We start from the raw sequence: 57,338 nt of genomic DNA, 5'->3' as shown, positions 1-57,338 counted from the left end.
TTTTTCCACATGTTCACCTCACTCTCATACATAAGACTATCTAGATTTAATTTCGTTACAACTTTTTGTTATAAAATTTAATTTTAGTATATTCGTATCATAAGCACAGATCCACCACCAAAAAATCCCATTATGCAATGATGTAACAAGGAACCCTTATATAACACATATCACTGTGTTATATAAGGGTTCCTTGTTTGTTTCAGACACAAAAAACCATCTCAAATGCAGTATTGCTTCTCTATGTAATCCATAGGCTGCACTTAAGATGGTTTTTGTGGTGTGACAAAGTTCCAGCATCCATAGTAGAGATGTTATGTATGCCCCTTTGAGTTGGTGGTTGGCTGAAGGTGTGACTGTATGGACTTACCTTGTGGTAGCGTACCAAGTCAGTGTTCTTTAGGTGACAGGGGTCTCGTTGACTTATCACTGCAAGTGTCTGAGTGGGTAGCTTGCACGCTGGACTTACCGTAGGCCTTACCTGATGGCTTAGACTAACTTTATAGGGGAAAACATGAATCTAAACAGTGAAGTACTGCAAAACTTAGGTATTACCCCCAGGTCTCATCCGAGTGTCACTCCCATAGATGAGTTAGGTTGAAGCGATAGAAGATACGCATATTATTTATGTAAAATGATGTAGGATGATAACTGGAGTAGCTATAAACAACAAACCGACTAGAGGATGCCTTCTCTCTTCAAACCACGGACAGACTTTAGTGAGCTTATTGTTGTGGCATGGATTTATCCAAAGACAAGTAGCGCAGGGATAAAGAAGTTGTCAATGAATAAGATAGTTAACCGTATACAGTGGTTGCCACCACCAATGTATAGGTTCCTAAGTAGAAGGAGTACCACTTACAGAAGAGAGAGGGCTGGAAGGGTGACTGATCTGCTTAGTGGTGCAGTGGAAGATACTTACCTAGAATAGTATTTTTCACTGCACTTTTATATTTGTGAAACTTGATAATCTAGTTATACACCTCTGGCGAACAAGATACAATTGACATTATGACTAAAAAATATAGAGTAAAACCTAGGCAAAACAAGGGTTAATCTCAAAAAAAAGGCTCTGTAAATCACAAAAGTGGATTTCTACAAACCCTAGAAATTCACTTTACGAACATGAGATTTGTACAAAATAGAAAGAAGAATTTGTAAGTATTGCACAAAAGTTGAGTCGTTGTACTTTTGGTTAAAATGACTATAAAAAATTGGAACTTATTTAGTTTAATATAAAATAACTTGTGGTAGAGAGGTATCATTCCATTTTCTAATCTAAAGGTTTACTTGAGATAAATAGAGTGCAAGGGGATATATATTTTTTTATATTTTTATATTCTTTTAAGATAGGGTATACTGTAAAGATAGACAAAGAGCAAAAGCGAGATGTAAGGAGCAGAAGATGATTACCATAGAAGAGATAAAAGATATGTGTTCAAGTGCGACCATCTTCAACGATGCAAAGCATTTGTATGGTTTAGGCTTTGTAAAGCATTTGAAAGTTTTTCGTGCACCTGAAGGATATGAAGTTCAAGGGTGTGTACACGATAGGGGTAGATGGATTGATGTTTTAATCAAAATGAGTGATACAGGGCGTATAACCCATAAGTGCACGTGTAACGGGCCATACGGCAACTGGTACATCTGTGAGCATGTAGCAGCAGTGCTGATTGAGTTTTGTGTCAGGATGCAGGATAAGTCTGTAGTGGTACAGCCTATTGAGCAGATTTATGGCGCTCAAATGTTAGACTTTTATGAGAATGAAGTCACCAAGCAAGTACAGGTTTTAAGAAAGGACTATATTCGTATACAGCCAAAGCTGATCCATTTGTGGGGAGACCGCTATGGAATTGGCCTGCAAGTAGGAGAAGAGCGTATGTATGTGGTGAAGGACGTTGTAGCCTTCGCTTCTGCCATTGTGAATGAAGAGGAGCTAGACTATGGGAAAAATCTTTCCTTCCTTCACCATATAGAGGCTTTTCGTGAACAGGATAGACCTTTTGTAGAATGGCTAGTGGATGAAGTAGTTGCCAAAGAGATGATTATGGATCAAGTGACCGTCGGAGGTAAAGGGCACAAGGCGGACAAGAAATTTATGATTCTGACTACGCAGGGATTTGAGAAGCTCTTTGATATTCTAGAAGGGCAAAGTATTCCTTATGAAGGAGATGGCTTAGATACAAAGGTAACCTTTGTGAAGGAAAATCCTGTTCTCTTCTTTAAAGTGGAAAAAGAAGAGGAGCAGTTTAGCTTGACGCTTACAAGACCGCCTCATCAGATTATTAAATATCCAAAGAGTAGCTACATTATGATGGAGGACAGGTTGTATAAGTGTACCAAGTCCTATGCAGCAGCTTTGATGCCTATTTTAATTTTTATGCAAGATATGCATACGAGCGTGTTGGCATTTAACGAAATGGGCTGGCAACGTTTCGTATTGACTATTTTGCCTAAGATTAAACGTCAAGTTGCACTAGAGATGGATCCTAAGCTTTTGGAGGACTATGACCCACCTAAACTTGAGATTAAATTATTCTTAGATAAGGATAGTAGCAATAATATTGTAGGTAAGGTGAATTTTAAGTATGGACATACCACCTTTAACCCTTATGATTCCCATGACCAAGCTCATATAGACACAGCGCGTGAAGTCGGTAAGGAACATGCTTTTGGCAACTTGCTTGCCCAATATCCTTTCAAAAATCGTAATGGACAAATCCACTTAGATGATGAGGAATCTATTTATAACTTCTTAAATGAAGGGGTTGAAACCCTCTTGCCACTAGCAGAAGTGCATATTTCAGAAGATTTAAAGCTGATGAAGTTTAAAAAGCCAGCCATTGGTGCCATTGGAATTAAAATTGAAAGTGATTTATTAAAGGTAGATTTCCAAGAGATTAATATGAGTGCAGAAGAGATTCAAGCTGTCATCTTTGCTTACAAGCAAAAGAAAAAGTATTATCGTCTTAAAAGTGGCGCATTCATTAATGCAGAAGGTCAGGATGTGGAGCAGTTAGTTGCTATTTTAGAAGGGCTAGACCTAGACCAGAATGACTTAGTGGAAGGGGAGGTGTCCCTACCTAAGTTCCGTGCACTGTATTTAGATCAAATCTTGAAGAAAAATGATGAGATACAAGTGGAACGCGATAAGTACTTTAAACAAATCATTCGAGATATTAAAAATGTTGAGGATACGGATTATGAAGTGCCTGCTTCTTTGAAACGTATTTTAAGAAGTTATCAAAAGGTAGGATACAGATGGCTTAAGACGATGGCAGCTTATGGATTTGGTGGGATACTTGCTGATGATATGGGTCTTGGAAAGACACTGCAAGTCATTGCGCTCATCCTTTCAGAGCGAGAAATAAGAGAAAAACCAAGCTTAGTTGTAGCACCAACCTCTTTAGTATTGAACTGGGAAAGAGAAATCGAAAAGTTTGCGCCAGAACTTAAGGTGCTTGTCTTAACGGGAGATTGGGAAAGTCGTCAAGATAAGATTCAACAAGTAGAAAAATACGATGTGATCGTGACTTCTTATGATACATTGAAGCGAGACATTGAGTTATATACAGACTTGAAGTTTAGATTTTGTATTGCAGATGAGGCCCATTATATCAAAAATCCTAATACTCAAAATGCGAAAGCACTTAAGATGGTGCAAAGTGAAGTGCGCTTTGCCCTTACAGGGACGCCTATTGAAAATACTTTAGCAGAGTTATGGAGTGGATTTGACTTTGTTATGCCAGGCTATTTGTACAACTACTTACGTTTTAAAGGGAGCTTTGAGACACCGATTGTCAAGTTTGAGGATGAGCGCGCCACGGAGCGCTTGCGTAGTATGGTTGCGCCATTCATTATTCGTAGATTAAAAAAGGATGTCTTGAAGGAGCTGCCAGCCAAAACTGAGACAATCATCTACAATAAGATGGAAGAGGAACAAGCTACCCTTTATAAGGCTCACCTTGCTATGATGCAAAGAGAGTTTAATAAGGAAGTAAAAGAAAAAGGGATGGGCAAAAGTCACATTAAAATTTTGGCTATGCTTACCAGACTTAGACAGTTGTGCTGTCATCCTGGATTATTCCTAGAGGATTATAGTGGAGGTAGTAGTAAGCTTGAACAATGTATGGAGCTTATAGAAGATAGCATCTCCGCAGGGCATAAGATTTTACTCTTCTCTCAATTTACTTCTATGCTAGGAAAGATTGAAGAAGGGCTAGAAGCATGCCACATTCGTTACTATAAATTGACGGGTGAGACTAAGGCAGAAAATCGTCTGGCTATGGTAGAAGCCTTTAATGAGGATACCACGCCAATCTTCCTTATTTCCTTAAAGGCAGGTGGGACAGGACTCAACTTAACAGGCGCAGACATTGTCATTCACTACGACCCGTGGTGGAATGTTTCGAGTGAGAACCAAGCGACAGATAGGGCTTACCGTATTGGACAGGAGAAAAATGTACAGGTCTTTAAGTTGATTACTCAAAATACTATAGAAGAAAAAATTAAAGAACTTCAAGAACGTAAGACAGGTCTTGCGGATAATGTTTTAACCGAAGGGCATACACTAATTGGTCAGATGAATGAGGATGAGATAAGAGATTTATTTACATTGGATTAAGTTTATATAGAACTCTGTGAAAAAATGACGATAAACTAAGTAAGTGGACTTTATAAATAACGGAGGAGTTATGAAACAACAACTTTTAGAAGCACTTTTAGCTCTTCCTTTGAACAAGAAAAGACACTAAAATAAGAAGACTTAGAAGCTTTTCAAAGCTTATTGATAGAAAACAAAAGAAAATAGAAGCCATAGAGGTCTTGCATCAAGTAAATCCCCATAGTAAGGAAGAAAGGCATGAAGTCTTACTCCAACAAATCGTAGCACAAGATACTGCAAACAATAAAATGTATTTATTATGCAAGAGCTTTTAAAGCGCTTAACTGAAAAAATAGAGCTGCCTAAAAATCCAGCACATGTAAGTGGAGCATACAAATAGTATAGTAAACAATAAGATCACCTAGACACAAGCTCTTGCTACTCTATTTAGCAAGAGTTTGTGTGTATTAAAGATATTGCTAAAACAATCCGTATCAAGATAGGTATTGTTTTGGAGAACTACTTAATAAGTGAGCACATAAGACAGTGGGCGACAAGTTATGCATTATGGAAGTTAGCGCAAGTGTCTATAGTCAAGAAGCTATGGATGTGAGTAGTACACCTATCCCCCCTAAGCTCATCGTAATAGGCTGTATGAAACTTCCTATTGCCAAAGTGCATTAACCATGATAAACTACAAATCACATCAGCATTGGTTTTTTAAAAGTATGCAAAAAGCTAATAAATGATAAAAATTAACAATTAATTCGAGGATAATCCTCTTGACTGTGTCTTTCACAGTGTGCTATATTTAAGTTGTACCTAAATAGGTCTTTTTTTTATGGCAATTTTTAAGAGCTTTAACTCAAGTGGAGGTGTCAATCGTGAGAGTACAAATTACTTTAGCTTGTGAAGATTGCAAGCGTAGAAACTACACCATGACAAAGGATAAAAAAGCACATCCTGACCGCATGGAAACTAAAAAGTATTGCAAATTCTGCAAAACACATACACTTCACAAAGAAACTAAAAAATAAAAGTGTATGAATCGGTATAACCAGGGAGGAAGAAAGAATGGTTGAATTTTTTAAAGACTTCATAGCAGAAAGTAAAAGAATAGTTTGGCCAAATAAATCAGAGCTTATAGTTAAGACTGCAAACGTAATTGTTTTTGCGCTTATAGTTGCAATTATAATTTTTGGAATGGATGCGGTATTTAGTTACGCTCTACAACTATTACGTCAAGTAGCATAATTGGAGGAACAACAATGGATGAGGCAAGATGGTATGTGGTACACACATATTCTGGATATGAAAACAAAGTAAAAGCTAATATTGAGAAAGCTATTAAAAATCGTAATATGCAAGACTTAATCCATGTGGTTGAAGTTCCTATGCAAGACGAAGTTGAAGAAAAGAACGGAACTAAAAGAACTGTACAGAGAAAAACTTTCCCTGGATATGTACTAATCAAAATGGTTATGACAGATGATACTTGGTATGTAGTGCGTAATACCCGTGGTGTTACAGGATTCGTAGGTCCAGACTCTAAACCAGTATCTTTAACTGTCGATGAAATCAAAGGTATGGGAATTGATGTGAGTGCTTTACGACCACACGTGGAAATTGGAGAAGCTGTTAGGATTTTAGCAGGCGCATTCCAAGATTCAGAAGGTATCGTAAAGGAAATTCATGAAGCTAAAGGTGCAATTATTGTATCTGTTCATGGATTTGGACGTGAGTTCCCAGTAGAGGTAAGTTTTGAACAAGTTGAAAGATTTATCTAAAAAACAAGTTTAGTATTAATGCTTTAGAAGCAACGCGCGAGTGGGAGGGAATTCCCCGCGAATACCACATTTTCTTTAGGAGGTAACTAAGATGGCTAAAAAAGTTACAGGCATGATCAAATTACAAATTCCTGCAGGTAAGGCAACTCCTGCACCACCAGTTGGTCCAGCACTTGGTCAACATGGTGTTAATATCGTTGGTTTCACAAAAGAATTCAACGAAAGAACAGCAAAAGATGCTGGTCTTATTATCCCAGTAGTAATTACTGTATATGCTGATAGAAGTTTTTCTTTCATTACAAAAACTCCACCAGCAGCTGTATTACTTAAAAAAGCAGCTAACATTAAATCTGGCTCAGCAGTACCAAACAAAACAAAAGTTGCAAAAGTAACTGAAGCACAAATCAGAGAAATTGCAGAACTTAAAATGCCAGACCTTACTGCATCAAGCATTGAAGCTGCTATGAGCATGATTGCTGGTACAGCACGTTCAATGGGAATCGTTATTGAAGGTTAATTCAAAACTAATTTAAATTTTAATTTGAGCGCGTATATAGTACGTGGGAGGGCATAGTCCCCGATAATACCACAAGGAGGTAACGTTATGAAAAGAGGAAAAAAATATATCGAAGCTGCTAAACTTGTAGATCGTTCAAACTTATACGATACAAACGAAGCTTTTGATTTAGTAGTAAAAGCATCTGGTGCGAAATTCGACGAAACAGTTGAAGCACACATCAAATTAGGTGTTGACAGCCGTCATGCTGATCAACAAGTACGTGGTGCGGTAGTATTACCACACGGTACTGGTAAAACTCATAGAGTACTTGTATTTGCTAAAGGGGCAAAAGCTGATGAAGCTTTAGCTGCTGGTGCAGATTTTGTAGGTGCTGAGGATTTAATCCCTAGAATTCAAAACGAAGGTTGGTTTGAATTCGATGTTGTAGTTGCTACACCAGACATGATGGGTGTTGTAGGTCGTTTAGGTCGTGTTCTTGGACCAAAAGGCTTAATGCCAAACCCAAAAGCTGGTACAGTTACTATGGATGTTACTAAAGCAATCAATGATATCAAAGCTGGTAAAATTGAGTACCGTCTTGACAAAACAAACATTATCCACGTTCCAGTAGGTAAAGTTTCATTTGGTCAAGAAAAATTACAAGAAAACTTCTCCACATTAATGAGTGCTATCATAAAAGCAAAACCAGCAGCTGCAAAAGGTCAATACCTTCGTAGTATTTCAGTTTCTTCAACTATGGGTCCTGGTGTAAAAATCAACCCATCTAAAGCTGAATAATTAACAGAAACTGGTAGCTAATAAATATTGACAACTTAAGATGGACATGTTATTATCTTAAGTGTTGAAAATGAATACTGTACCGCAGACAGTAGGTGCCGTAAGGCATAACGTATACAACCTACCGAGGTCTATATCATACTATGGACGGATGTATCACCACTTTGCCTGCGGAAAAGCAAAGTGGTATTTTTTTGACATAACCGGAATTAGGAGGTGTAACAATGGCAAAAGTTGAACAAAAACAAGTTGTTGTTGATCAAATCAAAGCAAAATTAGAAGGAGCTAGTTCTATTCTTTTAGTAGACTATCGTGGTCTTACAGTAGAACAAGATACAACTCTTCGTAAAGAACTTCGTGAAGCTGGTGTTGAGTACAAAGTATTCAAAAACACTATGGTAAACTTCGCAGTTCAAGGAACAGAGTTCGAAGCAATTTCTAAACATCTTGAAGGACCAACTGCTATCGCAATCAGTTATGAAGATGCAACTGCTGGCGCTAGAGTATTAGCTAAAGTAGCGAAAACTAACGAAAAGTTAGAATTCAAAGCTGGTGTAGTTGAAGGTACTTACTATGATGCACAAGGGATGTTAGCAATCGGTAATATCGCACCAAGAGAAGAATTACTTGGTCGTTTACTTGGAAGCTTCCAATCACCTATGGCGAGCTTTGCACGTGTTATTAAACAAGTTGCAGAAAAAGACGCAGAATAATCAAAAGAACTACAGAGTTCAAATATTAATTAACTAATTAATCAAATCTACGGAGGTGCTTACAATGGCAAAATTATCAATCCAAGAAATTATGGAAGCTATTAAAGAATTAACAATTTTAGAATTAAACGATTTAGTAACAGCTTGTGAAGAAGAATTCGGTGTATCAGCAGCAGCAGGCGTTATGGTAGCAGCAGCACCAGGTGCAGCAGCAGAAGAAAAAACAGAATTCGACGTTGAATTAACTGAAACAGGTTCAGAAAAAATCAAAGTAATCAAAGTGGTTCGTGAAATCACAGGTCTTGGCTTAAAAGAAGCTAAAGACGTAACAGAAGGAACTCCAAAAGTTCTTAAAGAAGGCGTATCTAAAGATGAAGCTGATGCAATCAAAGCTAAATTAGAAGAAGTTGGCGCTAAAGTAACTTTAAAATAATTTCGGTTATTCTAAAAGGCAGCAATTGCTGCCTTTTATTTTTTTCCAGTTATTTTAATGTATATAAAAATAGGCAGTTACCCTTGAAAGTAACCACCGTGAGTGTTATATTAAAAATGCTTAGCCAAAAAAAAGAAAAAAGAGTTGACTTACCCTTTTTTTTCTGATAGCATATTAGAATGTGTCAGTATGTAAATATTTCTGTAAATATTATAGCATACACATAAATACTTTACAATACATAATCTAAGTTAAATGTATAAGGATGTAAAAGTCTACAAAAGTTAATAAGATTATGTCAGTTTAAGATTCACTAGGAATAATGCAGCTTGCTGCATGATTTATAAATTTTGCAAGGGGTGAGAGAACACATGCAAAAATCTAAGATTCGCCCTATTAATGTGGGCAAACAAATTCGTATGAGCTATGCTTCAACAGATGAGATTTTTGAAATACCAAACCTTATTGAGGTACAGAAAGATTCCTACAACTGGTTCCTTAAAGAAGGGCTTAAAGAAGTATTCCAAGATATCTCTCCAATTACAGATTTCAATGGTAACCTTAGCCTTGAGTTTGTAGATTTTATTTTAGACAGCAAACCTAAATACACAGTAGAAGAAGCTAAAGAGAAAGATACTAACTTCAGTTCCGCTCTTAAAGTAAAAGCAAGACTTCACAACAAAGAAACAGGAGAAACGATTGATAATGATGTGTTCATGGGAGATTTCCCTCTTATGACAGAAAACGGAACCTTCATTATAAATGGAGCTGAACGTGTTATTGTCAGTCAGTTAGTTCGTTCTCCTGGTATTTACTATGCTATCGATTTCGATAAAATTGGTAAAAAACTTTACTCAGCTACAGTAATCCCTAACCGCGGTGCATGGCTTGAGTATGAAACAGATTCAAATGATATTTTCTATGTTAGAGTAGACCGTACACGTAAAGTACCAGTTACTGTTTTATTACGTGCATTAGGTTTAGGCAGTGATGCTGAAATTCTTGACACATTTGGAGAAGAACCAAAAATTCTTCAAACAATCGAAAAAGATACTACTAAAACATATGAAGAAGGTCTTCTAGAAATATACAAACGTATTCGTCCAGGTGAGCCACCAACAGTGGAAAGTGCTCAAACACTTCTTGGTAATATGTTCTTTGATCCTCGTAGATATGACCTTGCAAAAGTAGGTCGCTACAAATTCAACAAAAAATTAGCACTTAGAAACCGTGTGACAGGTCACAAACTTGCTGAAGATGTTGTAGATATGTTCACAGGTGAAGTAGTAGCAACAGCTGGTGAGAAAATCACAGTTGCTTTAGCTGATAAGATCCAAAATACTGGTACACCACATGTTTATATTGCGGTAACAGAAGTAGATCGTCCAGTTAAAGTACTTACTAACCAAACAGTAGAACTTAACCACTTCTTCCCTAATATTGATGCAAACGAAGTAGGCATTAAAGATTCAGTTTACTATCCAGCATTAGTACGTATTATTGAAGAATTTGATGAGGAAGATGAAATTAAAGCTGCACTTGTTGCAAGACATAATGAGCTTGTGCCAAAGCATATTACATTAGAAGATATTTTTGCTTCTATTAACTATAATATTCATCTCGAATATGATTTAGGACATAAAGATGACATTGACCACCTTGGTAACCGTCGTATCCGTGCTGTAGGAGAACTCCTTCAAAATCAATTCCGTATCGGCCTTGCTCGTATGGAAAGAGTAGTACGTGAAAGAATGACAGTACAAGACTCAGAAGCAATCAGTCCTCAAACATTCATCAATATTAGACCTGTTACAGCTGCTATTAAAGAATTCTTTGGTAGTTCACAGCTTTCACAGTTCATGGATCAAAACAACCCTCTTGCTGAACTTACACACAAACGTAGATTATCAGCATTAGGTCCTGGCGGTCTCTCAAGAGAACGTGCAGGGTTCGAAGTACGTGACGTTCACCATTCTCACTACGGTCGTATGTGCCCTATCGAGACTCCTGAAGGTCCAAACATCGGTCTTATCAACTCACTTGCTACATTCGCACGTATTAACGAATATGGCTTTATTGAGGCGCCTTACCGTGTAATCGATAAGAGTACAGGGACACCACGTGTAACTGAAGATGTTATCTATATTACAGCTGATGAAGAAGAAAACTACACAGTATGTCAAGCGACAGAAGAACTCAATGAAAATGGAGAATTTATAAGTAGAAAAGTAAGAGCGCGTCGTCGCGAAGAAATTCTTGAATTTGACTATAAGGAAATTGACCTTATGGATATTTCTCCAAAACAAATTGTATCTGTTGCGACAGCTATGATTCCTTTCCTTGAAAATGATGATGCGAACCGTGCCCTCATGGGTGCCAACATGCAACGTCAGGCTGTACCACTTATCCGTACAAACAGCCCTATTGTAGGTACTGGTATGGAACACAAAGCTGCAGTAGATTCAGGTGTACTTGCAGTAGCACGTGAAAATGGTATTGCAGAAAAAGTAACAGCAGATGAAATTGTTGTCCGTTCAGAAGACGGTAAAAAACAATCTTATAAATTAACTAAATTCTCAAGAAGTAACCAAGGTACATGTATTAACCAAAGACCTATCATCAATAAAGGTGATGTGATCAAAAAAGGTGATATACTTGCCGATGGTCCTTCAACAGATCATGGTGAACTTGCACTTGGTCAAAATCCACTTATTGGATTCATGACTTGGGAAGGTTACAACTATGAGGATGCTATCCTTTTAAGTGAAAGACTTATTAAAGAAGATATCTATACTTCTGTTCATATTGAAGAATATGAAGTAGAAGCACGTGATACTAAAGTAGGTCCAGAAGAAATTACAAGAGATATTCCAAACGTAGGTGAAGATACACTTAAAGATCTTGATGAAAGAGGTATTATCCGTATTGGTGCGGAAGTGCGTTCAGGAGATATTTTAGTAGGTCGTGTAACACCAAAAGGTGAAACAGAACTTACGGCAGAAGAAAGACTTCTTCGTGCAATCTTCGGTGAAAAAGTACGTGAAGTAAGAGATACTTCTCTTCGTGTACCTCACGGTGAAGCTGGTATTATCGTAGATGTTAAAGTATTTACACGTGAAAATGGTGATGAATTATCTCCAGGTGTAAACAAAATGGTTCGTTGTTATATTGCTCAAAAGAGAAAAATCTCTGTTGGTGATAAAATGGCGGGTCGACATGGTAACAAAGGGGTTATCTCAAGAGTTCTTCCAGTAGAAGATATGCCATTCCTTCCAAATGGTAGAGCACTTGATATCGTTCTTAACCCACTGGGCGTACCATCACGTATGAACATTGGACAGGTATTAGAAGTCCATTTAGGTCTTGCTGCTAAAGCACTTGGCTTCAAGATTGCTACACCGGTATTCGATGGTGCAAACGAAATTGACATCATGGATACACTTGTAATGGCAAATGACTATGTTAACAATACATGGGAAGAGTTTACAGCTGCATGGAAAGATCGTATTGATGCAAGCGTATACAACTACCTTGAAGAAAACTTAGACCACCGTAGTGAGTGGGAAGGTGTTCCGCTTGACCGCACAGGTAAAGTACAACTTCGTGATGGACGTACAGGAGAAACATTTGATAACCCTGTAACAGTAGGATACATGCACTACCTTAAACTTCACCATTTAGTTGATGATAAAATGCATGCGCGTTCAACAGGACCATATGCAACCATTACACAACAACCTCTTGGTGGTAAAGCACAATTCGGTGGACAACGTTTCGGAGAGATGGAAGTTTGGGCACTTGAAGCTTATGGTGCTGCTTACACATTACAAGAAATCCTTACAATTAAGTCAGATGACGTTGTAGGCCGTGTTAAAACTTATGAATCAATTGTTAAAGGCGAAAACATACCTGAACCAGGAATTCCTGAGTCATTCAAAGTTCTTCTTAAAGAACTTCAATCACTTGCACTAGATGTTAGAGTATTAACACGCGATATGGATGAGCTAGAAATCAAAGAAACTGTTGAAGAAGGCGAAATAGTAGCTGTTAATATCGAAGGTGCACCACAAAATCCAGAATTTATCGATGAGGATGTAGAACTCACTGAAACTGAGTTAGAGGTAGAACCAGATCTTGAAGAAGAAACATTAGATTTTGATTTTGATGATACAGTTGTAGATGATTTATTCGAAGAACCATTAGATGATTTGGATTTATAAAAGCTTAAGAAGGGAGTAAAGGTCATGACTAATATGGATCAATCAATCCTATTTGAAGCAATAAGAATTGGATTAGCTTCCCCTGAAAAAATTCGTGAGTGGTCTAGAGGAGAAGTAAAAAAACCAGAAACAATCAATTACCGTACACAAAGACCTGAACGAGACGGGCTATTCTGTGAAAAAATATTTGGACCTAGCAAAGACTGGGAATGTCATTGTGGTAAATACAAACGTATCAGATATAAAGGTGTAATTTGTGACCGTTGTGGTGTAGAAGTTACAAAGGCCAAAGTACGTCGTGAAAGGATGGGACACATCGAGCTTGCAGCTCCTGTGTCTCACATCTGGTACTTTAAAGGAATTCCAAGTAGAATGGGGCTTATTCTTAATCTTTCACCAAGATTATTAGAAAAAATTCTTTATTTTGCATGCTATATTGTTACGGATGCTAAGGATACAGGCTTATCATACAAAGAAGTACTTACAGAAAAAGAATTCAGAGAAGCTGAAGAAAAATATGGCTACGGCTCATTTACAGCAGAAATGGGTGCTGAAGCAATTAAAAAACTACTTGAAGATATTGATCTTGAAGGAGAAAGCATTGAGCTTAAAGCTGGGCTTAAAGATACTACAGGACAAAAAAGAATCCGTATTATTAAACGCTTAGAAGTAATCGAAGCATTTAGACTTTCTGGTAATAAACCAGGATGGATGATTCTTGATGTAGTTCCAGTATTACCACCAGACTTAAGACCTATGATTCAACTTGATGGTGGACGTTTTGCAACATCAGACTTAAACGACCTTTACAGAAGAGTTATTAACCGTAACAACCGTTTAAAACGTCTTCTTGACCTTGGAGCACCAAACATTATTGTACGTAATGAAAAACGTATGCTTCAAGAAGCTGTTGATGCACTTATCGACAATGGTAGACGTGGTAGACCTGTTACAGGTCCTGGAAATAGACCACTTAAATCTTTATCAGATATGCTTAAAGGTAAAGCTGGTCGTTTCCGTCAAAACTTACTTGGTAAACGTGTTGACTACTCAGGACGTTCAGTTATCGTAGTAGGACCATCACTTAAACTTTATCAATGTGGTTTACCAAAAGAAATGGCAATCGAGTTATTCAAACCTTTCGTTATGAAAAAACTTGTTTCTGATGGCTTAGCACATAACATTAAAAATGCTAAACATATGATTGAAAGACTTCACCCAGAAGTTTGGGATGTTCTTGAAGAAGTTATCCGTGAACATCCAGTTATGCTTAACCGTGCGCCAACACTTCACCGTTTAGGTATTCAAGCATTTGAACCTGTACTTGTTGAAGGTCGTGCACTTAAACTTCACCCTCTTGTATGTACAGCTTACAATGCTGACTTCGATGGTGACCAGATGGCGGTCCACGTACCACTTTCTGTAGAAGCTCAAACAGAATGTCGTTTCCTTCTTTTAGCGCCAAACAACTTACTTAAACCATCTGATGGTGGACCAGTAGCTGTTCCTTCACAAGATATGGTTCTCGGTACTTACTACTTAACCCTTGACAAAGAAGGCGAAGAAGGCGAAGGCAAATACTTTAAAGACGAAAGTGAAGCAATGTTAGCTTATACAAACCAAGCTATTACACTTCATGCACGTATTAAAGTTCGTAGAACTATTGAAATCAATGGTGAAATGAAAACAGGCATTACAGAAACAACTGTTGGACGTATTATCTACAACGAAGTAATCCCTCAAGATTTAGGCTTTGTAGACCGTACAAAACCAGAAAATGAGTTTAAATATGAGATTGATTTCTTAGTGGGTAAAAAAGAACTAGGAAAACTCATCAAAAAATGTATCAATACACATGGTGCAACTGACACAGCAATTCTTCTTGATAACATTAAAGACTTAGGCTTTAAGTTCTCAACTCGTGGATCTTTAACAGTATCTGTATCAGATATGGTTATTCCAGAGAGAAAAGGTGAATATTTAGCTGAAGCAGATGCAGCTGTAGATCATGTAACAAAACTCTTCAAACGTGGTCTTATGACTGATGAAGAACGTTACAACAAAGTTATTCAAGCATGGAACTCTGCGAATGATAAAATCACAAAAGCACTTCTTGAAGGTCTTGGTAGATACAACCCTATCTACATGATGGCTCACTCAGGTGCCCGTGGTTCTAACAACCAGATTAAACAGCTTGCTGGTATGCGTGGTCTGATGGCTTCACCATCAGGTCGTATTATCGAGCTTCCAATTAAGGCTAACTTCCGTGAGGGCTTATCTGTACTTGAATACTTCATCTCTGCCCATGGTGCGCGTAAAGGTCTTGCCGATACAGCTCTTCGTACAGCTGACTCAGGATACCTTACACGTCGTCTTGTAGACGTATCTCAAGATGTTATCATCAGAGAAAGAGATTGTCGTCATGATGAAGATGCTACAATTCCAGGTATGTGGGTTGAAGCATTTAAAGATGGCGCAGAAGTTATTGAACCATTAGGTGAAAGACTTACAGGTCGTTTTGCGGCAGAAGCAGTTATTCATCCAGAAACAGGTGAAGTGATTGTAGCTGCTAACAAAATGATTCGTCCAAACGTAGCAGATTATATTGATAACTTAGGGATTGAAAAAGTTAAAATTAGGACAGCACTTACATGTAAGTCAAAAATTGGTGTTTGTGCAAGATGTTACGGTGCAAACATGGCATCTGGTAACGAAGTAAGAGTAGGGGAATCTGTAGGGATTATCGCTGCTCAGTCAATCGGTGAGCCAGGTACACAGCTTACAATGCGTACTTTCCATACAGGTGGTATCGCGGGAGATGACATCACTCAAGGTCTTCCACGTATCGAAGAGTTATTCGAAGCACGTAAACCAAAAGGGCTTGCAATCATTGCAGAGTTCCCAGGTGTTGTAACAATTACAGAAACTAAGAAAAAACGTGAAGTAACAATTACAGATAATGAAGATGGTCAAGCTAAAACTTACCTTATTCCTTATGGTTCACGTATTAAAGTACTAGACGGAGCTTATATTGAAGCTGGTGATGAGCTGACAGAAGGTAGTGTTAACCCACATGATATCCTTAAAATTAAGGGTGTACGTGGCGTACAAGATTACATGCTTCAAGAAGTTCAACGCGTATATCGTCTTCAAGGGGTAGATATCAACGATAAACACGTTGAGGTTATCGTTCGTCAAATGCTCAAAAAAGTTAAAATTGAAGAAAATGGTGATACAGATTTACTTCCAGGTAGCTTAGTGGATATCCTTGAATTTGAGGATGTAAACGATAAAATGGCTTCTGAAGGGCTAGAAGGTGCTATAGGTAAAACTACACTACTAGGTATCACAAAAGCTTCTCTTGCGACAGAATCTTTCTTATCTGCAGCTTCTTTCCAAGAAACAACAAGAGTTCTTACAGAAGCAGCTATTAAAGGTAAAATGGATCCACTTATTGGTCTAAAAGAGAATGTAATTATTGGTAAACTTATTCCTGCTGGTACTGGTATGGACAGATATCGTAAGATAGGTGTCGAAGTAACAGAAGGTTAATAATGGAAAAAGGTCGCCTATTTAGGAGGTGACCTTTTTTTACCATTTTAATTCGACCTTGACATTTGCAAGTGAGAGTGTTAAAATCGTTCAGTGTGTGATAGTTTGCACAGTAAATACTGCATAAGCAGGAATTATTCATTAAGCGAGGAGGTGCCAGAATGCCTACATTTAATCAATTAGTACGTAAAGGCAGAAAATCAATCGAGAAAAAATCTACTGCACCAGCGTTACAAAAAGGGTTTAACTCTTTACAAAAACGCGCTACAGATATCTCTGCTCCACAAAAAAGAGGTGTATGTACAGCAGTAAAAACAGCAACACCTAAGAAACCTAACTCTGCTCTTCGTAAGATTGCCAGAGTACGTCTTACAAACGGAATCGAAGTAACAGCTTACATTCCAGGTGAAGGACATAACTTACAGGAACATAGTGTTGTTTTAATCCGTGGTGGTAGAGTAAAAGACTTACCAGGTACACGTTACCATATCGTACGTGGTACTTTAGATACAGCTGGGGTTGCTAAAAGAAACCAAGCTCGTTCTAAATACGGTGCTAAAAAACCAAAACAAGCAAAAAAATAATTTTAAGATGAGTGCTTAGCACTTATTGGTGCCCGCTTATGAATATAAACTGCTTACTAAGCGTTTAATATAGATGAGATTAGGGCACGCACGATCCCCTACTGGGGACGAGTACCGATGATTTATCACAATTTTAGTTAAGGAGGGAAGACCGTGCCACGTAAAGGACATATAGCAAAAAGAGACGTATTAGCGGATCCATTATACAACAGTAAACTTGTTACTAAATTAATTAACAAGATTATGCTTGATGGTAAAAGAGGAACTGCACAAAAAATAGTATATGGTGCATTCGACATCATTGCTGAGAAAACAGGTAGAGATGCTTTAGAGGTGTTCCAAGAAGCTTTAGAGAATATCATGCCAGTTTTAGAAGTAAAAGCACGCCGTGTAGGAGGTGCTACTTACCAAGTACCAATGGAGGTTCGTCCAGAAAGACGCCAAACATTAGGACTTCGTTGGTTAACAGCTTACACACGTAACCGTGGAGAAAGAACAACAATCGAAGCATTAGCTGCTGAGATTTTAGATGCACTTAACAATACAGGTGGATCAGTTAAGAAAAAAGAAGATACACACAAAATGGCAGAAGCAAACAAAGCATTTGCTCATTACAGATTCTAGGTTTTTTAACCTTAAGGAGGAATTACCTTGGCAGGAAGAGATTATCCACTTGAGCGTACCAGAAATATTGGTATCATGGCGCACATTGATGCAGGTAAAACAACTCTTACAGAACGTATTCTTTTCTATACAGGTAGAAATCACAAGATTGGGGAAACTCATGAAGGTGGAGCTACTATGGACTGGATGGAACAAGAGCAAGAACGTGGTATTACTATCACATCTGCTGCAACAACTTGTTTCTGGAAAGAAAACCGTATCAACATCATCGATACTCCAGGACACGTTGACTTCACTGTAGAAGTAGAACGTTCATTACGTGTACTTGATGCTGCTGTTGGTGTATTCTGTGCTAAAGGTGGCGTTGAGCCACAATCAGAGACTGTTTGGCGTCAAGCTGACAAATACCAAGTACCACGTATGGCTTTCGTTAATAAAATGGACATTATGGGAGCTGACTTCTATAATGCTGTAAACATGATGAGAGAACGTCTTGGTGCAAATGCTGTACCAATGCAATTACCAATCGGTGCAGAAGATGATTTCGTAGGAATCATCGACTTATTAGAAAACAAAGCTTATATCTACAAAGATGATCTTGGAAAAGACATTGACTGTGTAGAGATTCCAGCTGATATGGTTGATAAAGCTGAAGAATATAGAGCTGCTGCAATCGAAGCTATCTGTGAAACAGATGAAGAGCTTATGATGAAATATTTCGATGGAGAAGAAATTTCTCTTGATGAGTTACAAGCAGCACTTCGTCAAGCTGTAATCAATGTTCAAATTATTCCTGTATTCTGTGGTACAGCATACAGAAATAAAGGGGTTCAAAGATTACTTGACGCTGTTGTGGCATACATGCCAGCACCAACAGATATTCCATCAATTAGAGGGGTCGATCCTGAAACAGGAGAAGAAATGGAGAAACATTCATCTGATGAAGAACCATTTGCTGCTCTTGCATTCAAAATCATGACTGACCCATTCGTAGGTAAGCTTGCATTCTTCCGTGTTTACTCAGGTACACTTGAAGCAGGTTCATACGTATTCAACTCAGTAAAAGGTAAAAAAGAACGTATTAGCCGTATCGTACAGATGCATGCTAACGATCGTAAAGATATCGATAAAGTATACGCTGGAGATATCGCAGCTGCTGTAGGTCTTAAAGGAACTACAACAGGGGATACACTTTGTGATGAAAATCACCCAGTTATCCTTGAGTCAATGGTATTCCCAGAGCCAGTTATCTCTGTTGCTATTGAACCAAAAACAAAAGCTGGTCAAGAAAAAATGGGTATTGCTCTTTCAAAACTTGCAGAGGAAGATCCAACATTCAAGACTTACACAGATACAGAAACAGGACAAACTATCATTGCAGGTATGGGTGAACTTCACCTTGAGATCATCGTTGACCGTTTACTTCGTGAATTCAAAGTAGAAGCTAACGTTGGTGCTCCTCAAGTTTCTTACAGAGAAACACTTGCTAAAGATGTTGACATCGATTCTAAATTCGTACGTCAATCAGGCGGTAGTGGACAATACGGTCACTGTAAAGTTCGCTTCTCAAGACTTGACCCTAACTCAGAAAAAACTTATGAATTCATTAACTCTGTTACAGGTGGTTCTATTCCTAGAGAATACATCCCAGCTGTTGACAAAGGGATTCAAGAAGCGCTTTCAAGTGGACCACTTGCTGGTTACCAATTAGTTGGTGTTAAAGCTGATTGTTACGATGGATCATACCATGATGTCGATTCATCAGAAATGGCTTTCAAAGTTGCAGGTTCACTTGCAGTTAAGGATGCTATGAAAAAAGCTGGTGGATTACTTCTTGAACCAATCATGAAAGTTATCGTTACTGTTCCAGATGATTACATGGGTGATGTTATTGGTAACATTAACTCACGTCGTGGTCGTATGGAAGGTATGGAAGCTAGAAGTGGTGCTCAAGAAATTAGAGCATATGTTCCACTTTCAGAAATGTTTGGTTACGCTACTGACCTTCGTTCAAGAACTCAAGGTCGTGGTAACTACTCAATGGAATTCCATCACTATGAACAATGTCCTAAAAATGTTCAAGAAAAAGTTATCGCTGACAAAAAAGCATAATTTTTTAGATAGATTTACATTTCCAGCTACTTGCAAAGTAGCTGGAAATTAAATATAATGAAATTAATCTGAGTAAAACTCAGCCAAATAAAAGGAGGAAATTCAAAATGGCTAAAGCTAAATTTGAAAGAACCAAACCACACGTTAACATTGGTACAATCGGCCACGTTGACCACGGTAAAACAACTTTAACAGCTGCAATCACAAAAACTCTTCATGAAAGATACGGTTTCGGTGAAGCTGTAGACTTCGCGAACATCGATAAAGCTCCAGAAGAAAGAGAACGTGGTATCACAATCTCTACTGCTCACGTTGAGTACGAAACTCCAGCTCGTCACTACGCACACGTTGACTGTCCAGGACATGCTGACTACGTTAAAAACATGATCACTGGTGCAGCTCAAATGGATGGTACAATCCTTGTTTGTGCAGCTACAGATGGTCCTATGGCTCAAACTCGTGAACATATCTTATTATCACGCCAAGTTGGTGTTCCATACATCGTTGTTTTCTTAAACAAATGTGATATGGTAGATGATGATGAGTTATTAGAATTAGTTGAAATGGAAATCCGTGAATTATTAAATGATTACGAATTCCCAGGCGATGATACACCAATCATTCGTGGTTCAGCTCTTCAAGCTCTTAACGATCCAATGGGTCCATGGGGAGATAAAATTGTTGAATTATTCGATATCATTGATGAATATATCCCAACTCCAGAACGTGACGTTGATAAAAGCTTCTTAATGCCAGTAGAAGATGTATTCTCTATCACAGGTCGTGGTACAGTTGCTACAGGTAGAGTAGAAGCTGGTATCCTTAAAGTTCAAGATGAAGTTGAATTAGTAGGTATTCATGAAGAAACACGTAAAGTTATTTGTACAGGAGTAGAAATGTTCCGTAAACTTCTTGATCAAGCTCAAGCTGGTGATAACATCGGTGCACTTCTTCGTGGTATCCAAAGAACAGAAATCGAACGTGGTCAAGTACTTTGTAAACCAGGTTCAATTACACCACATACAAAATTCAAAGCTCAAGTATACGTTCTTAAAAAAGAAGAGGGTGGCCGTCATAAACCATTCTTCTCTAACTACAGACCACAATTCTACTTCCGTACAACTGACGTAACAGGCGTTATCGAGTTACCAGAAGGTACAGAAATGTGTATGCCTGGCGACAATATCGAAATGACAATCGAACTTATCCATCCAATCGCGATGGCTCAAGGTCTTCGTTTCGCTATTCGTGAAGGTGGACGTACAGTAGGTTCCGGTGCTGTTGCATCAATCGTTGAATAATCTATCTTAATAGATTTTAAAGCACATCCCTTGTGGATGTGCTTTTTTATTTTAAAGACTATCAAATTAAGATAGGAAGTATTTCCTTCTCTTCAGGAGAACTTGGACGCTAGTGAGTCAAGAAACAGAAACAAGAAAGAGAATACTTGCCTATAGAGAACAAGAGCGTTAATATCTATCTAAGGAGAAGTATGTAGAGAAAGAATAGATTATAATAGAACGTGTAGCTTAAGGGGGAGACCTTAAATTTAAACGTAAAGAAAGGATAGATATAGGAGAAAGATAAATTACCAATAGATTACACTTTTCAAATCCTAAATAACATGTATAATAGATAGTACATCGCGATAAGAACTCCACAGATGCGACTGGAAAAAATTATCGCATAAAAAAGCAAAAAAAACCTTGTAATAACATGTAACATCATGTATAATCAAGTTGTTGTGACATTGAGAACGATGATTCAGAAGGTTACAGCCTACTAGTTAGGTAAATTTCTGAGGAGCGAATGTCCGGTTCATGAAACCAGACGACAAGTCACTGTATCATTTTAATAGGTTCCGTAAGAGTAGTATGCATAGGGGAAACCCTGTATAAGTTAAACTTACGAAACACCTGGATGAGTGTACAGTTTCCACTGGTCGTGCTGCTTCAAATAAAGTACGAAAAGGAGGGGACTTTTTTTATGGCAAGCCCAAAAATCCGTATCACATTAAAAGCTTATGATCACAAATTAATCGATCAAACTGCAGCGCAAATCGTTGATATTGCGAAAAAAACTGGAGCAACAGTAAGTGGACCAATTCCACTTCCAACTAAAAAGGAAGTAGTAACAATCTTACGTGCTGTACACAAGTACAAAGACTCTAGAGAGCAGTTCGAAATGAGAACTCATAAGAGATTAATTGACGTTGAAGCTACACCAAAAACTGGTGATGCATTAATGCGTCTTGACTTACCAGCTGGTGTTGATATCAAAGTTGATGCTAGATAGTAAGAACCAAACTAAAGACGGTTATTAATCGTCTAGAATGATTATCCAAGTTGATAATCCGCTGTAGATATTAGGAGGTGTAAAGGATGAAAAAAGCAATTTTAGCTAAAAAAATTGGTATGACACAAATTTTCAATGACGCTAACATGTTAATCCCAGTTACTGTATTAGAAGCTGGCCCATGTACAGTAGTTCAAAAGAAAACAGTTGATAACGATGGTTATGAAGCAATTCAATTAGGTTTTGTTGATGCCAAAGAAAAACAACTTATCAAACCACAAAAAGGTCACTTTGCAAAAGCAGGTGTTACTGCTAAGAAACACTTAAAAGAATTCCGTTTAGAAGATATTTCTGCTTACGAAGTAGGTACAGAAATCAAAGCTGACGCATTCGCTGCTGGTGATAAAATTGACGTTGTAGGTATCTCTAAAGGTAAAGGTTACCAAGGCGCAATTAAAAAATACAACCAAAGTCGTGGACCAATGGGTCACGGTTCTAAATCACATAGAGTTGCAGGTTCTATGGGAGCTGCTACTAGCCCAGGACGTGTTATGAAAGGTAAAGGCCTTCCATCACATATGGGTAGCATTCAAATTACAGTTCAAAACCTTGAAGTTGTAAGAGTAGATGCAGACAAAAACTTAATCCTTGTAAAAGGAGCTGTTCCAGGTTCAAAAGGAACAATCATTACAATCAAAGACAGCGTTAAAGCATAAGGCTGCTTGAGAAAGGAGGAATAAAGATGGCAAACGTATCTGTTTTAAATATGAACGGACAACAAGTTGGTGAAGTTGAATTAGTAGATTCAATCTTTGCTGTAGAAGTAAAAGAAAATTTAGTTCACAGTGCTGTATTAGCATATCTTGCTAATAGAAGACAAGGAACTCAAAGTGCTAAAACACGTGCAGAAGTACGTGGTGGTGGTAGAAAACCATGGAAACAAAAAGGTACAGGTAGAGCTAGACAAGGTTCTATTCGTTCACCACAATGGACAGGTGGTGGGGTAGTATTCGCTCCAAAACCACGTGACTATTCATTCAAAATGAACAGAACAGAAAAATTAATTGCTCTTAAATCAGCTCTTACAACAAGAGTTCAAGAGAACAAATTTATCGTATTAGATGAATTAGCATTAGCTGAAGCTAAAACTAAAGCTATGGTTAACGTTTTAGGTGCATTAGAACTTAAAAAAGCATTAATCGTAACTGAAGATAAAGTAACTGAAGGTAGAGCTACAGACGTTAGTAAAAATGTTATGTTAGCAGCACGTAATATTCAAGGTATTAAAACTGCAAACGTAAACAACATTAACGTATACGACATCTTAAAATACGATACAGTTGTAGTAACAAAAGAAGCATTAGCTAAAATTGAGGAGGTGTACGCATAATGGCAGATTTAAAATTCTATGACGTCATTTTAAAACCAGTCGTTACTGAAAAAAGTATGAACGATATGGCTGAAAAGAAATATACATTCCTAGTACACCCAACTGCTACAAAATCTCAAGTTAAAGATGCAGTAGAAAAAATGTTTGACGGCGTTAAAGTAGACAAAGTAAACACAATGAACTACGATGGAAAAACAAAACGTCGTGGAAAATCAGTTGGAAAAACTAACAAATACAAAAAAGCAATCGTAAAACTTACAGAAGCAAGTAAAGACATTGACTTTTTCCAAGGAATGTAGTTAAATAGAAAAAGATGAAACACACGGCTATGTGTAACTTACACGATTGAAAGGAGTGAAACAGTAATGGGTATCAAAAAGTATAGACCATATACCCCTTCTAGAAGACATATGACTTCTTCAACTTTTGAAGAAATCACAAAAACAACTCCTGAGAAGTCTTTAATTGTAACATTAAAGAAACATTCAGGTAGAAATAATCAAGGTAAAATCACTGTTCGTCACCGTGGCGGCGGTTACAAAGTTAAATACAGAGTAATCGACTTCAAACGTAATAAAGATGGTGTTCCAGCTACAGTAGTAGGTATCGAATACGATCCAAACAGAACAGCAAACATTGCATTACTTAGCTATGCAGATGGCGAAAAACGCTATATCTTAGCTCCTCATGGTTTAAAAGCAGGAGAAAAAGTAATGAGTGGTGAAACTGCAGAAATCCGTATTGGTAATACTCTTAGAATGAGAGATATTCCAGTAGGTCAAACAGTTCATAACATTGAAATGAAACCAGGCAAAGGTGGACAATTAGTTCGTTCTGCAGGTATGTCAGCTCAACTTATGGCTAAAGAAGGTAAATTCGCAACAGTTAAACTTCCATCAGGAGAAATGCGTTTATTACCAATCGATTGTAAAGCTACTATTGGACAAGTTGGTAACATTGATCACGAACTTATCACAATTGGTAAAGCTGGACGTAAACGTCACATGGGTATCCGCCCAACAGTTCGTGGTTCTGTAATGAACCCTAACGATCACCCTCATGGTGGTGGGGAAGGTAGATCTCCAATTGGACGTCCAAATCCATGTACTCCTTGGGGTAAACCAGCTCTTGGATACAAAACAAGAAAGAAAAACAAACATTCAAATAAATATATTGTACGTTCACGTAACAAATAAATTTAAGTTTTTGAAAGGAGGCATCTTTAATGGCTCGTTCAGTTAAAAAAGGACCATTCGCAGATCAACGCTTACTTAATAAAATTGACGCAATGAATGCTGTTGATGATAAAAAAGTAATTAAATCTTGGTCACGTCGTTCAACAATCTTCCCACAAATGGTAGGACATACAATCGCCCTTCATGATGGTAGAAAACATGTTCCTGTATTCATTACAGAAGATATGGTAGGACATAAACTTGGTGAATTCGCATTAACAAGAACTTACCGTGGACATGGTAAAGACGCTGAGAAAAAATCAAGAGTTCGCTAATAAATAATATCGGAAGGAGGTCTTACGATGGCAAAAGGACACAGAACCCAGATAAAAAGAGAAAGAAATCAAAACAATGATAACAGACCAACTGCAAAAGTAACATTTGTACGTGTTTCTACTACAAAAGCGAAAATTGTACTTGATCAAATCAAAGGTAAAGATGTGCAAACTGCACTCGCTATCTTAGCTTACACACCAAGATATGCAGCTGATATTATTGAAAAAGTATTAAAATCAGCTATTGCTAACGCAGAACATAACAATGGTATGGACGTAAGCAAATTATTTGTTGAAGAAGCATACGCAACTCAAGGACCAACTCTTAAGAGAATCCGTCCTCGTGCTCAAGGCCGTGCTTATAGCATCCACAAACAAACAAGCCACATTACTGTGGTAGTAAATGAGAGATAAGGAGGTTCGGTATGGGTCAAAAAGTCAATCCTCATGGATTAAGAGTAGGAGTTATCAAAGACTGGAGTGCTAAATGGTACGCTGATAAAACAGACTTCGCTAACTACCTCGTAGAAGATAATACAATCAGAAAATATATCAAAAAGAAACTTTATACTGCTGGCATCGATAAAATTGATATCGAAAGAATGTCAAAACGTATAAGAATTCATGTTTATACATCAAAACCAGGTATCGTTATCGGTAAAGGTGGAGCATCAATTGATTCTCTTCGTAAAGAAGTAGAAAAACTTACAACTTCAAAAGTTTCAATTAACATTGTTGAAGTTAAAAGACCAGAAACTTCTGCTCAATTAACAGCAGAAAACATCGCGCTTCAATTAGAAAACCGTGTATCTTTCCGTCGTGCTATGAAACAAGCGATTGGTAAAGCTCAAAAATTCGGTGCTAAAGGTATTAAAGTAGGATGTTCAGGTCGTTTAGGTGGTGCTGAAATGGCACGTACAGAACAATATTCAGAAGGTACTATTCCACTTCAAACATTAAGAGCTGATATTGACTATGGATTTGCAGAAGCAGATACAACATATGGTAAAATCGGTGTTAAAGTATGGATCTACAAAGGAGAAGTACTTCCTCAAAAAGCTAAAAGGGAAGGGAGCGATAACTAATGTTAATGCCTAAAAGAGTAAAACGTCGCAAACAGTTCCGTGGACGTATGAAAGGCCAAGCTACCCGTGGAAATAAAATCACTTACGGTGAATTCGGTATCGTTGCTATGGAACCAAGTTGGATTACATCAAACCAAATCGAAGCTGCTCGTATTGCGATGACACGTTACATCAAACGTGGTGGTAAAGTCTGGATCAAAATTTTCCCTGATAAACCAGTAACAGCTAAACCAGCTGAAACACGCATGGGTTCTGGTAAAGGATCTACAGAATACTGGGTTGCAGTAGTTAAACCAGGTCGTGTTATGTTCGAATTATCAGGTGTAGCAGAAGAAGTAGCAAGAGAAGCGTTAAGACTTGCAATTCATAAATTACCAATGAAATGTAAGATTGCATCTCGTGCTGAACAAGAAATGGTAGGTGATGGTAGTGAAAACTAAAGCATTCTTAGAAGATTTAAGAGCAAAATCAGCTGAAGAATTAAATATCGAATTGGTGAATGCGAAAAAAGAACTTTTCAACTTAAGATTCCAAAACGCTACCAACCAATTAGATAATACAGCAAGAATCAAAGATGTTAGAAGAAACATTGCGCGTATTCAAACTATTATTACACAAAAACAAGCAGTGTAATAGAGAGGAGGAGAAATCGTGGCAGAAAGAAATTTACGTAAAACATTAGTAGGTAATGTAGTTAGTAACAAGATGGACAAAACTATTACAGTTGCCGTTGTAAACAGTGTAAAACATCCTCTTTACGGAAAAATCATCAAAAAAACATACAAACTTCATGCACATGATGAAAACAATGAATGTGAAATCGGTGACCGTGTAAGAGTTATGGAAACAAGACCATTATCCAAGTCAAAACGTTTTAGACTTGTTGAAATCGTAGAAAAAGTAAAATAAGTTTAGTAATCTTGAAAGGAGGGCACTTCTCATGATCCAACAAGAAAGTAGATTAAGAGTAGCAGACAATACAGGAGCTAAAGAAATTCTTTGTATCCGTGTATTAGGTGGCTCTACAAGAAGATATGCAGGTGTTGGCGATATTATCGTTGCTACTGTTAAAGATGCAACACCAGGTGGCGTTGTTAAAAAAGGTGACGTTGTGAAGGCTGTTGTAGTTCGTACTGTAAAAGAAATTAGAAGACCAGATGGATCTTACATCAGATTTGATGAAAACGCTGCTGTTATCATCAAAGAAGATAAAAACCCAAGAGGAACTCGTATTTTTGGACCAGTTGCGAGAGAATTAAGAGATAAGAAATTTACAAAAATCTTATCACTTGCTCCAGAAGTTCTATAAGGAGGTGTAAGACATGAAAACTAAGTTAAAAAAAGGCGATAGAGTAATCGTTATTGCTGGTAAAGATAAAGGTAAAGAAGGCAATATCACTTTCATCGATCGTAAAAATGGACGTGTATTAGTTGACGGTGTTAACCAAGGTTTCAAACATCAAAAACCTAACGCAATGGGTCAAGGTGGACGTGTTGAAAAAGAATTCCCAATTCATCTTTCAAACGTTATGTACTCTTTAAACGGAGCTCCTGCTCGTTTAGGCGTAGAAATCAAAGATGACAAAAAAGTTCGTGTAGCAATTACAAAAAACGGTCGTTCAGTAATTGACTAATTAGCGAAAGGAGGACGTTAAACTATGAGTAGATTAAAAGATATTTATAATGAACAAATTGTCGATGCTATGGTAGAAAAGTTTGAATACAAAAACAAACTTCAAGCTCCTAAAATCGAAAAAATCGTAATCAACATGGGTGTTGGTGAAGCGAAAGACAATGCAAAAGTATTAGAAAACGCTATTGGCGATATGGAGAAAATCTCTGGCCAAAAAGTGGTTACTACAAGAGCTAAAAAATCAGTTGCTGCTTTCAAACTTCGTGAAGGTATGCCAATCGGATGTAAAGTAACTCTTCGTGGTGAAAAAATGTATGAATTCCTTGATCGTTTAGTAAACCTTGCTCTTCCACGTGTACGTGACTTCCGTGGTGTAAGTGCAACTGCTTTCGATGGTCGTGGTAACTATTCATTAGGTATTAAAGAACAAATCATTTTCCCAGAAATCGAATATGATAAAATTGATAAAGTGCGTGGTATGGACGTTATTATTGTTACAACAGCAAACACAGATGAAGAATCTCGTGAACTGTTGAAACAATTCGGAATGCCATTCCAAAAATAAGGAGGGTATCTACATGGCAAAAACATCTATGAAAGTTAAGCAAGCTAGACCTGCAAAATTTTCAACTCAAGAATATAGCAGATGTCGTATTTGTGGACGTCCACATGCGTACATTAGAAAATTTGGTATTTGTCGTATTTGCTTTAGAGAACTAGCATATAAAGGTCAAATTCCAGGCGTTAAAAAAGCAAGCTGGTAATACCAGAAAGGAGGTAACGAATTATGATGATGAGCGATCCAATTGCAGATATGTTAACAAGAATCAGAAACGCTAACGTGGCTAAACACGATACAGTAGAAGTTCCATCTTCTAAAATTAAAAAAGCGATTGCTGAGATCTTATTAAATGAAGGATACATCAAAGCTTATGATGTAACAGCTGATGGTGTTAAAGAAACTATCCGTATTACTCTTAAATACGGCAAAGATAAAAATGAAAAAGTTATTTCAGGGATTAAAAGAATCTCTAAACCAGGTCTTCGCGTATACGCTGACTCAGAAAACTTACCAAAAGTTTTAGGTGGACTTGGTACAGCAATCATTTCAACTAACAAAGGTGTTATAGCTGATAAAGAAGCTAGAAAACTTAGTGTTGGTGGAGAAGTAATAGCATTTATTTGGTAATAAACAGCAAAAGTTTAAGGAGGTGCGAGCATGTCACGTATTGGTAGATTACCAGTTGAGATTCCAGCAGGCGTAACTATTACTGTTAGCGAAGCTAACATCGTAGAAGTTAAAGGTCCTAAAGGAACATTAACAAAATCATTTGACAGTGCAATGAACATTGCGATCGAAGAAAATCAAGTGGTTGTTACTAGACCAAATGATTTAAAAAGAAATAAAGCTCTTCATGGTTTAACTAGAACACTTATCGCTAACATGATCGAAGGTGTAGCTAATGGTTACGCAAAAGTGTTAGAGATCAACGGTGTTGGTTACAGAGCACAAAAACAAGGAACAAAATTAGTTCTTTCATTAGGATACTCTCACCCAGTAGAAATGGAAGATCCAGAAGGTATCACAACAACAGTTGAAGGAACTAACAAAATCACTGTTGCAGGTATCAATAAAGAACTCGTTGGCCAATTTGCTGCTGATATTCGTTCAAAACGTGCACCAGAGCCATACAAAGGTAAAGGTATTAAATACATTGACGAAGTAATCAGACGTAAAGTAGGTAAAACAGGTAAAAAATAATAGTAAAGGGGTGAATTAAATGATCAATAAACAATCACGTAGTAAAGTTCGTGTTCAAAAACATAGAAAACTTCGTAACAAGATCCAAGGTACTGCTCAAAGACCTAGACTTGCAGTATTCAGAAGTGAAAAACACATCTACGCTCAAATTATTGATGATGTAAAAGCTGTAACATTAGTAGCAGCTTCTACAGTTGAAAAAGATCTTGACATCAAAGTTGGTTCTAACATAGAAGCAGCAGCTGCTGTTGGTACTGCAATTGCTAAAAAAGCACTTGCTAATGGTATCGAAGAAGTAGTATTTGACCGTGGTGGTTTCTTATACCATGGTAGAGTAAAAGCATTAGCAGACGCAGCTCGTGAAGCTGGGTTACAATTCTAGTAAAGGAGGGACAGACGGTGGCTAAAAGACTTAATATTAATCCAAATTCTTTGGAATTAAAAGAAAAAGTTGTTACTATTAAACGTGTAACAAAAGTAGTTAAAGGTGGTCGTACATTCCGTTTCTCTGCTTTAGTAGTAGTAGGAGATGGAAACGGACACGTAGGTGTAGGTTTAGGAAAAGCTATGGAAATTCCTGATGCAATCAGAAAAGGAATTGAAGATGCTAAGAAAAACCTTATCTTCGTTGAAAGAAATAATGCTGATAGTATCTACCATGAATTCACAGGTGTATTCGGTAGTGCAAACGTTCTTCTTAAGCCAGCTAAAGAAGGTACTGGAGTTATCGCAGGTGGTCCAGCGCGTGCTGTACTTGAACTTGCAGGTATCCGTAATATCAGAACAAAATCTTTAGGATCAAACAATAAGAAAAACGTAGTTCATGCTACAATCGAAGGTCTTGCAGGGCTTAAAACTCCAGCTCAAGTTGCAAAACTTCGTGGAAAAACTGTAGAAGAGCTTCTAGGATAGGAGGAATAGTCAGTGGCTAATTTAAAAGTAACTTTAGTAAAATCCACAATCGGGGCAATTCCAAAGCATAAAAAAACTATCGAAGCGCTCGGATTAAGAAAAATGAACAGTACAAACATCCACCAAGATAACGATGCTATCCGTGGTATGATTGCACAAGTTAGACATTTAGTTAAAGTAGAAGAAATCAACGAATAATTATTGATTTAGTAAAGGAGGTGCAAAGTATGAATTTAAGCTCATTAAGACCAGTTGAAGGATCTAAAAAAGATTCTTTCCGTACAGGTAGAGGACATGGTTCCGGTAACGGTAAAACTGCCGGTAAAGGCCATAAAGGACAAAAAGCAAGAAGCGGTGGCGGAGTTAGACCAGGTTTTGAAGGGGGTCAAATGCCTCTTTACAGACGTTTACCAAAACGTGGATTTACTAACCGTAACAGCAAAGATATCGTAGCAATCAATGTTGATATGCTTAATCGTTTCGAAGATGGCGCTGTTGTAACAATCAACGCTATGGTAGAAGCAGGTATCGTTAAAAACACTAGAGATGGTGTTAAAATCCTTGCTAAAGGTGATCTTACTAAAAAAATTACAGTTCAAGCTAACGCATTTAGTGCTGGCGCTGTAGAAAAAATTGAAGCTGTGGGTGGAAAAGCAGAGGTGATGTAGGTGTTTAAAACTCTTAAAAATGCATGGAGTGTACCAGAACTGCGAAAAAAGATAATTTTTACCCTATGGATGTTTGCCCTTGTTAGAATTGGAGCTCATGTTCCGGTTCCAGGCATCGATCCAATTGCTGTTGAACAAGTATTAGGTCAAAACTCTAACGGCATGTTAGGGCTTATGAATGCTATTACTGGTGGGGCCTTTAGCCAAATGGCACTCTTTGCCTTTGGTGTAGGACCTTATATTACAGCATCTATTATCATTCAACTATTAACTATCGCTATTACTAGATTAGAAGAGCTATCAAAAGAAGGCGAAGACGGTCGTAAGAAGATCAACAAGTATACTAGATATGTAACATTAGTTCTTGCTATGATGCAAGCAGGTGGAACAACATATATGCTATATCAATCAAATGTTTTGGTTGAGAAGAATATGCTAGTATTTGCACTTGCATTCATTTCATTTATTGCTGGTTCTATGTTAGTAATGTGGATAGGTGAACAGATTACTGAAAAGGGTATAGGAAATGGTATTTCCTTAATCATCTTTATCAACATCGTTTCTAGACTTCCACAAGGAGCAATAAGCCTACTAGCATATGATAATTATGTTAAAGTTGCTATTCTAGTTTTATTATTTGTAGTTATGATTGGATTCACAGTACTTATGTCACTTGGTGAAAGAAGAATATCTGTACAATATGCAAAACGTGTAGCAGGTAGAAAGGTATACGGTGGTCAATCCCAAAGTATTCCAATCAAAGTAAACCTTGCAGGTGTACTTCCTGTTATCTTTGCAATGTCACTTATTCAATTCCCAGAGACAGTAACAAATTTATTTGTTAAGACTCCTAGTGAATTTTGGCAGACTGCAATTCAATGGCTCAGATGGACTCATCCATTTGGTGCAGTACTCTACGTAGTACTAATCTTTGCATTTGCATTCTTCTATTCTACAATTGCATTTAATCCTATGGATATAGCAGCAAACCTTAAAAAGGGTGGTGGTTTCATCCCTGGTATTCGTCCAGGTAAACCAACATCTGACTACCTTTCAAAGACAGCAACTCATATTACTTTAATGGGAGCCATTTTCCTTGCGATCTTAGCTCTTTCACCATTAGTGCTTGGTGCCATCTTCAAGATGTCCGTACAATTTGGTGGAACTTCACTCCTTATCGTAGTTGGTGTTGCACTTGAAACAGTTAAACAATTAGAATCACAGATGCTTATGCGTCACTATAAAGGATTTCTATAAGAATTAGAATTGGGGGTTGCCGTAATGAGATTAATATTATTAGGTGCACCTGGAGCAGGTAAGGGCACACAAGCAGAAATGCTTATGAAACTATACAATATTCCAACGATCTCAACAGGAAACATTTTTAGAGAACATATCTCAAAAAATACTGAGTTAGGTCAAGAAGCTAAAAAATACATGGATGAAGGTAAGTTGGTACCTGATGAGCTCGTATTAGAACTTGTCAAAGATCGTATAGTTCAAGAAGATTGTGATAATGGAATGATTTTAGATGGTTTTCCAAGAACTATACCACAAGCACAAGCATTGGATGCAATGCTAAAAGAGATCGGTAAACCAATTGACTGTGTACTCGATGTAGAAGTACCAGATGAAGTTATTATTGAACGTATGGCTGGTAGAACTGTTTGTCCTAGCTGCGGCGCTTCATATCATAAACTATTCAAAGTAGAAACAGTATCAGGTATTTGTAATGAATGTTCTACTCATCTGATCCAAAGAGAAGATGACAAAGAAGATACAGTTAAGAAAAGATTAGAAGTTTATCATGCACAAACTAAACCTCTTATCAATCACTATCAAATGCAAGGTAAGGTACTTTGCATTGATGGTGTAGGAACTGTAGATGAAGTGCGTGCAAGGGTAAAGAAAGCATTAGGAGTGAACTAAAATGCCAATTCCCATTAAATCCGACGAGGAAATTAAGTTAATGCAAGAGTCTGCCCAGATACTTATAGAAGCGCATGAACTGGTGGCAAAGCATGTTAAACCAGGTGTAACGACTAAGGAGTTAGATCAGGTTGCTTATAAGTTTATTACGAGTAAGCATGCTATACCATCCTTTAAAGGATACGGTGGCTATCCAGCTTCGGCGTGTGTATCTATCAATGATGAAGTTGTACATGGAATTCCAGGTGCAAGAAAACTCAAACAAGGTGACATAGTAAGTGTTGACCTTGGGGTATACTATAAAGGGTATCATTCTGATGCTGCACGAACTTATCCAGTCGGAGATGTATCACCTGATGTTTTGAAACTAATTGAAGTTACAAAGCAGTGTTTCTTTGAAGGACTAAAATACGCAAAAGCTGGCAATCATTTAGGACAGATATCTAAAGCTATTCAAGACTATGCAGAATCCTTTGGATACGGTGTAGTAAGAGACTTAGTTGGTCATGGTATCGGTGAAGCGTTACATGAAGATCCTCAAGTGCCTAACTATAAGGCACCAGGTCGTGGTGTAAAGCTTGAAAAGGGTATGGCACTTGCTATTGAGCCTATGATTAACATGGGAACCTATCAAGTAAAATGCTTGGATGATGACTGGACTTTTGTAACTAGAGATGGGCTGCCATCAGCTCATTATGAGAATACTATTGTGATTACAGATGATGAACCAATGATTTTAACACTCAGGTCGAAAGATGAGGGTGAAAAATAATGAGAGACTTAGAAGTAGGTCAGGTAGTATTTTCAAAATGTGGTAGAGATTATGGCAAAGCATTTATAGTAGTTAGTTTAGAAGAAGAATATGCTTACCTTGCAGACGGAGATCTAAGACTCTTAGAAAAACCTAAGCGTAAAAAGTATAAACATATTCAAAGAACCGATGAAGTCATTCAAAGGCTCAAACAAAAATTAATCGAAGAAAACGTATTAGATGCTGAGATTCGTAAAGAATTAAAAGCTTATCTAATAAAGACTTCTATATAGAGGAGGTTTGTAACTTGGCAAAAGGTGATGTTTTTGAAGTAGAGGGAACAGTGATAGAAAAGTTACCAAATGCGATGTTCCAAGTAGAGATCGAAGGCGGACACAAAGTGTTAGCTCATATCTCAGGAAAGCTTCGTATGAATTTTATCCGTGTATTACCGGGTGATAAAGTAACTGTGGAACTTTCTCCATATGATTTAACCAAGGGACGAATTATTTGGCGTTCTAAATAAATGGTAACCGGAAAGGAGAGCAGAAAATGAAAGTACGCCCATCTGTTAAAAAGATATGTGAAAAATGTAAAGTAATCAAAAGAAAAGGCCGTGTTTGCGTTATCTGTGAAAATCCAAAACACAAACAAAAACAAGGTTAATGCTTTACGAAATGCATTGATTTATGTCACAAGATGAGATATAATATTACCTTGTGAGTTAACTTTAAGCGGCTGCGGCATTTCATGGTAAATGCTGTATTATATATATATCAATCAATAGGAGGTGCAAAACTATATGGCACGTATTGCAGGTGTAGACTTACCAAAAAATAAGCGTGTTGAAGTTGGTCTTACTTATATCTATGGTATAGGTCGTCCAAGTTCTCGTAGAATCCTTACAGAAGCAGGTGTTGATTTCGACACAAGAATTAAGGATTTAACAGATGAAGAAGTAAATAAACTTCGTGACATCATTGATAAAACTCAAATGGTTGAAGGTGACCTTCGTCGTGAAATCGCCCTTAACATTAAACGATTAATGGAAATCGGTTGCTATAGAGGAATCCGTCATAGACGTGGCCTTCCAGTAAGAGGACAAAAAACTAAAACGAATGCTCGTACACGTAAAGGTCCTAAGAAAACAGTAGCTAACAAGAAAAAATAGTTAAATAAAGGAGGTTAAGGTCTCATGGCAGCAGCAAAAAAAGCGGCAAAAAAGGGTACAACTCGTAGACGTCGTGACAGAAAACATGTAGAACGTGGTATGGCTCATATCCAATCTACTTTTAATAATACAATGGTTACATTAACTGATACAAACGGCAACGCTCTTTCATGGGCAAGTGCTGGTGGCCTTGGTTTCAGAGGTTCTAGAAAATCAACTCCATACGCAGCTCAAATGGCGGCTGAAACAGCAGCTAAAGCAGCAATGGAACATGGTTTAAAATCAGTTGAAGTAATGGTAAAAGGTCCAGGATCCGGGCGTGAAGCAGCTATTCGTGCACTTCAAGCAGCTGGTTTAGAAGTAACATTAATTAAAGATGTAACTCCTGTACCACATAACGGATGTCGTCCACCAAAACGTAGAAGAGTGTAATAGGAGGTGTAAATAGAAATGGCTAGATATATTGGAGCGAAATGTAAACAATGCCGTCGTGAGGGTAAAAAATTATTCCTTAAAGGCGAAAGATGCTTCACAGCAGCTTGTGCAATTGAAAGAAGACCATATGCACCAGGTCAACATGGTCAACAAAAAAGAAAATTATCAGAGTACGGCTTACAGTTACGTGAAAAACAAAAAGCTAAAAGAATTTATGGTGTTCTTGAAGGCCAATTCAGAGCTTACTTTGAAAAAGCTGATGCACAACCAGGCATCACAGGTGAAAACTTACTTCGTAATCTTGAACTTCGTTTAGACAACGTAGCTTTCCGCTTAGGTCTTGGACGTTCTCGTACAGAAGCTAGACAAGTTGTTCGTCATAATCTTGTTACTGTTAACGGTCAAAGAGTTAATATTCCATCATACCAAGTTAAAATTGGTGATGTAATTGAAGTTAAAGAAGATGCAAAAAGCTTCGAACGCTTCAAACAAATTGCTGAAGTAACAGGTTCACGTATTGTACCAGAATGGTTAGAAGCTGATATCGAAGCTCTTAAAGGTACTGTTAAAGCAGTTCCAACAAGAGATCAAGTTGATACAGATATCCAAGAAACACTTATCGTTGAGCTTTACTCTAAGTAATAGTTCGTCACCCTCGAAAGACTATTTTAATATTAAAGGAGGGTTTATCGGGTGTTGGAATTTGAAAAACCACAAATTGAAATTAAAGAAATATCACCTGACGGTAAATATGGCTGTTTTATTGTAGAACCACTAGAGAGAGGGTACGGGACAACCCTAGGAAATGGATTACGCAGAATCCTTTCTTCCTCTCTTCCAGGCTCTGCAATTAGTAGTGTTAAAATCGAAGGTGTACTACATGAATTTAGTAGTATCCCAGGTGTTAAAGAAGATGTTCTTGAAATTCTATTAAACATTAAAGGTCTTGCTATTAAAGACATTAGTGATAATATGGAACCAAAAGTAGTTTACATTGAAGCTACTGGTGAAGGTATTGTAACAGGTGGAGACATTAAATGTCCTGCTGAGATTGAAATCCTTAATCCTGAACATCATATTGCTACATTAAGTGGCGATGCAAACTCTCGTTTGTATATTGAACTTACAGTCACTAGAGGCCGTGGGTACATTGGTACAAACAAACTTAAAAAAACAGATTTACCAATTGGTGTTATTCCTGTAGATGCAAGTTACACACCAGTAGAGCGTGTAAACTTTACGGTGGAAGATACTCGTGTTGGTCAACAAACTGACTACGATAAACTTACATTACAAGTATGGACTAATGGTACTTTAAAACCAGATGAAGCGGTTAGTTTAGCTGCTAAAGTATTAAGTGAACATTTAAATCTTTTCATAGATTTAAGTGAAAATGCACGTAATGCAGAAATCATGGTGACTAAAGAAGACGATTCTAAAGAAAAAACGCTTGAGATGACTATCGAAGAGCTTGATCTTTCAGTTCGTTCATTCAACTGTTTAAAACGTGCGGGAATCAACACTGTTGAAGACCTTACAAACAAAACAGAAGATGAAATGATGAAAGTTCGTAATTTAGGTCGTAAATCACTTGAAGAAGTGTTCCAAAAACTTGAAGAGCTTGGATTTGCATTAAAACCAAGCGAAGATTAGTGACAAACTAAAGGAGGTTAAGGCATGGCTCAAAGAAAACTTGGTCGTGATGCAGCAGGACGTAAAGCATTACTTCGTAATCAAGTAACAAATCTCTTATACCACGGTAAGATTAAAACTACTACACCAAAAGCTAAAGAGATTCGTAAGATTGCAGAAGGCTTAATCGCTATGGCTGTTCGTGAAAAAGACAACTATGAAGAAGTAAAAGTTACTGCAAAAGTGCCTAAAAAAGACGTTAACGGTAACCGCGTTAAAGAAGTCGTAGATGGTAAAAAAGTAACTGTATTTGAAGAAGTAGAAAAAACAATCAAAAAAGATAGCGCTACTCGTTTACATGCAAGAAGACAAATGTTAAAGGTATTATACCCTGTAACAGAAGTTAACGTAAACAAGAGAAGACAAGCTAAAACTGTTGATTTAGCAGATAAAATGTTTTCAGAAATCGCTCCTAAATACGCAGACCGTAATGGTGGTTACACAAGAATCATCAAAATCGGACCTCGTAAAGGTGACGGTGCTGAAGAAGTTATTATTGAATTAGTTTAATGTCCAGGGATTAAGAATTTGCTCTTAATCCCTTTTCTATATACTTTTTTAGAATTTGCTCTTTACATCAGTAGATTATCACGTTATTTTATTAACTATAACCTATTTATTTAAGCAGCAAAGTTATACAATTTTTGTATAGACCAGCTAATACATAGTGACTCATTCTATTAAGTAGGTGAAATCTGGAGTGAAGTAGAAAAGAGGAAAGAACATGACACAGATTGTAAAAGCGCAAGACTTAACATTTGAATACTATGTTCATGACGAACAAGGAGAAATTGAAGATAAAATTTTAGCTTTAGATCATATTAGTGTGAGTATTAATGAAGGTGAGTTTGTTGCTGTACTTGGGCATAATGGTTCTGGTAAGTCGACTTTAGCAAAACATCTGAATGGTATTCTTTCACCTAAGTCAGGTGTATTATGGGTGAATGGAATAGATTTAAGCCATGGTGAACATATTTGGGAAGTACGAAAAGATGTAGGGATGGTATTTCAAAATCCTGATAACCAAATTGTTGCAACTATTGTAGAAGAGGATGTGGCTTTTGGCCCAGAGAACTTAGGCATTGAATCAAGCGAGATACGTAAGCGTGTAGATGAAGCGCTACATACGGTAGAGATGGATGACTATAAGCGTGTATCACCTAATCAGTTATCTGGAGGACAAAAGCAACGTATTGCCATAGCAGGGGTTATTGCAATGCAGCCTAAGTGTATTATCTTTGATGAGTCCACAGCTATGCTTGACCCTATTGGACGTAGACAAGTTATGGAGACTATGCAAAAGCTAAATAAAGAACAGGGAATTACAATCATTCATATTACCCACTATATGCAAGAAGCTATTTTGGCAGATCGTATCGTGGTGATTGATGAGGGAAAAGTTATGCTTTCAGGTACGCCCAAAGAAGTGTTTAAGAATGTAGAACAGATAAGAGCCATAGGATTAGATGTGCCAGATTCAACCTATCTTATCTATTTACTTAGACAAAAAGGATACGATTTAGATCCGACTATGCTAAGCACAGAGGAGGTCGTAGAAGCAATATGGCAATTAAAATAAAAGATTTAACCCATAAATATAATGAAGGTACACCTTTTGAAAAGGTAGCCCTTAAAAATATTAATCTGCATATTACAGATGGTACATTTTTAGGAATTATTGGACATACAGGGTCTGGAAAGAGTACCCTTATTCAGATGTTTAATGGTCTTTTAAAACCTACTGAGGGGCAAGTTTTTGTAAAGGGTATGGATATCCATCAAAATGGAACCAATAAGAAGCAGCTTAGACAGTCTGTAGGGCTTGTATTCCAATATCCAGAGTATCAATTATTTGAGATGACCGTATATGATGATGTGGCTTATGGACCTAAGAATTTAGGATTAGAAGGAGAGGCTCTTAAAGCGCGTATAGAGCAGTCCTTACAAGCAGTAGGACTCAAGGAAGAGCTGTGGCAAAAGTCACCTTTTGAGCTTTCAGGAGGTCAAAAAAGACGTGTTGCCATTGCAGGTGTATTGGCAATGAATCCAGATATTTTAATTCTTGATGAACCAACTGCAGGTCTTGACCCTAAAGGGAGAGAAGAACTCTTTGGTCAGTTAAAGCAAATGCACGAAGAAAGTAACTTAACAATTGTACTTATCTCACATAGTATGGAAGATGTGGCGCGCTATGCAAAAGAACTCATAGTACTTTATAGAGGTGAGGTAGCCTTTACGGGTGAGACAAGAGAAATTTTCAAACATAGAAATGAGTTAGAAAAGATTGGTCTAGGTGTTCCACAGATTCGCCATATTATGGATGAACTGAAGGAAAAGGGAATGGATATAGACAATAATGTACTGACGGTAGAAGAAGCAGCCCAGAAGCTCATTCAATATCTTGAGAGTGGGGTGAGATAGATGATTAGAGATATTACCATAGGTCAATACTATCCAGTAGACTCGAAAGTTCATCAGTTAGACCCACGTACGAAGATTTTACTTACATTTGCCTATATTATTGCCTTATTTTTAGTTGATAGTATATGGGGGTATATGGGAGTAGTTGTTGCATTAGGTTTAGCTATAACCGTAAGTAAGGTACCACTTAAATATATGCTTAAGGGATTAAAAAGCATTGTGGTTATTCTCCTCTTCACAGTAGTACTCAATGTCTTTTTTACACCGGGTGAGCATGAAATCATTAAATGGGCATTTATAACCATTACATGGGAAGGGATTTTCTTTGCTATTGAAATGGGAACGAGATTAGTTCTTTTAATAGTAGGGAGTTCACTCTTAACGCTAACCACATCACCTATCCAACTTACAGATGGTATAGAGAGTCTTTTAATGCCTTTTACTAAGATTCATGTACCAGCTCATGAGATTGCTATGATGATGAGTATATCTTTGAGATTTATACCTATTCTATTAGAAGAAACAGACAAGATTATGAAAGCTCAAACAGCACGTGGAGCAGATTTTGAAACAGGTAATATTATGCAACGTGCCAAAGCGATGATACCGATTATGGTACCACTTTTTATCTCAGCTTTTAGAAGAGCAGAAGATTTAGCGATGGCAATGGAAGCTAGATGTTATCAAGGGGGAAAAGGACGTACACGTCTGAATAAACTCCAATACAAATCAGTAGATTACGTAGCATTTGGATTTGGTGTTCTATATGTAGTGATGTGTATCATACTTTAAACTTCGTGAGCTAAGTAGACTAGTGTAAATAAGAGCCTATGCTAAAAGAAAAATAGTATAGGCTCTCGTTTGTGGAAAGTAGTATTTCATGTTGTGGTAAGGGAGATAGGAGAAGAGGTTTTCAGTTTTTTTGAAGAGAAACTCTTCGATGAATAGGCTTATTGATTATGGAGAAGCTGAGATTTACTAGCGATAGAAACGTGCAAATAGTAATAGGCTTAAATAAGCTGTAAAGAAAATAGAAAATAGAAAATAGAAAATAGAAAATAGAAAATAGAAAATAGAAAATAGAGAAAGAGAAATGAGGAGGACCTATGAGAAGAATACAACTCATAGTAGCTTATGATGGTACGACTTATCATGGCTTTGCAAAACAAAATAATGCAGAAACAATTCAAGAAATATTGGAGAAGGCACTATACAGTCTGACAAAGGAAAAAATTGAAGTAATTAGTTCAGGGCGTACAGATGCGGGGGTACATGCAAAAGGTCAATGTTGTATTATTGATACGAATACAACTATTCCAAGTAGAAATCTAATGCGAGCTTTAAATGGTAGGTTACCCAAGAGTATCGTAGTTAAAGAAGCAGTAGATGTAAAACCAGATTTTCATCCACGTTATATGGCTAAGAAGAAAACCTATCGCTATCAGATTCTAACAAGCCTTGTAAATGACCCATTTATAGGCCCTTTTAGCTATTTCTATCCTTACCCATTGGATGTAACTAGAATGCAAGCAGCAGCTAAGTATATTGAGGGTGAACATGACTTTAAGTGTTTTTGTGCAGCAGGAAGTTCAGTTAAGACTACGGTTCGCACAGTCTATAGTATAGAAGTAAGGCGGATTGATGATGTAATTCAAATAGACATATGCGGAAATGGATTCCTATATAATATGGTACGTATTATAGCGGGGAGTTTAATTGAAGTTGGAAGAGGTAAAAAAGATCCAGCTATTATTGGAAAAATGATTGAAAATAAAGACCGTACGTTAGGTGGGCCAACAGCACCGCCAGAAGGATTAACTTTATTAGAAGTCTATTATGATGATACACTTCGTTATGAGGAGCAGTAAATACGAAAAATAGACAGGGAAAAGTACTAATCAAAGCATCTTAAATCATGATAATAAGTATAAAAAAAATAGAAGAAAAATGGATAATACTAGTTTAGTTTAGATTTATAAACACAAAAGACAACTTATATACAACATAATTAGAAAAATGTGGATAAGTGGGTTTGTAAAATGGATAAAATGTGCATAAATAAATGAAACGTTGTATCTTGACAGGCTTTATGACCTATACTATAATGGAATTTGTGTTAATAAGCCCACTTATAAAATCCAAATAGCCCCGGATTTTATATTAAATAGACGGTTTAACTAGCGAAGACTAGAATCCGAAGGAGGGAATTATATGAGAACAACATATATGGCAAATGCTCAAAATGTTGAAAGAAATTGGTACGTAATTGACGCTCAAGGTCAAACAGTAGGTAGACTTGCAAGTCAAATTGCAGCAGTATTAAGAGGTAAAAATAAACCTACTTATACTCCACACGTAGACTGTGGTGATCATGTAATCGTAATCAACGCAGACAAAGTGGTATTCACAGGTAAAAAACTTGACCAAAAATTATACAGAAGACACTCTGGATACGCTGGTGGTTTAAAAGAAACTAAAGCACGTGATATGCTTAACACTCACCCAGAACGCGTTATGATGTACGCTGTAAAAGGTATGCTTCCTAAAAACTCTTTAGGTAGACAAATGCTTACAAAATTACGTGTATACGCTGGAACAGAGCACAATCATGAAGCTCAAAAACCAGTAGAACTTAAATTCAACTAATAGTATCGAGAGGAGGAAATATAAATGGCAGCAGTTAGATATTATGGAACAGGTAGACGTAAAAGCTCTGTAGCTAGAGTATACCTTGTACCAGGAACAGGTAAAATCACAGTCAATAAAAGAGATATCGAAGAATACTTCGGTCTTGAAACATTAAAAGTTATCACACGTCAACCTTTAGTACTTACAGAAACATTAAACAAATTTGATGTTAAAGTAAATGTATTCGGTGGTGGTACAACAGGACAAGCAGGCGCAATCCGTCATGGTATTAGCCGTGCTCTTCTTCAAGCTGATGGAGAATTCCGTCCAGCTCTTAAAAAAGCAGGTTTCTTAACAAGGGACCCAAGAATGAAAGAAAGAAAAAAATACGGTCTCAAAGCTGCGAGACGTGCACCACAGTTCTCAAAACGTTAATTTCGTTTTTTTTCAGAGAGTATGCTTATGCATACTCTCTTTTTATGTGCTAAAAATTATATATTGCTCTAAAATAGAAGAGGGCTAAGAAAATGTGTCCTAGATTAGTCTTATAAATGTAGAGTGCCTATTCTTTCGTGTATTTAGAAATAGAATAAGTAGGGTAAGTCATTAGACTATTCTATAGGTAGGATAATGGGTAGACTATCTGAAAATGAATTTATTGATTGGATAAAGCCATTATGCAATTAAATGGTAATGAAGATAGAGATAAAACTGAGATAGAATCAAGATAAAGTAGGGATAAGGCTAATACATAGAAAAGAGTGGATACACTAGTACTTTCAAATCACTAGTGTATCCACTCTTTTCTATGTGTTAAGGATATATAAATCCGCTATAGAGTATTTATAAGCAGACCTTCTTAGATACGTATTTAATCTATAGTAGGCCACCATCTAAGGTGAGGATTTGTCCTGTCATATAACTTGCCGCTGAACTTGCTAAATACAGGCAGGTTTGAGCTACTTCTTCTACGTTGCCTGTACGACACAGAGGGACTTCATCCATAAAGGCATTACGGTCTTCTTCGGTGAAGTGAGCATTCATTTCGGTATCAATCCAGCCACAAGCAATAGCATTGATACGAATGTTAGAGGGACCGAGCTCCTTAGCAAGGGCTTTAGTAAAGCCATTCAGGGCACTTTTGCTTGTACTGTAAGCAACTTCACAAGAAGCTCCAGTATTGCCCCAGATAGAGGAAATATTGATGATACAGCCCTTGTGCTTCGCAATCATGTGGGGCGTGGCCAAATGACAACAGTTATAGGCTGAATTTAAATTCGTGGTCATCATCTTATTCCAGGTTGCAGGAGAGGTGTCAGTAAAGAGTCCTACATAACTAATACCCGCATTGTTAATAAGAATGCTAGGATAATCACCAAACTGATTGTAGCAGTGCTGATAGAGTTCCTGAGCAACTTGGTAATTTGATATATCCCCAAGAAAGGCTGTAACGGTATATCCTGATGCCTGTAAAGCTTTACAAGTTTCGTCTAGAGCAGAGGCATTGTGTGCACCATTTAGGATCACTTTAGCGCCACAGCTTGCAAAGTGTGTAGCAATGGCACGCCCAATTCCTCTAGAAGAACCTGTAACAAGTACAATATCTTCATTATAAAGGGCAGGATTAAAAGGATACACAGGATTATTATCATTTCTAGAAGTATTTTGGATAGACATATAGGGTTACTCTCCTTTTAAGAAGGTAATTTCTTCTTTGTAAAGATTTGTTTTCTTGTCTAACCAAGGTGTTTCTAGGATAAAAGGTCTACCTTGTACTAAAGGATGATGCACAATATGATAGAGTGCGTCGCGACCGATTTGATCTTTTCCTTTTGGATTACTTTCATCTGCGCCTAAGTTGGCATGGCGGTCTTTTTTTGCACCACGTATGTTGAGAGAACCATTGATATGGAAAACTTTAAGTTTATCTAGACCAATAATACGATCAAATTCTTCAAGGACTTGGTCGAAGTTTTTGATAATGTCATAGCCACTGTCATGAAGGTGACAAGTATCGACGCATACGCCAACTTTGTCAGGATACTTTACACCATCAATAATCGTTTTAAGTTCTTGGAAATTGCGACCTATTTCGCTACCTTTACCAGCCATTGTTTCAAGACAAACACAAGGGATAGTCTCTTCTGTAAGAACTTCGTTTAAACCATCAATGATGCGTTGAGTACCATATTCTAAGGTTTCAGTTGTAAATGAGCCTGGATGAAGCACTAAGTAACGAGAGCCAAGGGCTGCAGTACGTTCTAATTCTAAAGCTAAGAAATCTTTAGCTAGTTGATAAGTATCTGCCTTACAAGATGCTAAGTTGATGATGTAAGGAGCATGAATAACAATATCAGAAAGTCCATAGGCCTCCATAAAGGCTTGACCTTCTTTGACCTTAAGTTTTTCCATAGGGGAACGTTTAGTATTTTGTGGTGCACCTGTATAAATCATAAAGGTGTTCGCACCATATGAATGAGCTTCTTTGGCAGCGCCTAAGAGACCGCCAGACATGGAAACGTGTGAACCGATTTTAAGCATAGTAATCTCCTTTTACAAACTATATTAAAATATGCTGAATATTTACAGTAAAATAAGTCTATAGTATACTAAATATTAACATTCATGCTTATAGTAGCATAAAAAGAGGAAGATTATAAGGGCGTAAGATAGATTTTAAATCATAGGGGGATGTTAAAAGATGAAAGGATATAAAAAAGTCTTTTTGGTAGCGGCATGCGTTACATTAGGTGTAATTGGAATGGTGGTACTAGCTGGTATAACAGCTTACAATACGTTTGTATATGATGATGGGAATAAGATACAGGTAAGTCAAAAGGTCGTGTCCCAGGAGACCATAGAGACCACACAAGAAGGTGAGCATGTGCCTGAAGAAACAAAGGAAAAGATTAATAAGACAGTTGCCATTTTGGGGACAGATATAACAGGAGGCCTAACTGACGTTATTTTTGTAGCGAACTTCGATAGTGAAACCAAGGAAGTAAATGTGGTCGCCATACCACGTGATACGAAGGTAGACTGGAGTGAGGAGCAAATAGCAATATTGCCGAGACAGCATCAGTGGATTCGTACAGGTAAGATTAACGAGATGACAAGCTGGGGGGGCATAGAAAACATTCGCCCACTGACGATTACAACCATTGAGCACCTCTTAGGTACAAAGGTTGATGAATATGTCGTTGTCAGCTTAAATGCCTTTAGAGAGATTGTAGATGCTATAGGTGGTGTAGAGGTTGAAGTCAAACAACGTATGAAAAAGGATGATTATAGTCAGAACTTACATATCGATCTATATCCAGGGGTACAGCTATTAGATGGAGATAAAGCAGAGCAGTTTGTCAGATTCCGAAGTTATAAGAATGGGGATTTGGGACGTATAGAGGCACAGCAACAGTTTTTGACAGCTTTTACTAAGAAGTTGTTATCTCCAGAGACTATTATAAAGTTGCCACAACTTGTGACTATAGCATTCACTTCTGTTAAAACTGATGTGAGCCTTACAGAAATACCGTCCTATTTCCCCTACATCAAGGATTTCAAGATGGATAACTTACATTTCTTTGTACTTCCAGGAGAAGCACACTATGAAGATAACATTTCCTATTTCTTCCCTGATGTTGAAGGTGTGTTAGAACTAGTAGACGGCATCTTCTTCTAAAAGAGAAGTAGAATTGAGTAATATAAGGATAAGTTTTAGAGCATGTGAAAAGCGTGTATTCTTCTATAAGAATACATATTACAACGATCAGAGGGCTATTACGTTATACATGAAGTTTTTATACAAATAAACAGTATATTTACCAAGCAATAAAAGGTCTATGAAACGAGGTTAAAAGTGCTCTCGTTTCATAGACCTTTTATGCATAAGAACTTATAGATATTAATTATGAAACACCCCCTTTTTATTTTGTTCATAAATGAAAGTTATAATAAACAAAGATACAATTTTATTTTGTCAGAATTTGTGCTATTATATTGCATGGTGTATAATGGAAATAAAATATGGTATAAAATGGATAAGAGTGCAATTTTGCTTAGAAATAATACGTCTAAAACGAGATCTATTATTTACTGTTGTTCATTTTACATAGAAAAGTAAATTTTTGATTAATAGACATCGTATAGGGAGTGGAATGCATGAGTACTAAGCGTACTAAGAAAAAATTAAATAAGAAGAAGAAATTGATGAGAACTTTTTTGAGATCTATGTTTTGGACTATTTTAGTATGTATTGTAGGGGGGGCTACAGTAGTAGGCTGCTATAATTATTTCTTCAAGCATGATGGCGGAGGTAATAAGACGCAAGGTGGTAATAGCCTCATGGGTGGAAAAGAAGAAAAGGCCCCAGATATCTATAAGAATATTGCTGTATTTGGTGTAGACAAGGATGGCTACCGTACAGATGTTATTTTTGTAGTAAACTTTAATAGTGTAACCAACAAAGTGAAGGTCTTATCTGTACCACGTGATACGAAGGTACGATGGACTGAAGAGCAAAGACAAAGCTTAAGAGATTTAGGTAAGCGTACAGTGTCTACATCCAAGATTAATGAGATGACAGCTTATGGTGGCATTGATAGTATTCGTTTATTTACGATTAATCAACTTGAAAATATGTTTGGCGTTACCATTGATAACTATATCATTGTCAATATTGATGCTTTCAACCAAATTGTAGATGCAATAGGTGGGGTAGACTTAGAGGTTCCACAAGACATTAAGTATACAGACCATTCAGGTGGACTTTATATTGACCTTAAAGCAGGTTATCAACATTTAGATGGGGATAAAGCAGAGCAATTTGTACGTTTTAGAAAATATCCAAATGGTGACGTAGACCGTATTGCAGCGCAACAAATCTTCTTAGATGCTTTCGCAGAAAAGGTTTTAAGTCCAAGTATTATTACTAAATTACCCAAACTTGTAGGCATCTTGTTTAACTCAATCAAAACAGATGCATCTTTGGCAGAGCTTAGTCAGTACTATCAATATGTAGGGAGTTTTAACAAAGAGAACTTAAGTTTCCATACGCTACCTGGAGAAGGTCGCTATGAAGGTGGCGCATCTTACTTCTTCCCATATGAAGATGAAACAGCAGCGATGGTACAAGAAGTATTCTATGATCAAACACCAGCAGGTGAAGCAGGTGAAAGTGAAGAAGCAGCACCAACAGTAGAAATTGATAAAGCCGTTTCACTTGTAGTCTTAAATGGAAGTGGTATTACAGGTGCAGCATCTACAGCACGTGATGCCTTAAATGCAGAAGGATATAGCGTACAAGAAGTAGGCAACTACTCAAGTACAGATATAGAAGCGACTTTTATTCATGCAAAAGAGGCAGCAAAGGCAGCGCAGTTTAAAGCCTACTACCCTAATGCACAAATTACGACGAATCCATCTCTTACAACAGATGTACAAATTGTACTAGGTAAAGATGTTCAATAAATAGAGGGTGGAAAAGAAAATTTAATTACATATCAGTCATAAACGTTGGCTAGAGGAGGGAACAAGATGAAAGCGAAAAAACTTTGGGTAACCTTTGTCGTAGGTAGTATTATAGCAAATAGTTTAAACTTTTCTTATGCAGCTATTTTACACGAGGTGAATCAAACACAACAAGTTACAAGTGGTGCGACACATATTTCAAAAGAGATTTTAACCAGTGAAGGTTGGCAAGATGTGAATATTCTACAGATTGATTTAAGCAATCCTAATATTTTACTTAAGCCTATTTCACCGGAAGTGTTAGGCGAACGTAATAATATTTTAAATCTGGCAACCAGTCAGGGTGCAGTAGCAGCAGTAAATGCTGACTACTTTGATATGAGCTCTAAGACGCCAGCATTTGGGCCAACAGTAAGTGAAGGGACTATGGAGCAAGCTTATAATAATGATTACAATACATTAGGACCAGCTAAATACATGGGTACACTTGTTGTAGATGAAGAAGGCAATGCACTGATGGATTACTATAGCGTTAAGATGTGGGTTGAGGTAAATGGGGAGAAAGCCTTTGACCTATCCAGTTACAACAAGCTACCATCTAGTATAAGAACACCATTTGTCATAGATCGTACATATTATAATGATAACCAAGCCTTAGTAAACAAATATCAAGGTGTAGGCCTTTACACGATTTTAGTAGAAGAAGATACAGTGAGTTATGTTTCTACTTTAAATGAAGTAGTAAATATTCCCAAGGAAGGCTATGCCATTTTAGTAAGTGGTGATAAATTCGATTTGTATAGCAGCTACTTAGAAGAAGGCGAAGCAATTCAGCTAGCACAAGTGGTGGCTTTAAACAATGAAGTGATTGACCATATTGAAAACTTACAAATGACTATTGGCGGTGGTGGGCTGATTCTTAAAAATGGTTTGACTTACCAAGGTGAGGCCCATAAAGTTTCAGCTAATAGTAGAGAACCACGCACAATCGTTGCCAATACTTATAAAGAGAATGAAATCTTATTGATTACTATAGATGGACGTCTTAAAAATACATTAGGTGCACATCATCAAGATTTAATCCAACTTTTACAAGGCTTAGGTGTTAAAGATGCCATGTACTTAGATGGTGGTGGATCTACCACACTAGTCGCACGTAATGAAGGTGAGACAAATTTAACCATCCAAAATAGCCCATCAGGGGTCAATCAGCGAAATGTAGCTAATGGTATTGGGGTTTTCTCAACTCAACCTACAGGTGAAGTGGCTAACTTAAAATTAGAAGCTTCTACCGAGAGAACCTTTGTAGGGGAGCGTATGACCTTTAAAGTGAAAGCAACAGATGAAAATGGTAACCCCGTTGCTTTAAATCAAAAAGAAGTCAGTTTATCTATAGCGGGAATAACAGGTGACTTTAATGGCTTTACTTTTTCACCTAAGACGACAGGAACAGGATTAGTTGTGGCTACAGTAGGTGATGTAACGGCGACTACTGAAATCAAAGTGGCTACACCTAAAGGGCTGATTATGGAGCCTGCAACGCTACAATTAGATGAAAATACAACGAAGCAAGTTCAAGTGTATGGTGTGGACAGCGAAGGTTATAAAATTCCAATGACAACAGATCAAATCACCTGGGTCAGCAAAAAAGGGAAAGTAAAAGCAGCAGGTACAACGGTAGCTGCGACTACTACGGGGATTGACACACTTGAAGCATCTTATCAAGGTGCAAAAGGAACAATGAGTGTAGTAGTAGGACCATCAGTGGTAGCCCTTGACTCCTTTGAAACAAGTCTTGGCAAGTGGGTAGCAGGTGGTAAAACAGTAGCAGGCAAAGTAGAAGCTTCTAAAGATGTGAAGTACCATGGCAATCAGTCCATTAAGATGACTTATACATTTGACAAAGATAGTAATAAACAAGTAGCCTACACCGTTTTTGAAAAGCCTATTGTGCTTGAAGAGGATGCAAAGAGCTTAAATATGTGGGTCTATGCCAATGGACAAAATGATACATTGAAGGTGCAAGTAGAAGATGCAGCTGGGAAGGTGCATTACTTAAAGCTTGCAGATAGTTTAAATCATACAGGGTGGAAGTATTTGAGTGCCGCATTACCAAGTGATATGGTAATGCCCGCTAAGGTCACTAAGCTGTATGCTTATACAACAACAGGTTCATCCGAGAAGCGAACCAGTGCCCTCTACATTGACCACGTTTCTATGACGCGTGGAGAAAGACAGGTAGAAGGAACGAGTGGAAGACATGATTATGTATTTGATAGCTTATACAAACCAACGCTTCAAGCGCCAACAGGTAATCAAATGGCTATAAAGGTACTGGGGCCAACAGCTATATCAGGGATGGTACATAGCGAAGAGACATTAGGTAAGATGGCAAAGAACGTAAGTAAAGATGCTACAATGGTCATTCAAGCCTCACAAAACAATTTACCACTGAACTTAAGTAGTCAGGTGGTAACTTATAAGAATGCTTTTGATAAGGTGACACAAGGGAACTTAGAGGTGCTCTTTGTGGGGACAGACCAAGGGGGTATTCGTGCGACAAGTGGTGCACAGTGGAATCAGTTAAAAGAATCCTTAGAGACGAGTACAAGTAAACATGTTATACTTGTAATGAGCAAAAATCCTACCACACAATTTAGCGATGCCCGTGAAGGAAAAGCACTACATGATTACTTAAAAGACTACAAGCAAAAGACAGGTAAAAATGTCTTTGTAATAACAACTGGAAGTACATCTAAAGAGGTACGCCTTGAAGATGGTATCCGTTACATAAGAGTCAATGGACTAGCGACTTCTACAGACCAGGTAACTGGTGGAGAGTACTTACTCTTTAAAGTAGTAGGGGATGACATTTATTATACATTTGAATCCATGTTATAAACAGAGTAGCCGGGAGCCAATAAGGTTACCCGGTTATCATTACATAAGGAGGTTTATATGACAAAGAAGACAAGACTACTGATGCTTACACTAGGTGTGTTAGCAATAGGTACAAGTGCTTATGCAGCAAAAGGAGAGGCTGGGAGTGGAAATGACCCACTTGTAACAAAAAGCTATGTAGATAGCCAAATTGCAGCAATCTCAGGTGGAGGAACAAGCAAGTTAGAAAGTAAACTAGAAGCTCAGGCACAAATGATCGAAGTCTTAACACAAGAAATCAATGCACTAAAACAACAAGGTAGCAGTAGCTATACGGTTGTCAATGTACCACAAGGCAGCAGTATTGTTGGGGCACAAGGGACAGAAATCATTGTGCGCTCAGGAAATGGGATGGTACTTGCGAGCGAAGGTGGTGGCTTACAAGATATGACAGATGGTAAAGATTTATTAAATGGGAGCGAGGTGCCCAAGTATCATCTTGTGATTGTACCACGTGAAGATGGTCGTGGGATTTTAGCAACAAAAGATTTAATAGTTATGGTTAGAGGCGGGTATAATATCCAATAATAATGGATAGTTACGGAGGATAAAATGAAAAAGCAAAGTAAACTGATTATCAATGGATTGATCGTGTTATCTTTACTCGTGTGTGTATTTGTAGGGATAAGACGTATGGACGTAGAACAAAATTATAATGATATTCAAATCGCTATTCGCTATAGTGATATATTAAATATTGCTAAGCAAACCAATGAACCAATTGAAGATGTATTAAAACAGTATAAAGACTTAGGCGCCAATGCCTTGTTTGTAAGAGAGAATACAGTACTTCCAGTAGCTAATGCAGACTTTACAAACTTTAAAGAACAAGGTAAAGCCACTGTATATGAAGGTTATGAGCTAGAAAAGGTTTATCCAGAAAGTAATAATATTAGAAGAAGCAACCTTTATATTGAAGCATATGACCAAGAAACCTTTGATTTAATCTATAATAACTTAAGTTCAAAAGGGATTAGTACGTACACAGCCTTAATTGAGGGTATAAATTATATTGAAGTGACAGTTCCTATTAGTATATTGACCACAATGGGTGTAGGTTATAACTACAGTGACTTACAAATTGCAGCGGATTTAGGGTATGTGATTTTACCACAAGCGAAATCTTGGGATCATGTCTCAGAAGAATCCATTCAATCTTTTGTAGAGCAAATTGAAGCAATACCAAACCTTGGAACAATCTATTTTGCAGATGGTGTCATTGTAGAGCCAAAGCATCCTGCTATTGTAGAAATGATAGAAAAAAATGGTCTTGGCTTTGTAGAATTCTTCTCTGAAAAACAAAAAGGGTTTGAAACCTTAGCTAAAGTATCAAGTGAAAAGGGCACAGCTTTCAATGTAGAGCGTCTACATACAGTAACTGATGCACAGGTTAAACAATATACGCCAGATGCTTTAATGGATAGATATATGTTAGCGCTTACAGAACGTAATCTACGTACCTTCCTTTTCAAAATGCCAAACACACTAGATATTGAAAAAGATGCTAGTTTCTTAGCAACAAATATTGGGATGTTTACAGAATTGACACAAGCTAAGGGCTACAATACAGTGGATGAGATGTCTTCTTATAACTTACCAATGGGAAGTTATGGACTGAGCTTGCTTGCTGGTGTAGGCGCGATTTTAACCTTTGTTTTACTTCTTGATCATTTAAAGCTTACCAAGATAGGGTGTATCTTAGGAGCACTTGGCCTCATTGGCTATGCAGGCCTCTTAAAAGTGTCACCAGATCTGGGCATCAAGCTTATGGCACTCTTTGGTGCAATTATTTATCCAACGTACGGTGTAACTGTTGTCTTAGATGACAAAGCACGCACTATGCAAGAAACTGTTTTTGCCTTCTTAAAATGTAGCTTGATTTCGTTTGGTGGTGCTTTAACGATCATTGGCGTACTTTCACGAACAAGCTTTGGACTTGGAATTAATATTTTTGCAGGGGTAAAAGCAGCGATGCTCCTCCCAATTTTAGCTGTTTTAATTATTGCTTATTATGAACGTCATGGTTTAAACTATGAGTATTACAAAGAACTTTTAAGCAACAAAGTGACCTACTTTGCATTAGGCTTAATGGCGATAGGTGGGATAGTTTTACTTATTTATACTTCTCGAACAGGTAATTCAGGGAGTATTTCAGCATTAGAATTAAGTTTTAGACAATTCTTAGATACAACGCTGGGTGTTCGACCAAGAACAAAAGAATTCTTAATAGGGCATCCGATGATGATGGTCATGCTTTATTATGGATATAAAGAAAAGTATATCCCACTTCTTGCTCTTGGAGCTATTGGTCAAATTTCATTGGTTAACACGTATGCACATATTCATACACCTGTTCTTATTTCACTTATTAGAATGGGATATGGTCTGATCTTTGGTATTGTTATTGGTCTAATCTTTATCTATGCAACCAAATTAATAGGCAAGGTGATAAATAAATGGGTTCTAAAAAATCAGTAGTATTATCAGGGTATTATGGATTTAACAATATAGGTGATGAAGCTGTACTGTCTTCTATTATTACAGCCCTTCGTAAGCATATACCAAATGTTGAGATTACAGTCTTATCCAATGCACCAAGTCAGACAAAGGCATTATATGGGGTAGAGGCTATTAATCGTTGGGGCATCAAAGAGATTAGAGAAGCTATTAAAAAAAGTGATTTAGTGATTAGTGGTGGCGGAAGTTTGCTACAAGATGTCACAAGTAGTAAGGTTATTCCTTACTACTTGGGGATTGTTAAAATAGCACAATTTTATAAAAAGCCTGTTGTATTCTACTCACAAGGTGTGGGGCCCGTTGCAAAAGGTTTAGGAAAGATACTTATTAAGCAGATTTGTAACAAAGTAACACATATTTTTGTAAGAGAAATAGGGTCCAAACAGCTTTTAGAAAGTTTAGGGGTAACCCAAACACCGATTACAGTAGCAATTGATCCAGTACTCGGGATTGAGCCTAAGGCAGAGCTTGTAGCAGATGTAAAAGCAAGACTTCCAGAAGGGAAGAAAGTGGGCTTATACATTCGTCCATGGAAGCATGATGAAGAGATGATACAAAAGATAGCACAACTTGCACAGCATATTGAATCATGTGGTTATGCACTTTATTTCATTCCTATGTACCATAAAGAAGATTTAGCCATTGCCAAAGCCATTGCAAGTCGTGTTAAAGGTAAAGTACATGTCATTGAGCAGGAGATGACTATAGATGAAGTTGTGGCTTATACAGTGCAATTTGATTTTATTGTAGGGATGCGTCTTCATAGTTTAATTATGGCACATGCTGTAGAAGTACCAATGATTGGTCTATCTTATGACCCAAAAGTAGCAGGATTTTTAAAAGAGGTGCATGCACCTTATTGTATGTCAGTAGATGCGATTGATGAAGTGGTGATGAGAGGCTATGTAGATGATTTAGTGAAGCAATTAGAACAAGAAAGAAAGCGTATACATCTTGTAAACCAGGATAAAAAACAAAAAGTAGAATTGCCAGCAGCTTGTATTCGTGAGCTGCTAGGCTAGGAGGCAAATATGAGAGATACCATTAACATATTAGATATACCAGTAGACCGTATAACCATGGAGGACGCAACAAGACGCATCAGTGAATTTGTGAATTCTTCAAGCTATCATATGGTGTTTACACCAAACCCAGAGATTGTGATGCTAGCTTGTAATAATACAGATTTTAAAGAGGTGATGCAACGTGCGGACTTGATTGTACCAGATGGTATTGGTGTCGTACTTGCCTCTAAAATTTTACGAGATGCTTTGCCAGAGCGTGTAGCAGGCTATGACTTAGTGCAAAATACAATGAAACAAGCAGCAGATAAAGGCTATCGTTATTACTTCTTAGGAAGTAAGCCTGGAATTGCAGAGCAAGCATCCCAGAAGATGCGTACGAAATATCCGGGTATTCAAATTGTAGGTGTCAGGGATGGCTATTTTAAAGCAGAAGATGAGCCTGCTATTATAGAAGAAATCAACAATAGTCATGCCAACATTTTACTTGTTGCACTCGGTGCACCTAGACAAGAGTTGTGGATTGACAAATACAGCAGCCAGTTACAACACGTTCGTGTAGCTATTGGGGTAGGTGGAAGCTTAGATGGGATGGCAGATGTAGTCAAACGTGCGCCAGAAATCTTCCAAAAGCTAGGACTTGAATGGTTCTATCGCCTAGCGTGCCAGCCTACACGTGCAAAACGTATGTTAGTGTTACCTAAATTCGTTATAGAAGTGATAAAAGAAAAGTTTCACAAAGAATAACAAAAACATTATATTTAATATGACTTTTAAGTAACTAGTTGGTCATATAGTACAGTTTATGGATGAAAAGGGATACGGTTCTTAATCTTAATTCCATAAACTGTAATTTCTATTTAGGACTATTAACTAAAATAGATTTAGGCTTTTTATCAAAATAGCGAATAGCTTAGTTTATAAAAATATAGTATATTTATATTATTAATTAAGCACTGTGTTTCAAACCACGTAAGAGCAATGAATTAAAAATAGCCAAGGGGGAAAAAAATCATGGCAGAATTAAAATTAAATAATATTTACAAACGTTATCCAAATGGGTTCGTAGCAGTAAAAGACTTTAACCTTCACATTCAAGATAAAGAATTCATTATCTTCGTAGGTCCATCTGGATGTGGTAAATCTACTACATTACGTATGATTGCAGGTCTTGAAGAAATTTCTTCAGGTGAACTTTGGATCGGTGACAAGCTTTGTAACGATGTAGCTCCTAAAGATCGTGACATCGCAATGGTATTCCAAAACTATGCGTTATACCCACATATGTCAGTTTACGATAATATGGCATTTGGTCTTAAACTTCGTAAAACTCCAAAAGATGAAATCGAACGTCGTGTTATGGAAGCAGCTAAAATCCTTGATATCGACCAATGTTTAGATCGTAAACCAAAAGCATTATCAGGTGGTCAAAGACAGCGTGTTGCTATGGGTCGTGCTATCGTTCGTGAACCAAAAGTATTCTTAATGGATGAACCTTTATCAAACCTTGATGCTAAACTTCGTGTACAAATGAGAACAGAGATCTCTAAATTACACCAAAGACTTCAAACAACTTTCATCTACGTAACACATGACCAGGTAGAAGCGATGACACTTGGAACACGTATCGTAGTATTAAAAGATGGTATTGCTCAACAAATTGATTCACCTGCTAGACTATATGGTCAACCAGAAAACTTATTCGTAGCTGGATTCATCGGTTCACCACAAATGAACTTCATGGAATCTAAAGTAGTAGTTCGTGGAGAAGACACTCTTCTTACATTTGGTACAACAGAAGTTGTATTACCAAGAGAAAAAGCTGATCCATTAAAAGCTGGTAACTACGTTGGTAAAAGTGTAATGATGGGTATCCGTCCAGAACATATGGCTGATATGGATACAATCAACGATTACGAAAAAGATAAATACTCAGTAATCACTGCTACAGTAGAAGTAACAGAGATGCTTGGTGCTGAAACTTACCTTTACATGGTATGTGAAGGCCACAACATTACAGGTCGTGTTAACCCAAGCTGTAAAGCTAAACCAGGTAGTTCAATTGCTGTCGGTATGGATGTTGCAAAAATCCACTTATTCGACCTTGAAACACAACTTACAATTACAAACTAATTTGTATGCAAAAAGCCTGCTCCAGAAGAGCAGGCTTTTTTATATTTTCGTAAAAAAGTTGATTTTTATTAACAAAACCGAGCGGAGTACTTTTTTTTTGTCTGTAAATAGGATAAAATAAGGTATAATGCGATAAAACTAATTCTAAATAGAGAAACTAGGAGCTGATAAAAGTGATTTCAAATCAAATTTTACAAAACACGATAGACGGCCTTAAAAATATTACAAGACGTGATTTTAATATACTTGATGCAGAAGCAAAAATTGTAGCAACGACTATTGAAAATGCAGTAGGCGAATATGTACCAGAGGTAGAATCTTTTATTAATTCACATGCAGATAGCCAAGAAATGCAAGGCTTACATTATTTCAAAATTTATGATGAATATTTAGTAGAATATGTACTGGCTGTAAGTGGTTCAGATGATGAAGCATACAAGCTAGGTAAACTTGCTGCTTTCCAAATCAAAAGTTTACTCGTAGCATATAAAGAAAGATTTGATAAAGATAACTTTATTAAAAACTTACTTTTAGATAACCTACTTCTTGTAGATATCTATAGTAGAGCGAAAAAGTTACACGTAGAAAATACAGTACCACGGGTTGTAATCTTAATTGAATCTAACCAAAGCAAAGAAGCTAATATTTCAGAAATCTTAAGAAGTATCTTCCCAGATAAATCAAAAGACTTTGTAACAGCTGTAGATGAAAGAAGCGTTATCTTAGTAAAAGAAGTTTCAACAGGTGAAGAACTAGAAGTAGATAACTATTCTAAAATGATTTATGACACATTAAGCTCAGAAGCGATGAGTAACGTACACATTGCAGTAGGGACTGTTGTATCTGACCTTAAAGATGTATCTAACTCTTATAAAGAAGCAAGTATGGCACTTGAAGTAGGAAAAATCTTTAATTGTGAAGATAATATCTCAACGTATTCAAAACTAGGCATTGGACGTATCATTTATCAATTACCACTACCACTTTGCAAAATGTTCATCCAAGAAGTCTTAAAGGGTAAAAAAGTTGAGAACTTTGATGAAGAAACACTTA

64 protein-coding genes and 1 other annotated feature (1 of these 65 only partly in view) are annotated in these 57,338 nt (G+C 37.2%); of the genes, 62 read left to right on the top strand and 2 right to left on the bottom strand.

Annotated elements, in window-relative coordinates:
* Positions 1 to 1,405: 1,405 nt before the first annotated feature.
* The 53 genes from RRY75_RS00565 to rpsI all read left to right on the top strand — a co-directional run bounded on the left by RRY75_RS00565 (position 1,406) and on the right by rpsI (position 42,642).
* Entirely contained in the window at positions 1,406 to 4,624 is a 3,219-nt protein-coding gene (locus RRY75_RS00565) for a DEAD/DEAH box helicase (protein WP_332527403.1), read from the top strand.
* A gap of 525 nt (positions 4,625 to 5,149) precedes the next feature.
* Complete coding sequence (locus tag RRY75_RS00560; RefSeq protein ID WP_332715342.1) at positions 5,150 to 5,287, top strand: hypothetical protein; 138 nt, start codon at positions 5,150 to 5,152, stop codon at positions 5,285 to 5,287.
* Between the two features lie 200 nt (positions 5,288 to 5,487).
* On the top strand, positions 5,488 to 5,640 hold the full coding sequence (gene rpmG / locus RRY75_RS00555; protein ID WP_053983214.1) for a 50S ribosomal protein L33: 153 nt from the start codon (positions 5,488 to 5,490) through the stop codon (positions 5,638 to 5,640).
* 37 nt (positions 5,641 to 5,677) lie between these two features.
* Positions 5,678 to 5,857: a preprotein translocase subunit SecE gene (secE, locus tag RRY75_RS00550; protein WP_332493872.1), complete on the top strand. Its 180-nt coding sequence runs from the start codon at positions 5,678 to 5,680 to the stop codon at positions 5,855 to 5,857.
* A gap of 14 nt (positions 5,858 to 5,871) precedes the next feature.
* Positions 5,872 to 6,390, top strand: a complete 519-nt coding sequence (gene nusG, locus RRY75_RS00545; RefSeq protein WP_332493871.1) for a transcription termination/antitermination protein NusG — start codon at positions 5,872 to 5,874, stop codon at positions 6,388 to 6,390.
* A gap of 91 nt (positions 6,391 to 6,481) precedes the next feature.
* Entirely contained in the window at positions 6,482 to 6,907 is a 426-nt protein-coding gene (gene rplK, locus RRY75_RS00540) for a 50S ribosomal protein L11 (RefSeq protein ID WP_332493870.1), read from the top strand.
* 87 nt (positions 6,908 to 6,994) lie between these two features.
* Positions 6,995 to 7,687 carry a 50S ribosomal protein L1 gene (gene rplA / locus RRY75_RS00535; RefSeq protein WP_332493869.1) on the top strand — a complete coding sequence of 231 codons (693 nt, stop codon included), beginning with the start codon at positions 6,995 to 6,997 and terminating at the stop codon, positions 7,685 to 7,687.
* Positions 7,688 to 7,751: 64 nt separating this feature from the next.
* Positions 7,752 to 7,889: a sequence feature (ribosomal protein L10 leader region), on the top strand.
* 22 nt (positions 7,890 to 7,911) lie between these two features.
* Positions 7,912 to 8,400, top strand: a complete 489-nt coding sequence (gene rplJ / locus RRY75_RS00530; RefSeq protein ID WP_332493868.1) for a 50S ribosomal protein L10 — start codon at positions 7,912 to 7,914, stop codon at positions 8,398 to 8,400.
* 64 nt (positions 8,401 to 8,464) lie between these two features.
* Positions 8,465 to 8,833, top strand: a complete 369-nt coding sequence (rplL, locus tag RRY75_RS00525) for a 50S ribosomal protein L7/L12 (protein ID WP_332493867.1) — start codon at positions 8,465 to 8,467, stop codon at positions 8,831 to 8,833.
* A 371-nt stretch (positions 8,834 to 9,204) separates the two neighbouring features.
* Positions 9,205 to 13,053, top strand: a complete 3,849-nt coding sequence (gene rpoB, locus RRY75_RS00520; RefSeq protein WP_332527402.1) for a DNA-directed RNA polymerase subunit beta — start codon at positions 9,205 to 9,207, stop codon at positions 13,051 to 13,053.
* Between the two features lie 24 nt (positions 13,054 to 13,077).
* Positions 13,078 to 16,605 carry a DNA-directed RNA polymerase subunit beta' gene (rpoC, locus tag RRY75_RS00515; protein ID WP_334309865.1) on the top strand — a complete coding sequence of 1,176 codons (3,528 nt, stop codon included), beginning with the start codon at positions 13,078 to 13,080 and terminating at the stop codon, positions 16,603 to 16,605.
* Between the two features lie 161 nt (positions 16,606 to 16,766).
* Entirely contained in the window at positions 16,767 to 17,189 is a 423-nt protein-coding gene (gene rpsL / locus RRY75_RS00510; protein ID WP_332493969.1) for a 30S ribosomal protein S12, read from the top strand.
* A 153-nt stretch (positions 17,190 to 17,342) separates the two neighbouring features.
* A complete protein-coding gene (gene rpsG / locus RRY75_RS00505) occupies positions 17,343 to 17,813 on the top strand; it encodes a 30S ribosomal protein S7 (protein ID WP_332493970.1) in 471 nt (156 codons plus the stop codon).
* Between the two features lie 27 nt (positions 17,814 to 17,840).
* Positions 17,841 to 19,925, top strand: coding sequence for an elongation factor G (fusA, locus tag RRY75_RS00500; RefSeq protein ID WP_332715333.1), 2,085 nt, complete (start codon positions 17,841 to 17,843; stop codon positions 19,923 to 19,925).
* A gap of 107 nt (positions 19,926 to 20,032) precedes the next feature.
* Complete coding sequence (gene tuf / locus RRY75_RS00495; protein WP_332493973.1) at positions 20,033 to 21,226, top strand: elongation factor Tu; 1,194 nt, start codon at positions 20,033 to 20,035, stop codon at positions 21,224 to 21,226.
* A gap of 685 nt (positions 21,227 to 21,911) precedes the next feature.
* On the top strand, positions 21,912 to 22,220 hold the full coding sequence (gene rpsJ, locus RRY75_RS00490; RefSeq protein ID WP_053983227.1) for a 30S ribosomal protein S10: 309 nt from the start codon (positions 21,912 to 21,914) through the stop codon (positions 22,218 to 22,220).
* An 86-nt stretch (positions 22,221 to 22,306) separates the two neighbouring features.
* Positions 22,307 to 22,936, top strand: coding sequence for a 50S ribosomal protein L3 (rplC, locus tag RRY75_RS00485; protein WP_332493974.1), 630 nt, complete (start codon positions 22,307 to 22,309; stop codon positions 22,934 to 22,936).
* 26 nt (positions 22,937 to 22,962) lie between these two features.
* Entirely contained in the window at positions 22,963 to 23,610 is a 648-nt protein-coding gene (gene rplD, locus RRY75_RS00480) for a 50S ribosomal protein L4 (RefSeq protein ID WP_332493975.1), read from the top strand.
* Positions 23,610 to 23,909, top strand: a complete 300-nt coding sequence (gene rplW, locus RRY75_RS00475; protein ID WP_332715328.1) for a 50S ribosomal protein L23 — start codon at positions 23,610 to 23,612, stop codon at positions 23,907 to 23,909. Before rplD ends, rplW begins: the two co-directional genes overlap by 1 nt.
* A gap of 66 nt (positions 23,910 to 23,975) precedes the next feature.
* Positions 23,976 to 24,806 carry a 50S ribosomal protein L2 gene (gene rplB, locus RRY75_RS00470; protein WP_332527154.1) on the top strand — a complete coding sequence of 277 codons (831 nt, stop codon included), beginning with the start codon at positions 23,976 to 23,978 and terminating at the stop codon, positions 24,804 to 24,806.
* A 29-nt stretch (positions 24,807 to 24,835) separates the two neighbouring features.
* Entirely contained in the window at positions 24,836 to 25,120 is a 285-nt protein-coding gene (gene rpsS / locus RRY75_RS00465; RefSeq protein ID WP_332493979.1) for a 30S ribosomal protein S19, read from the top strand.
* A 27-nt stretch (positions 25,121 to 25,147) separates the two neighbouring features.
* A complete protein-coding gene (rplV, locus tag RRY75_RS00460) occupies positions 25,148 to 25,534 on the top strand; it encodes a 50S ribosomal protein L22 (RefSeq protein ID WP_332493980.1) in 387 nt (128 codons plus the stop codon).
* 11 nt (positions 25,535 to 25,545) lie between these two features.
* Positions 25,546 to 26,205 (top strand): 30S ribosomal protein S3, encoded by a 660-nt coding sequence (gene rpsC / locus RRY75_RS00455; RefSeq protein WP_332493981.1) that lies wholly within the window; start codon positions 25,546 to 25,548, stop codon positions 26,203 to 26,205.
* Complete coding sequence (gene rplP / locus RRY75_RS00450) at positions 26,205 to 26,645, top strand: 50S ribosomal protein L16 (protein ID WP_332527155.1); 441 nt, start codon at positions 26,205 to 26,207, stop codon at positions 26,643 to 26,645. The genes rpsC and rplP overlap by 1 nt, the downstream gene beginning before the upstream one ends.
* Positions 26,635 to 26,838, top strand: a complete 204-nt coding sequence (rpmC, locus tag RRY75_RS00445; RefSeq protein ID WP_307991113.1) for a 50S ribosomal protein L29 — start codon at positions 26,635 to 26,637, stop codon at positions 26,836 to 26,838. Before rplP ends, rpmC begins: the two co-directional genes overlap by 11 nt.
* Before the next feature lie 18 nt (positions 26,839 to 26,856).
* Positions 26,857 to 27,114 (top strand): 30S ribosomal protein S17, encoded by a 258-nt coding sequence (gene rpsQ / locus RRY75_RS00440; RefSeq protein ID WP_332493941.1) that lies wholly within the window; start codon positions 26,857 to 26,859, stop codon positions 27,112 to 27,114.
* A gap of 31 nt (positions 27,115 to 27,145) precedes the next feature.
* On the top strand, positions 27,146 to 27,514 hold the full coding sequence (rplN, locus tag RRY75_RS00435; RefSeq protein ID WP_053983238.1) for a 50S ribosomal protein L14: 369 nt from the start codon (positions 27,146 to 27,148) through the stop codon (positions 27,512 to 27,514).
* A gap of 13 nt (positions 27,515 to 27,527) precedes the next feature.
* Positions 27,528 to 27,839 (top strand): 50S ribosomal protein L24, encoded by a 312-nt coding sequence (gene rplX / locus RRY75_RS00430; protein ID WP_332493943.1) that lies wholly within the window; start codon positions 27,528 to 27,530, stop codon positions 27,837 to 27,839.
* Between the two features lie 24 nt (positions 27,840 to 27,863).
* Positions 27,864 to 28,403, top strand: coding sequence for a 50S ribosomal protein L5 (gene rplE / locus RRY75_RS00425; RefSeq protein ID WP_332493944.1), 540 nt, complete (start codon positions 27,864 to 27,866; stop codon positions 28,401 to 28,403).
* 13 nt (positions 28,404 to 28,416) lie between these two features.
* A complete protein-coding gene (locus RRY75_RS00420) occupies positions 28,417 to 28,602 on the top strand; it encodes a type Z 30S ribosomal protein S14 (RefSeq protein WP_307991117.1) in 186 nt (61 codons plus the stop codon).
* 23 nt (positions 28,603 to 28,625) lie between these two features.
* On the top strand, positions 28,626 to 29,027 hold the full coding sequence (rpsH, locus tag RRY75_RS00415) for a 30S ribosomal protein S8 (protein WP_332493945.1): 402 nt from the start codon (positions 28,626 to 28,628) through the stop codon (positions 29,025 to 29,027).
* A 30-nt stretch (positions 29,028 to 29,057) separates the two neighbouring features.
* Positions 29,058 to 29,600 (top strand): 50S ribosomal protein L6, encoded by a 543-nt coding sequence (gene rplF, locus RRY75_RS00410; protein ID WP_332527156.1) that lies wholly within the window; start codon positions 29,058 to 29,060, stop codon positions 29,598 to 29,600.
* Between the two features lie 19 nt (positions 29,601 to 29,619).
* Positions 29,620 to 29,982 carry a 50S ribosomal protein L18 gene (gene rplR / locus RRY75_RS00405; protein WP_332493947.1) on the top strand — a complete coding sequence of 121 codons (363 nt, stop codon included), beginning with the start codon at positions 29,620 to 29,622 and terminating at the stop codon, positions 29,980 to 29,982.
* A 17-nt stretch (positions 29,983 to 29,999) separates the two neighbouring features.
* Positions 30,000 to 30,512, top strand: a complete 513-nt coding sequence (rpsE, locus tag RRY75_RS00400; RefSeq protein WP_334309738.1) for a 30S ribosomal protein S5 — start codon at positions 30,000 to 30,002, stop codon at positions 30,510 to 30,512.
* 12 nt (positions 30,513 to 30,524) lie between these two features.
* A complete protein-coding gene (rpmD, locus tag RRY75_RS00395) occupies positions 30,525 to 30,710 on the top strand; it encodes a 50S ribosomal protein L30 (protein ID WP_053983246.1) in 186 nt (61 codons plus the stop codon).
* Between the two features lie 29 nt (positions 30,711 to 30,739).
* Complete coding sequence (gene rplO / locus RRY75_RS00390; protein WP_332493948.1) at positions 30,740 to 31,180, top strand: 50S ribosomal protein L15; 441 nt, start codon at positions 30,740 to 30,742, stop codon at positions 31,178 to 31,180.
* Entirely contained in the window at positions 31,181 to 32,437 is a 1,257-nt protein-coding gene (gene secY / locus RRY75_RS00385) for a preprotein translocase subunit SecY (protein WP_332527157.1), read from the top strand. It abuts the gene before it with no gap.
* Between the two features lie 24 nt (positions 32,438 to 32,461).
* Complete coding sequence (locus RRY75_RS00380) at positions 32,462 to 33,109, top strand: adenylate kinase (protein ID WP_332493952.1); 648 nt, start codon at positions 32,462 to 32,464, stop codon at positions 33,107 to 33,109.
* A gap of 1 nt (position 33,110) precedes the next feature.
* Entirely contained in the window at positions 33,111 to 33,881 is a 771-nt protein-coding gene (map, locus tag RRY75_RS00375) for a type I methionyl aminopeptidase (protein ID WP_332493953.1), read from the top strand.
* A complete protein-coding gene (locus RRY75_RS00370) occupies positions 33,881 to 34,153 on the top strand; it encodes a KOW domain-containing RNA-binding protein (protein WP_332493954.1) in 273 nt (90 codons plus the stop codon). The genes map and RRY75_RS00370 overlap by 1 nt, the downstream gene beginning before the upstream one ends.
* 14 nt (positions 34,154 to 34,167) lie before the next feature.
* Positions 34,168 to 34,386, top strand: coding sequence for a translation initiation factor IF-1 (infA, locus tag RRY75_RS00365; protein ID WP_053983252.1), 219 nt, complete (start codon positions 34,168 to 34,170; stop codon positions 34,384 to 34,386).
* A 26-nt stretch (positions 34,387 to 34,412) separates the two neighbouring features.
* Positions 34,413 to 34,526: a 50S ribosomal protein L36 gene (gene rpmJ, locus RRY75_RS00360; protein ID WP_010167328.1), complete on the top strand. Its 114-nt coding sequence runs from the start codon at positions 34,413 to 34,415 to the stop codon at positions 34,524 to 34,526.
* Between the two features lie 136 nt (positions 34,527 to 34,662).
* Positions 34,663 to 35,031: a 30S ribosomal protein S13 gene (gene rpsM / locus RRY75_RS00355; RefSeq protein ID WP_332493958.1), complete on the top strand. Its 369-nt coding sequence runs from the start codon at positions 34,663 to 34,665 to the stop codon at positions 35,029 to 35,031.
* Between the two features lie 24 nt (positions 35,032 to 35,055).
* On the top strand, positions 35,056 to 35,463 hold the full coding sequence (gene rpsK / locus RRY75_RS00350) for a 30S ribosomal protein S11 (RefSeq protein WP_053983255.1): 408 nt from the start codon (positions 35,056 to 35,058) through the stop codon (positions 35,461 to 35,463).
* Between the two features lie 18 nt (positions 35,464 to 35,481).
* Positions 35,482 to 36,108, top strand: a complete 627-nt coding sequence (gene rpsD, locus RRY75_RS00345) for a 30S ribosomal protein S4 (RefSeq protein ID WP_332493960.1) — start codon at positions 35,482 to 35,484, stop codon at positions 36,106 to 36,108.
* A gap of 51 nt (positions 36,109 to 36,159) precedes the next feature.
* Complete coding sequence (locus tag RRY75_RS00340) at positions 36,160 to 37,119, top strand: DNA-directed RNA polymerase subunit alpha (protein ID WP_332493961.1); 960 nt, start codon at positions 36,160 to 36,162, stop codon at positions 37,117 to 37,119.
* Positions 37,120 to 37,143: 24 nt separating this feature from the next.
* Positions 37,144 to 37,668 carry a bL17 family ribosomal protein gene (locus RRY75_RS00335; protein WP_332493962.1) on the top strand — a complete coding sequence of 175 codons (525 nt, stop codon included), beginning with the start codon at positions 37,144 to 37,146 and terminating at the stop codon, positions 37,666 to 37,668.
* A 214-nt stretch (positions 37,669 to 37,882) separates the two neighbouring features.
* Positions 37,883 to 38,737 (top strand): energy-coupling factor transporter ATPase, encoded by an 855-nt coding sequence (locus RRY75_RS00330; RefSeq protein ID WP_332493963.1) that lies wholly within the window; start codon positions 37,883 to 37,885, stop codon positions 38,735 to 38,737.
* The gene (locus tag RRY75_RS00325; RefSeq protein ID WP_332527158.1) at positions 38,722 to 39,579 is read left to right on the top strand and encodes an energy-coupling factor transporter ATPase; all 858 of its coding nucleotides are present in this window, start codon (positions 38,722 to 38,724) and stop codon (positions 39,577 to 39,579) included. The genes RRY75_RS00330 and RRY75_RS00325 overlap by 16 nt, the downstream gene beginning before the upstream one ends.
* Positions 39,580 to 40,371, top strand: a complete 792-nt coding sequence (locus RRY75_RS00320) for an energy-coupling factor transporter transmembrane component T family protein (RefSeq protein ID WP_332527159.1) — start codon at positions 39,580 to 39,582, stop codon at positions 40,369 to 40,371.
* Between the two features lie 314 nt (positions 40,372 to 40,685).
* Positions 40,686 to 41,447, top strand: a complete 762-nt coding sequence (truA, locus tag RRY75_RS00315; RefSeq protein ID WP_332493515.1) for a tRNA pseudouridine(38-40) synthase TruA — start codon at positions 40,686 to 40,688, stop codon at positions 41,445 to 41,447.
* Between the two features lie 343 nt (positions 41,448 to 41,790).
* Positions 41,791 to 42,225: a 50S ribosomal protein L13 gene (gene rplM, locus RRY75_RS00310; RefSeq protein ID WP_332493514.1), complete on the top strand. Its 435-nt coding sequence runs from the start codon at positions 41,791 to 41,793 to the stop codon at positions 42,223 to 42,225.
* 24 nt (positions 42,226 to 42,249) lie between these two features.
* On the top strand, positions 42,250 to 42,642 hold the full coding sequence (gene rpsI, locus RRY75_RS00305) for a 30S ribosomal protein S9 (protein ID WP_332493513.1): 393 nt from the start codon (positions 42,250 to 42,252) through the stop codon (positions 42,640 to 42,642).
* A gap of 441 nt (positions 42,643 to 43,083) precedes the next feature.
* On the opposite strand, the gene ymfI is transcribed toward rpsI, so the two are convergent.
* Together ymfI and RRY75_RS00295 are read right to left on the bottom strand one after the other, a co-directional pair.
* Positions 43,084 to 43,884 (bottom strand): elongation factor P 5-aminopentanone reductase, encoded by an 801-nt coding sequence (gene ymfI / locus RRY75_RS00300; RefSeq protein WP_332493512.1) that lies wholly within the window; start codon positions 43,882 to 43,884, stop codon positions 43,084 to 43,086.
* A gap of 6 nt (positions 43,885 to 43,890) precedes the next feature.
* On the bottom strand, positions 43,891 to 44,748 hold the full coding sequence (locus RRY75_RS00295; RefSeq protein ID WP_332527160.1) for a deoxyribonuclease IV: 858 nt from the start codon (positions 44,746 to 44,748) through the stop codon (positions 43,891 to 43,893).
* A 160-nt stretch (positions 44,749 to 44,908) separates the two neighbouring features.
* Here RRY75_RS00295 and RRY75_RS00290 point away from each other — a divergent pair, with 160 nt between their 5' ends.
* The 9 genes from RRY75_RS00290 to RRY75_RS00250 form a co-directional block, all read left to right on the top strand.
* Entirely contained in the window at positions 44,909 to 45,886 is a 978-nt protein-coding gene (locus RRY75_RS00290; protein ID WP_332493510.1) for an LCP family protein, read from the top strand.
* A 479-nt stretch (positions 45,887 to 46,365) separates the two neighbouring features.
* Positions 46,366 to 47,673, top strand: a complete 1,308-nt coding sequence (locus RRY75_RS00285; RefSeq protein WP_332528525.1) for an LCP family protein — start codon at positions 46,366 to 46,368, stop codon at positions 47,671 to 47,673.
* 66 nt (positions 47,674 to 47,739) lie between these two features.
* Positions 47,740 to 50,574 carry a phosphodiester glycosidase family protein gene (locus RRY75_RS00280; RefSeq protein WP_332527162.1) on the top strand — a complete coding sequence of 945 codons (2,835 nt, stop codon included), beginning with the start codon at positions 47,740 to 47,742 and terminating at the stop codon, positions 50,572 to 50,574.
* Between the two features lie 57 nt (positions 50,575 to 50,631).
* Positions 50,632 to 51,141, top strand: a complete 510-nt coding sequence (locus RRY75_RS00275) for a hypothetical protein (RefSeq protein WP_332493507.1) — start codon at positions 50,632 to 50,634, stop codon at positions 51,139 to 51,141.
* A gap of 24 nt (positions 51,142 to 51,165) precedes the next feature.
* Complete coding sequence (locus tag RRY75_RS00270) at positions 51,166 to 53,091, top strand: DUF5693 family protein (RefSeq protein WP_332493506.1); 1,926 nt, start codon at positions 51,166 to 51,168, stop codon at positions 53,089 to 53,091.
* A complete protein-coding gene (gene csaB / locus RRY75_RS00265; RefSeq protein ID WP_332527163.1) occupies positions 53,070 to 54,152 on the top strand; it encodes a polysaccharide pyruvyl transferase CsaB in 1,083 nt (360 codons plus the stop codon). Before RRY75_RS00270 ends, csaB begins: the two co-directional genes overlap by 22 nt.
* Before the next feature lie 9 nt (positions 54,153 to 54,161).
* On the top strand, positions 54,162 to 54,899 hold the full coding sequence (locus RRY75_RS00260) for a WecB/TagA/CpsF family glycosyltransferase (protein WP_332493504.1): 738 nt from the start codon (positions 54,162 to 54,164) through the stop codon (positions 54,897 to 54,899).
* Positions 54,900 to 55,166: 267 nt separating this feature from the next.
* Positions 55,167 to 56,285: an ABC transporter ATP-binding protein gene (locus RRY75_RS00255; protein ID WP_332493503.1), complete on the top strand. Its 1,119-nt coding sequence runs from the start codon at positions 55,167 to 55,169 to the stop codon at positions 56,283 to 56,285.
* A 173-nt stretch (positions 56,286 to 56,458) separates the two neighbouring features.
* Positions 56,459 to 57,338, top strand: partial view of a PucR family transcriptional regulator gene (locus RRY75_RS00250; RefSeq protein WP_332493502.1) — the 5' portion only. It continues 218 nt past the right edge of the window; 880 of the gene's 1,098 nt are visible here — the first part of the coding sequence; it begins with the start codon at positions 56,459 to 56,461; its stop codon lies beyond the right edge, outside the window.

It is taken from the genome of Niameybacter sp. (assembly GCF_036655075.1).
Classification (GTDB): Bacteria; Bacillota; Clostridia; order Lachnospirales; family Cellulosilyticaceae; genus Holtiella.
The sequence above is the reverse complement of the archived record's forward strand: the minus strand, read 5'-3'. Positions and strand labels throughout refer to the sequence as shown.

Coding starts and splice junctions, on each gene's coding strand:
- RRY75_RS00565 (WP_332527403.1), top strand. CDS start 1,406: ATGATTACCATAGAAGAGATAAAAGATATGTGTTCAAGTGCGACCATC.
- secE (WP_332493872.1), top strand. CDS start 5,678: ATGGTTGAATTTTTTAAAGACTTCATAGCAGAAAGTAAAAGAATAGTT.
- nusG (WP_332493871.1), top strand. CDS start 5,872: ATGGATGAGGCAAGATGGTATGTGGTACACACATATTCTGGATATGAA.
- rplK (WP_332493870.1), top strand. CDS start 6,482: ATGGCTAAAAAAGTTACAGGCATGATCAAATTACAAATTCCTGCAGGT.
- rplA (WP_332493869.1), top strand. CDS start 6,995: ATGAAAAGAGGAAAAAAATATATCGAAGCTGCTAAACTTGTAGATCGT.
- rplJ (WP_332493868.1), top strand. CDS start 7,912: ATGGCAAAAGTTGAACAAAAACAAGTTGTTGTTGATCAAATCAAAGCA.
- rplL (WP_332493867.1), top strand. CDS start 8,465: ATGGCAAAATTATCAATCCAAGAAATTATGGAAGCTATTAAAGAATTA.
- rpoB (WP_332527402.1), top strand. CDS start 9,205: ATGCAAAAATCTAAGATTCGCCCTATTAATGTGGGCAAACAAATTCGT.
- rpoC (WP_334309865.1), top strand. CDS start 13,078: ATGACTAATATGGATCAATCAATCCTATTTGAAGCAATAAGAATTGGA.
- rpsL (WP_332493969.1), top strand. CDS start 16,767: ATGCCTACATTTAATCAATTAGTACGTAAAGGCAGAAAATCAATCGAG.
- tuf (WP_332493973.1), top strand. CDS start 20,033: ATGGCTAAAGCTAAATTTGAAAGAACCAAACCACACGTTAACATTGGT.
- rpsJ (WP_053983227.1), top strand. CDS start 21,912: ATGGCAAGCCCAAAAATCCGTATCACATTAAAAGCTTATGATCACAAA.
- rplC (WP_332493974.1), top strand. CDS start 22,307: ATGAAAAAAGCAATTTTAGCTAAAAAAATTGGTATGACACAAATTTTC.
- rplD (WP_332493975.1), top strand. CDS start 22,963: ATGGCAAACGTATCTGTTTTAAATATGAACGGACAACAAGTTGGTGAA.
- rplW (WP_332715328.1), top strand. CDS start 23,610: ATGGCAGATTTAAAATTCTATGACGTCATTTTAAAACCAGTCGTTACT.
- rplB (WP_332527154.1), top strand. CDS start 23,976: ATGGGTATCAAAAAGTATAGACCATATACCCCTTCTAGAAGACATATG.
- rpsS (WP_332493979.1), top strand. CDS start 24,836: ATGGCTCGTTCAGTTAAAAAAGGACCATTCGCAGATCAACGCTTACTT.
- rplV (WP_332493980.1), top strand. CDS start 25,148: ATGGCAAAAGGACACAGAACCCAGATAAAAAGAGAAAGAAATCAAAAC.
- rpsC (WP_332493981.1), top strand. CDS start 25,546: ATGGGTCAAAAAGTCAATCCTCATGGATTAAGAGTAGGAGTTATCAAA.
- rplP (WP_332527155.1), top strand. CDS start 26,205: ATGTTAATGCCTAAAAGAGTAAAACGTCGCAAACAGTTCCGTGGACGT.
- rplN (WP_053983238.1), top strand. CDS start 27,146: ATGATCCAACAAGAAAGTAGATTAAGAGTAGCAGACAATACAGGAGCT.
- rplX (WP_332493943.1), top strand. CDS start 27,528: ATGAAAACTAAGTTAAAAAAAGGCGATAGAGTAATCGTTATTGCTGGT.
- rplE (WP_332493944.1), top strand. CDS start 27,864: ATGAGTAGATTAAAAGATATTTATAATGAACAAATTGTCGATGCTATG.
- RRY75_RS00420 (WP_307991117.1), top strand. CDS start 28,417: ATGGCAAAAACATCTATGAAAGTTAAGCAAGCTAGACCTGCAAAATTT.
- rpsH (WP_332493945.1), top strand. CDS start 28,626: ATGATGATGAGCGATCCAATTGCAGATATGTTAACAAGAATCAGAAAC.
- rplF (WP_332527156.1), top strand. CDS start 29,058: ATGTCACGTATTGGTAGATTACCAGTTGAGATTCCAGCAGGCGTAACT.
- rplR (WP_332493947.1), top strand. CDS start 29,620: ATGATCAATAAACAATCACGTAGTAAAGTTCGTGTTCAAAAACATAGA.
- rplO (WP_332493948.1), top strand. CDS start 30,740: ATGAATTTAAGCTCATTAAGACCAGTTGAAGGATCTAAAAAAGATTCT.
- RRY75_RS00380 (WP_332493952.1), top strand. CDS start 32,462: ATGAGATTAATATTATTAGGTGCACCTGGAGCAGGTAAGGGCACACAA.
- map (WP_332493953.1), top strand. CDS start 33,111: ATGCCAATTCCCATTAAATCCGACGAGGAAATTAAGTTAATGCAAGAG.
- RRY75_RS00370 (WP_332493954.1), top strand. CDS start 33,881: ATGAGAGACTTAGAAGTAGGTCAGGTAGTATTTTCAAAATGTGGTAGA.
- rpmJ (WP_010167328.1), top strand. CDS start 34,413: ATGAAAGTACGCCCATCTGTTAAAAAGATATGTGAAAAATGTAAAGTA.
- rpsM (WP_332493958.1), top strand. CDS start 34,663: ATGGCACGTATTGCAGGTGTAGACTTACCAAAAAATAAGCGTGTTGAA.
- rpsK (WP_053983255.1), top strand. CDS start 35,056: ATGGCAGCAGCAAAAAAAGCGGCAAAAAAGGGTACAACTCGTAGACGT.
- rpsD (WP_332493960.1), top strand. CDS start 35,482: ATGGCTAGATATATTGGAGCGAAATGTAAACAATGCCGTCGTGAGGGT.
- RRY75_RS00335 (WP_332493962.1), top strand. CDS start 37,144: ATGGCTCAAAGAAAACTTGGTCGTGATGCAGCAGGACGTAAAGCATTA.
- RRY75_RS00330 (WP_332493963.1), top strand. CDS start 37,883: ATGACACAGATTGTAAAAGCGCAAGACTTAACATTTGAATACTATGTT.
- RRY75_RS00325 (WP_332527158.1), top strand. CDS start 38,722: ATGGCAATTAAAATAAAAGATTTAACCCATAAATATAATGAAGGTACA.
- RRY75_RS00320 (WP_332527159.1), top strand. CDS start 39,580: ATGATTAGAGATATTACCATAGGTCAATACTATCCAGTAGACTCGAAA.
- truA (WP_332493515.1), top strand. CDS start 40,686: ATGAGAAGAATACAACTCATAGTAGCTTATGATGGTACGACTTATCAT.
- rplM (WP_332493514.1), top strand. CDS start 41,791: ATGAGAACAACATATATGGCAAATGCTCAAAATGTTGAAAGAAATTGG.
- rpsI (WP_332493513.1), top strand. CDS start 42,250: ATGGCAGCAGTTAGATATTATGGAACAGGTAGACGTAAAAGCTCTGTA.
- ymfI (WP_332493512.1), bottom strand. CDS start 43,884: ATGTCTATCCAAAATACTTCTAGAAATGATAATAATCCTGTGTATCCT.
- RRY75_RS00295 (WP_332527160.1), bottom strand. CDS start 44,748: ATGCTTAAAATCGGTTCACACGTTTCCATGTCTGGCGGTCTCTTAGGC.
- RRY75_RS00290 (WP_332493510.1), top strand. CDS start 44,909: ATGAAAGGATATAAAAAAGTCTTTTTGGTAGCGGCATGCGTTACATTA.
- RRY75_RS00285 (WP_332528525.1), top strand. CDS start 46,366: ATGAGTACTAAGCGTACTAAGAAAAAATTAAATAAGAAGAAGAAATTG.
- RRY75_RS00280 (WP_332527162.1), top strand. CDS start 47,740: ATGAAAGCGAAAAAACTTTGGGTAACCTTTGTCGTAGGTAGTATTATA.
- RRY75_RS00275 (WP_332493507.1), top strand. CDS start 50,632: ATGACAAAGAAGACAAGACTACTGATGCTTACACTAGGTGTGTTAGCA.
- RRY75_RS00270 (WP_332493506.1), top strand. CDS start 51,166: ATGAAAAAGCAAAGTAAACTGATTATCAATGGATTGATCGTGTTATCT.
- csaB (WP_332527163.1), top strand. CDS start 53,070: ATGGGTTCTAAAAAATCAGTAGTATTATCAGGGTATTATGGATTTAAC.
- RRY75_RS00260 (WP_332493504.1), top strand. CDS start 54,162: ATGAGAGATACCATTAACATATTAGATATACCAGTAGACCGTATAACC.
- RRY75_RS00255 (WP_332493503.1), top strand. CDS start 55,167: ATGGCAGAATTAAAATTAAATAATATTTACAAACGTTATCCAAATGGG.